This window comes from Streptomyces sp. NPDC003379, assembly GCF_053589195.1.
Genome location: NZ_JBSFRK010000014.1, coordinates 56,300 through 113,970, shown reverse-complemented (window position 1 = coordinate 113,970; position 57,671 = coordinate 56,300). Strand labels below are relative to the sequence as shown.

General features: G+C 71.2%; 45 protein-coding genes and 1 tRNA gene (2 of these 46 running past the window's edge). 16 read left to right on the top strand and 30 right to left on the bottom strand.

Annotation, left to right across the window (positions count from 1 at the left end):
• Positions 1–396, top strand: the 3' end of a protein-coding gene (locus ACWDVB_RS16070) for a bifunctional 3'-5' exonuclease/DNA polymerase (protein WP_451515307.1). It extends 1,317 nt beyond the left edge of the window; 396 of the gene's 1,713 nt are visible here — the last part of the coding sequence; the start codon falls outside the window, past its left edge; its stop codon occupies positions 394–396.
• 65 nt (positions 397–461) lie between these two features.
• Here ACWDVB_RS16070 and ACWDVB_RS16065 read toward each other — a convergent pair whose 3' ends face one another.
• Both ACWDVB_RS16065 and sigJ read right to left on the bottom strand, forming a co-directional pair.
• Complete coding sequence (locus tag ACWDVB_RS16065; RefSeq protein WP_451515396.1) at positions 462–4,136, bottom strand: BTAD domain-containing putative transcriptional regulator; 3,675 nt, start codon at positions 4,134–4,136, stop codon at positions 462–464.
• Between the two features lie 476 nt (positions 4,137–4,612).
• Positions 4,613–5,578, bottom strand: coding sequence for an RNA polymerase sigma factor SigJ (gene sigJ, locus ACWDVB_RS16060; protein WP_451515308.1), 966 nt, complete (start codon positions 5,576–5,578; stop codon positions 4,613–4,615).
• A gap of 272 nt (positions 5,579–5,850) precedes the next feature.
• On the opposite strand from sigJ, the gene ACWDVB_RS16055 reads away from it, so the two are divergent.
• Positions 5,851–6,324 (top strand): carboxymuconolactone decarboxylase family protein, encoded by a 474-nt coding sequence (locus ACWDVB_RS16055; RefSeq protein WP_451515309.1) that lies wholly within the window; start codon positions 5,851–5,853, stop codon positions 6,322–6,324.
• Positions 6,325–6,410: 86 nt separating this feature from the next.
• Entirely contained in the window at positions 6,411–7,271 is an 861-nt protein-coding gene (locus ACWDVB_RS16050) for an endonuclease/exonuclease/phosphatase family protein (RefSeq protein WP_451515310.1), read from the top strand.
• Positions 7,272–7,295: 24 nt separating this feature from the next.
• On the opposite strand, the gene ACWDVB_RS16045 is transcribed toward ACWDVB_RS16050, so the two are convergent.
• A complete protein-coding gene (locus ACWDVB_RS16045; RefSeq protein ID WP_451515311.1) occupies positions 7,296–9,017 on the bottom strand; it encodes an aminotransferase-like domain-containing protein in 1,722 nt (573 codons plus the stop codon).
• A gap of 176 nt (positions 9,018–9,193) precedes the next feature.
• Here ACWDVB_RS16045 and ACWDVB_RS16040 point away from each other — a divergent pair, with 176 nt between their 5' ends.
• The gene (locus ACWDVB_RS16040) at positions 9,194–10,027 is read left to right on the top strand and encodes an alpha/beta fold hydrolase (RefSeq protein ID WP_451515312.1); all 834 of its coding nucleotides are present in this window, start codon (positions 9,194–9,196) and stop codon (positions 10,025–10,027) included.
• Positions 10,028–10,202: 175 nt separating this feature from the next.
• On the opposite strand, the gene ACWDVB_RS16035 is transcribed toward ACWDVB_RS16040, so the two are convergent.
• The 3 genes from ACWDVB_RS16035 to ACWDVB_RS16025 form a co-directional block, all read right to left on the bottom strand.
• Positions 10,203–10,979: an SDR family NAD(P)-dependent oxidoreductase gene (locus ACWDVB_RS16035; protein WP_451515397.1), complete on the bottom strand. Its 777-nt coding sequence runs from the start codon at positions 10,977–10,979 to the stop codon at positions 10,203–10,205.
• 98 nt (positions 10,980–11,077) lie between these two features.
• Positions 11,078–11,704 carry a cupin domain-containing protein gene (locus ACWDVB_RS16030; protein ID WP_451515313.1) on the bottom strand — a complete coding sequence of 209 codons (627 nt, stop codon included), beginning with the start codon at positions 11,702–11,704 and terminating at the stop codon, positions 11,078–11,080.
• 123 nt (positions 11,705–11,827) lie between these two features.
• The gene (locus ACWDVB_RS16025; protein ID WP_451515314.1) at positions 11,828–12,421 is read right to left on the bottom strand and encodes a TetR/AcrR family transcriptional regulator; all 594 of its coding nucleotides are present in this window, start codon (positions 12,419–12,421) and stop codon (positions 11,828–11,830) included.
• A gap of 289 nt (positions 12,422–12,710) precedes the next feature.
• On the opposite strand from ACWDVB_RS16025, the gene ACWDVB_RS16020 reads away from it, so the two are divergent.
• Complete coding sequence (locus tag ACWDVB_RS16020; RefSeq protein WP_451515315.1) at positions 12,711–14,600, top strand: protein kinase domain-containing protein; 1,890 nt, start codon at positions 12,711–12,713, stop codon at positions 14,598–14,600.
• Positions 14,601–14,671: 71 nt separating this feature from the next.
• Here ACWDVB_RS16020 and ACWDVB_RS16015 read toward each other — a convergent pair.
• From ACWDVB_RS16015 to bldG, 11 genes are all read right to left on the bottom strand, one after another.
• Positions 14,672–14,745, bottom strand: a tRNA-Thr gene (locus ACWDVB_RS16015).
• A gap of 127 nt (positions 14,746–14,872) precedes the next feature.
• A complete protein-coding gene (locus tag ACWDVB_RS16010; RefSeq protein WP_451515316.1) occupies positions 14,873–16,474 on the bottom strand; it encodes an alpha/beta hydrolase in 1,602 nt (533 codons plus the stop codon).
• A gap of 116 nt (positions 16,475–16,590) precedes the next feature.
• On the bottom strand, positions 16,591–17,796 hold the full coding sequence (locus ACWDVB_RS16005; RefSeq protein WP_451515398.1) for a DNA polymerase III subunit delta': 1,206 nt from the start codon (positions 17,794–17,796) through the stop codon (positions 16,591–16,593).
• 142 nt (positions 17,797–17,938) lie between these two features.
• Entirely contained in the window at positions 17,939–21,142 is a 3,204-nt protein-coding gene (tmk, locus tag ACWDVB_RS16000; RefSeq protein WP_451515317.1) for a dTMP kinase, read from the bottom strand.
• Between the two features lie 118 nt (positions 21,143–21,260).
• Positions 21,261–24,086, bottom strand: a complete 2,826-nt coding sequence (gene topA / locus ACWDVB_RS15995; protein WP_451515318.1) for a type I DNA topoisomerase — start codon at positions 24,084–24,086, stop codon at positions 21,261–21,263.
• A gap of 553 nt (positions 24,087–24,639) precedes the next feature.
• Complete coding sequence (locus tag ACWDVB_RS15990; RefSeq protein WP_451515319.1) at positions 24,640–24,837, bottom strand: hypothetical protein; 198 nt, start codon at positions 24,835–24,837, stop codon at positions 24,640–24,642.
• Between the two features lie 201 nt (positions 24,838–25,038).
• Positions 25,039–26,553 carry a DUF7059 domain-containing protein gene (locus ACWDVB_RS15985; RefSeq protein ID WP_451515320.1) on the bottom strand — a complete coding sequence of 505 codons (1,515 nt, stop codon included), beginning with the start codon at positions 26,551–26,553 and terminating at the stop codon, positions 25,039–25,041.
• 89 nt (positions 26,554–26,642) lie between these two features.
• Positions 26,643–27,230 (bottom strand): small secreted protein, encoded by a 588-nt coding sequence (locus ACWDVB_RS15980; protein ID WP_451515321.1) that lies wholly within the window; start codon positions 27,228–27,230, stop codon positions 26,643–26,645.
• A gap of 241 nt (positions 27,231–27,471) precedes the next feature.
• Positions 27,472–29,874, bottom strand: coding sequence for a sodium-translocating pyrophosphatase (locus ACWDVB_RS15975; RefSeq protein ID WP_451515322.1), 2,403 nt, complete (start codon positions 29,872–29,874; stop codon positions 27,472–27,474).
• A 314-nt stretch (positions 29,875–30,188) separates the two neighbouring features.
• On the bottom strand, positions 30,189–30,623 hold the full coding sequence (locus ACWDVB_RS15970; protein WP_451515323.1) for an ATP-binding protein: 435 nt from the start codon (positions 30,621–30,623) through the stop codon (positions 30,189–30,191).
• Between the two features lie 81 nt (positions 30,624–30,704).
• Positions 30,705–31,046, bottom strand: coding sequence for an anti-sigma factor antagonist BldG (gene bldG, locus ACWDVB_RS15965; protein ID WP_003975386.1), 342 nt, complete (start codon positions 31,044–31,046; stop codon positions 30,705–30,707).
• 80 nt (positions 31,047–31,126) lie between these two features.
• On the opposite strand from bldG, the gene ACWDVB_RS15960 reads away from it, so the two are divergent.
• Positions 31,127–33,610, top strand: coding sequence for a DEAD/DEAH box helicase (locus ACWDVB_RS15960; RefSeq protein ID WP_451515324.1), 2,484 nt, complete (start codon positions 31,127–31,129; stop codon positions 33,608–33,610).
• 27 nt (positions 33,611–33,637) lie between these two features.
• Here the strand turns inward: ACWDVB_RS15960 and ACWDVB_RS15955 are convergent, their stop codons facing one another.
• The 7 genes from ACWDVB_RS15955 to ssd all read right to left on the bottom strand — a co-directional run bounded on the left by ACWDVB_RS15955 (position 33,638) and on the right by ssd (position 38,597).
• Positions 33,638–34,006 carry an Rv3654c family TadE-like protein gene (locus ACWDVB_RS15955; RefSeq protein WP_451515325.1) on the bottom strand — a complete coding sequence of 123 codons (369 nt, stop codon included), beginning with the start codon at positions 34,004–34,006 and terminating at the stop codon, positions 33,638–33,640.
• Positions 34,003–34,389 (bottom strand): TadE family type IV pilus minor pilin, encoded by a 387-nt coding sequence (locus tag ACWDVB_RS15950; protein ID WP_451515326.1) that lies wholly within the window; start codon positions 34,387–34,389, stop codon positions 34,003–34,005. Before ACWDVB_RS15950 ends, ACWDVB_RS15955 begins: the two co-directional genes overlap by 4 nt.
• The gene (locus tag ACWDVB_RS15945) at positions 34,376–34,591 is read right to left on the bottom strand and encodes a DUF4244 domain-containing protein (protein WP_451515327.1); all 216 of its coding nucleotides are present in this window, start codon (positions 34,589–34,591) and stop codon (positions 34,376–34,378) included. Before ACWDVB_RS15945 ends, ACWDVB_RS15950 begins: the two co-directional genes overlap by 14 nt.
• A gap of 82 nt (positions 34,592–34,673) precedes the next feature.
• Positions 34,674–35,096 carry a type II secretion system F family protein gene (locus ACWDVB_RS15940; protein ID WP_451515328.1) on the bottom strand — a complete coding sequence of 141 codons (423 nt, stop codon included), beginning with the start codon at positions 35,094–35,096 and terminating at the stop codon, positions 34,674–34,676.
• A 359-nt stretch (positions 35,097–35,455) separates the two neighbouring features.
• Positions 35,456–36,286: a type II secretion system F family protein gene (locus tag ACWDVB_RS15935; protein ID WP_451515399.1), complete on the bottom strand. Its 831-nt coding sequence runs from the start codon at positions 36,284–36,286 to the stop codon at positions 35,456–35,458.
• A gap of 8 nt (positions 36,287–36,294) precedes the next feature.
• On the bottom strand, positions 36,295–37,470 hold the full coding sequence (locus ACWDVB_RS15930; RefSeq protein ID WP_451515329.1) for a TadA family conjugal transfer-associated ATPase: 1,176 nt from the start codon (positions 37,468–37,470) through the stop codon (positions 36,295–36,297).
• Entirely contained in the window at positions 37,467–38,597 is a 1,131-nt protein-coding gene (gene ssd / locus ACWDVB_RS15925; RefSeq protein WP_451515330.1) for a septum site-determining protein Ssd, read from the bottom strand. Before ssd ends, ACWDVB_RS15930 begins: the two co-directional genes overlap by 4 nt.
• A 620-nt stretch (positions 38,598–39,217) precedes the next feature.
• Between ssd and ACWDVB_RS15920 the strand changes: the two genes are divergently transcribed.
• A complete protein-coding gene (locus tag ACWDVB_RS15920; protein ID WP_451515331.1) occupies positions 39,218–40,042 on the top strand; it encodes an HAD family hydrolase in 825 nt (274 codons plus the stop codon).
• A gap of 430 nt (positions 40,043–40,472) precedes the next feature.
• On the opposite strand, the gene ACWDVB_RS15915 is transcribed toward ACWDVB_RS15920, so the two are convergent.
• Positions 40,473–41,288: an oxidoreductase gene (locus ACWDVB_RS15915; protein ID WP_451515332.1), complete on the bottom strand. Its 816-nt coding sequence runs from the start codon at positions 41,286–41,288 to the stop codon at positions 40,473–40,475.
• Between the two features lie 101 nt (positions 41,289–41,389).
• On the opposite strand from ACWDVB_RS15915, the gene ACWDVB_RS15910 reads away from it, so the two are divergent.
• Positions 41,390–42,370, top strand: a complete 981-nt coding sequence (locus tag ACWDVB_RS15910) for an ATP-binding protein (protein WP_451515333.1) — start codon at positions 41,390–41,392, stop codon at positions 42,368–42,370.
• A gap of 49 nt (positions 42,371–42,419) precedes the next feature.
• On the opposite strand, the gene ACWDVB_RS15905 is transcribed toward ACWDVB_RS15910, so the two are convergent.
• The gene (locus ACWDVB_RS15905; protein WP_451515334.1) at positions 42,420–43,703 is read right to left on the bottom strand and encodes a hypothetical protein; all 1,284 of its coding nucleotides are present in this window, start codon (positions 43,701–43,703) and stop codon (positions 42,420–42,422) included.
• A gap of 309 nt (positions 43,704–44,012) precedes the next feature.
• Between ACWDVB_RS15905 and ACWDVB_RS15900 the strand changes: the two genes are divergently transcribed.
• The 6 genes from ACWDVB_RS15900 (at position 44,013) to ACWDVB_RS15875 (ending at position 51,990) form a co-directional block, all read left to right on the top strand.
• Positions 44,013–46,355, top strand: coding sequence for a bifunctional SulP family inorganic anion transporter/carbonic anhydrase (locus ACWDVB_RS15900; protein WP_451515335.1), 2,343 nt, complete (start codon positions 44,013–44,015; stop codon positions 46,353–46,355).
• Positions 46,356–46,485: 130 nt separating this feature from the next.
• A complete protein-coding gene (gene acs / locus ACWDVB_RS15895) occupies positions 46,486–48,444 on the top strand; it encodes an acetate--CoA ligase (protein WP_451515336.1) in 1,959 nt (652 codons plus the stop codon).
• A gap of 250 nt (positions 48,445–48,694) precedes the next feature.
• Positions 48,695–50,095, top strand: coding sequence for a Na+/H+ antiporter NhaA (gene nhaA / locus ACWDVB_RS15890; RefSeq protein WP_451515337.1), 1,401 nt, complete (start codon positions 48,695–48,697; stop codon positions 50,093–50,095).
• Between the two features lie 75 nt (positions 50,096–50,170).
• Positions 50,171–50,668 (top strand): phage holin family protein, encoded by a 498-nt coding sequence (locus ACWDVB_RS15885; RefSeq protein ID WP_451515338.1) that lies wholly within the window; start codon positions 50,171–50,173, stop codon positions 50,666–50,668.
• A complete protein-coding gene (locus tag ACWDVB_RS15880; RefSeq protein WP_451515339.1) occupies positions 50,665–51,681 on the top strand; it encodes an alpha/beta fold hydrolase in 1,017 nt (338 codons plus the stop codon). Before ACWDVB_RS15885 ends, ACWDVB_RS15880 begins: the two co-directional genes overlap by 4 nt.
• Positions 51,682–51,801: 120 nt before the next feature.
• Positions 51,802–51,990 (top strand): hypothetical protein, encoded by a 189-nt coding sequence (locus tag ACWDVB_RS15875; RefSeq protein ID WP_451515340.1) that lies wholly within the window; start codon positions 51,802–51,804, stop codon positions 51,988–51,990.
• Between the two features lie 28 nt (positions 51,991–52,018).
• Here ACWDVB_RS15875 and ACWDVB_RS15870 read toward each other — a convergent pair whose 3' ends face one another.
• The 3 genes from ACWDVB_RS15870 to nth form a co-directional block, all read right to left on the bottom strand.
• Positions 52,019–53,224, bottom strand: a complete 1,206-nt coding sequence (locus ACWDVB_RS15870) for a MarP family serine protease (protein WP_451515341.1) — start codon at positions 53,222–53,224, stop codon at positions 52,019–52,021.
• Positions 53,225–53,273: 49 nt separating this feature from the next.
• Positions 53,274–53,903: an NUDIX hydrolase gene (locus ACWDVB_RS15865; RefSeq protein WP_451515400.1), complete on the bottom strand. Its 630-nt coding sequence runs from the start codon at positions 53,901–53,903 to the stop codon at positions 53,274–53,276.
• A gap of 248 nt (positions 53,904–54,151) precedes the next feature.
• Entirely contained in the window at positions 54,152–55,138 is a 987-nt protein-coding gene (nth, locus tag ACWDVB_RS15860; RefSeq protein ID WP_451515342.1) for an endonuclease III, read from the bottom strand.
• Here nth and ACWDVB_RS15855 point away from each other — a divergent pair.
• Positions 55,107–55,682: a hypothetical protein gene (locus ACWDVB_RS15855; RefSeq protein WP_451515343.1), complete on the top strand. Its 576-nt coding sequence runs from the start codon at positions 55,107–55,109 to the stop codon at positions 55,680–55,682. The genes nth and ACWDVB_RS15855 overlap by 32 nt on opposite strands.
• A gap of 352 nt (positions 55,683–56,034) precedes the next feature.
• Positions 56,035–56,709 (top strand): Crp/Fnr family transcriptional regulator, encoded by a 675-nt coding sequence (locus ACWDVB_RS15850; protein WP_016642758.1) that lies wholly within the window; start codon positions 56,035–56,037, stop codon positions 56,707–56,709.
• Positions 56,710–56,850: 141 nt separating this feature from the next.
• Here the strand turns inward: ACWDVB_RS15850 and ACWDVB_RS15845 are convergent, their stop codons facing one another.
• Positions 56,851–57,671 carry the 3' portion of an MBL fold metallo-hydrolase gene (locus ACWDVB_RS15845; RefSeq protein WP_451515344.1) on the bottom strand. 10 nt of this gene lie beyond the right edge of the window, so the window shows 821 of its 831 coding nt (coding positions 11–831); its start codon lies beyond the right edge, outside the window; it ends in the stop codon at positions 56,851–56,853.

Here is a 57,671-nt window from a genome sequence, read left to right as displayed (position 1 = left end):
GACGACGAGGCGGGCATTCCCCAGGAGGAGCCCACGACGTCCGACGGACCACCCCCGTCTCCCGAAGGGGAGTTCACTCCTGGGTACGCCTCCAGCAACGCCCGGGCCCGCGGCCGGTTCACGCGCAACTTCGTGGTGCAGGGCAGCGCGGCGGACTGGGCGCTGCTGATGCTGGCCGCTCTGCGGCGGACGATATCCGAGGGCGGGATGCGCGCCGAGCTGGTCTTCTTCCAGCACGACGAGGTCATCGTGCACTGCCCTGCCGAGGAGGCGGAGGCCGTCGCTCTCGCGGTGCGCGCGGCGGGGAACCTGGCCGGCCGGATCGCCTTCGGGGAGACGCCGGTCCGCTTTCCGTTCACGGTCGCCGTCGTGGAGCGTTACGCCGACGCGAAGTAAACAGGAGGAAGCAGACAGGAGGAAGGAAGCAGGAGGAAGGAAGCGGGCGGAAGGAAGCGGGCGGCTCAGCTTGCCGTAAGCATGGACCTCAGTTCGTCGGCCACCTTGCTGTCGGTGCCGTCCAGGGCCTTCAGTGCCCGCCTCCACTGCTCGTACGCCTCTTCGTCGCGCCCCTCCTCCCGGAGGAGAAGCCCCCGCTGGTGGCGGGCCAGACCTGTCATGTGGGCGTCGCCGCGGTGTTCGGCGCGGTCGAGGAGCGCGGCGCACTCGCGCGTCGCGTCCCGTGCGCGGGTCAGACCGCGCAGGGCCCGGACCAGGCCGAGGCGGGCCTGGGACTCGCCGTGCCAGTCCTCGTACTCGCCGTGGATGCGCAGGCTCTCCTCGAAGTGCGCGAGGGCGGCGGCGGGTTCGCCGAGGGTGAGGTGGGCGTAGCCGATGTTGCAGTGGGCGGACTGGCGGACGACGGCGTGACCGATGGCCTCGCCGATCGCGAGGCTGCGTTCGTGGTGGTCGATGGCGGCGCGGGCGTCCGTGTGTTCGTAGAGATTGCCGAGGTGGCTGAGGGTGATGGCCTCGCTGAGCGGATCGGCGAGTTCCTTGGCGAGCGCCAGGCTCTGATGGAGGGCTTCGGCGGACTCGGTGTGACGGCCGAGGCCTTCGAGGAGGAGACCGCGGTTGTTGAGGCCGCGGCGTACGCAGGACACGATGCCGAGGCCGCGCCAGAGGGCGAGAGCCTGGTCGTTGAGCGCGAGCGACTCGTTGCTCCGGCCGGACATGAAATGCATGCCGGCGAGGTCAGTGAGGGCCTGGGCCTCGGCGGCGCTGTCGCCTTCGCGGCGGGCGGCGTCCAGGGCGAGGGCGCCGAGTACGGCCGCCTCCGGGAGGCGGCCGCGGCGTTGGAGGTAGGGGAAGAGGCAGCGGACCAGTACGGGGAGCAGGTCGGAGGAGCGGGTGCCGTTGGGTCGCTCGGCGGAGGTGAGGGTGAGGGCGAGGGCGAGGATGTTCGCGAGCTCGGTGTCGCCCCAGGCGAAGGCGGCTTCCAGGGTGAGGGGAGGGGTGGGGGTGGGGGTGGGGGTGGGGGTGCCCGGTCCGTTGCCCGGTCCCGTGCCCGGTGTGCCCGAGGTGTTGGGTGGGGCCGGAGCGTTCTGCGTGACGGAGGCGCTCTGCGTAACCGAGGTGCTCTGTGTGCCGGAGGCGCTCTGCGTACCGGAGGCACTCTGGGCGTCCGGAGCGCCGTCCACGCGTCGCCCGCGGCATGCCGCCAGGCGGGATGCCACGCCGCGCAGGCGGTCCGCCTTGTCGAGGCCCCCCGGCAGGATCGCCTGCAGGGTGCGGCGGGCGGACTCCGCGTACCAGAGCATGGCCTTTCCCACGACGTCCATGCCCTGGCCGGGGTCCGCGGCGAGGGCGGCCGCCGTCTCGCGGGCGAAGTCGCGTACGAGGTCGTGCGGGGCGTAGCGGCCGTAGGCCGTTTCGTCGAGGAGGGCGACGTCGACCAGGCGGTCGAGGGCCGCGCCGGCGCGCAGTTCGTCGACGTCCAACAGGTGGGCGAGGAGCGGGACTCCGTACGTAGGGAGGTCGAGCGCGCCGATCCGGGCGAGGGCGAGGGCGGCGTCGCGGTCGGCCCGGCGTTCGGAGGTGCGCAGGGCGTCGAGGGCGACGGCGAGGGAGCGGCGCACGCTCAGATCGTCGTACTCCAGGTGGTGCAGGCGGCCGCCGCTGACCGTGAGGAGTTCGGCGAGGGCGTCCGGCGTGAGGGCGCGGCGCGCGGCGAGGCGGGCGGCGACGATACGCAGGGCCAGCGGGAGGCGGCCCGCCAGTTCGACCAGGGGGTGCCCGGCGTCGAGCCCGTCGCGTCCGGATACGGCACGTAGGAGCGCGGCGCTGTCCCCGTCCGAGAGGGGCTCCAGCGGGAAACGGGCCGCGCCGTCGAGGGTGGTCAGCGGGGACCGGCTGGTGACGATGACCGCGCAGCCGGGGCCGGCGGGCAGCAGGGGGCGCACCTGCGCGGCGGTCGCGGCGTCGTCCAGGACCATGAGCGTGCGGGTGGGCGCGAGCAGGGAGCGGAGCAAGGTGGCGGCCGCGGCGGGGTCTTCGTGGCTCTCCGCGTTGGGGCACGGCTCGGCGCCGAGGTCGCGCAGGAGCGAGGTGAGGGCTTGGCCGGGAGTGAGCGGGGTCATGCCGGGCGTCGCGCCATGCAGATTTACGTAGAGCTGCCCGTCGGGGAACTCCTCCCGCAGCCCGTGCGCCACATGCACGGCGAGGGCGCTCTTGCCGACGCCGGCCATCCCGGAGACGACGGCGACACGCGCCCCCGCGTCGAGCGCGCCCCGCAGGCCGCGGACGATCTCTTCCCGGCCGGTGAAGTGGGCGGGGCGGGGCGGAAGTTGAGCGGGGAGTGGGGTGGGCTTGCGGAGGCGTGCGGGTGCGGAGGGTTCACTTTCCTCGACGGCCTCGCTCTTCTCGACGGCCTTGCTTTTCTCGACGGCCTTGCTTCTCTCGACGGCCTTGCTTCTCTCGGCTTCGGGCTCGTCTGCGGCACGGGGCTCGTCTGCGGCTTCGGGCTCGTCCACGGCACCGGGCTCGTCCGCGGCACCGGGATCGTCTGCGGCTTCGGGCTCGTCCACGGCACCGGGCTCGTCTGCGGCACGGGGCTCGTCCGCGGCACCGGGCTCGTCTGCGGCTTCGGGCTCGTCTGCGGCTTCGGGCTCCTCCGTGGCTTCCGGCTCCCGGGAGACGTTGGGCCCGTACGGGGCTTCGGGCCCCCCGATGGCATCGGACTCCCCCCTGGCACTGGGCTCCTCCGTGGCTTCGGGCTCGCGCGGTGCTTCGGATCCGCGCGAGGCATTGGGCGTACCGGAGCCGCCGAGGGCCTCCACGTCTGCCGAGGGCTCGGCCGCTTCGTACGGCACCGCGGCTTCGGACTGCCCGGCAGCTTCGTCGCGCCCCGCAGCTTCGTAGTGCTCCGCAGCACCGGACGCCCCAGCGACTCCACGGCCCCCCGCAACCAAAGTGGCCCCCGCCCCCGCGAACCGCCCCCGCAGCACCTCCTGATGCGCCTCCCGTACCGCCGCCCCCGGCTCCACGCCCAGCTCCTCGACCAGCCTGCGGCGCAGTTCGCGGTGGGTGGCCAGGGCCTCCGCCTGGCGGTCCGTGCGGTGGAGGACGAGCATCAGCTGGCGGTGGAAGGCCTCACGGAGAGGGTGTTCGGCGACCAGTGCCGCCAGTGCGGGGGCGAGCGCGGCGAGGTCGGTGCCGAGTTCGAGTTCGGCGTCGTACCGCCATTCCAGGGCGAGCAGCCGCGCCTCTTCCAGGCGCGGTACGAGCGAGTGGTCCGCCAGAGGCTCCGGAAGACCGCCGAGCGGCCGTCCGCGCCACAGCGCGAGCGCGTCCGACGCGGAGTCGACGACCCGCGCCCAGTCCCGTTCGGCGTGTGCCGCCCGCGCCCTGGCCACCCGGCGTTCGAAGACGCGGACGTCCAACTCGCCCTCGCGGACCCGCAACCGGTACCCCGGCGGCACCGCGTGCAGCCGCTCCGGGTCGTCGAGGAGGCGCCGCAGCCGCGTCACGTGGTTCTGGAGGGATGCCTGCGCGGACGCGGGCGGGGAGTCGCCCCACAGCGCGTCCTTGAGGGCGTCGAGCGAGACGGCCTTGTCCGGTTCCAGGAGGAGCACGGCCAGCAGGGCACGCCCCTTGGCGCCGCGCACGGGACGCGGCTCGCCGCCCGTACCGTCGTACAGCGCCGGCGCCCCGAGCAGCCCGAACCGCAGACCCAGCCCGGGACCGGGGCCAAGCTCAGGTCCAAGGCCAAGCCCAGACCCCGGCCCCGGCCCCGGTCCCGGCCCCGGCTCAGACCGCAGCTCGCACCGCTCGCTCACGCCATCTCCCCGTGCCGACCGTCGCTTATCAGCCGACCGTTGGCCATATGTTAGCGATCTGTTGGCGGCGCCTGATGTGATCACTACATCGGACCTGGCCCGCCGGTACTCGCGCAATGCGCGTAGCTCGGGGGAGTGTCGCCGCCGCGGTCGGGTCCGGGGGCAGAGAGAGCCTCGGTCGGCGGAGGTGACCGACCGGGGCTCTTGTCCTGCCCGGACTTCATTCAGGCTCCCCTGGCCTCAGTACGCCTGGCTCCGTACGCCTCCGTACGCCTCCGTACGCCTCAACGCGCCACAGCCACCTCAGCTCAGTTCAGCTCAGTTCAGCTCAGTCCGCCTCATTCCCCGCCCGGGTGTCCCCCCACCCAAGACTGAAGCTTCTCGGGATTCCGTACCGCCCAGAACCTCGTGATCCGGTCCCCCACGATGTCGAACGCCATCACCGACATGGTGACGCCGCCCTGCTGGACCACCAGACCGGGCTCTCCGTTGACCGTCCGTTCCAGGATCGTCAGGCCGGGCGCCCCGCTGGTGACGGCGACCAGGAAGCGTGCGATCTGCTCACCGCCTCCCATGGGCGGCGCGGCACTGACCAGACCCCCGCCGTCGGAGAGCCCCATGGCGTCGGGGTCGAGGAGGCCGATGAGGGCGTCGATGTCCTTCGCTTCCCACGCCCGCTTGAACTCCCTCACCAGGTCGGCGCGCCGGACCTCCGGGGCCGAAGCCACGGAAGCGTGCGATGACGCGCGTACGCGACGGCGCGCCGAGGACGCCAACTGCCGGCACGCCCCCTGCGTCCGGCCGACGATCTCCGCCACCTCGGCGAAGGAGTAACGGAAGACGTCGTGAAGGATGAACGCGACGCGCTCGGCCGGGGTCATCGATTCGAGCACGACGAGGAACGCCATGCGGACCGACTCGTCGAGAGTGACCCGGTCGGCCGGGTCTGCCGGGTCCGCCGTCCCGCCATCCCCTCGCCCGCCGAGCCACTCCGTGTGGTCGGGCAGCGGCTCCGGAATCCATTCGCCCACGTAACTCTCCCGCCGGGCCCGCGCCGAGCCGAGCAGGTCCAGGCAGACACGGCTGGCGACCTTCGTCAGCCAGCCGCCGGGTGACTCGATGGCCTCCCGCCGCTCTCGGGACATGGCGTACCAGCGGGCGTACGTCTCCTGTACGACGTCCTCCGCGTCGGCGAGGGAGCCGAGGAGCCGGTACGCGAGATTGATCAGCCGACGCCGCTCGCTCGTGATCGCACGCAGGCTCGGGTCGAGCCGGTCGTCCTCTGGCTGGAACTGGGTCCTCATGGTGTCGCCGCTCCCCTGGGCCGCGTCTGGCCGCGTCGTCTGCCGGCGTCTGCCAGCACCTGCCGTCGTCTGCCGTCGTCATTCACCAGTACGACGAGACGGTCTCGCGAAATGTGACGAGGCAGCCCGCCTCACATTCCGGCGGGCTGTCTCGTCGTACTGCTGGGGCCCACCCGAACGCGACGCCCCCCCCGCAGCACAACCGCGGCGCAACCACAGCACAGCCACAGCGCAACCGCGGCGCAACCGCCGCGCACACAAAGGAGTTCACGATGGAAACCCGGCTCGACATCCACGCCAACCCGATCGCGGTCAAGGCCGTGAAACATCTCGCCTCAGTGGGCAAGGTGATCCTGGACTCGCCGCTGTCCGCCACGACGCGGGAGCTGGTGCTGCTCCGCGTCAGTCAGATCAACGGCTGCGGTCTCTGCGTCGACATGCACACCAAGCACGCCGCGCAGGCCGGGGAGACCTCGGTCCGGATCAACCTGGTCGCGGCCTGGCGGGAGGCCACGGTGTACACCCCCGCCGAGCGGGCCGCCCTGGAGCTCGCGGAGCAGGCCACCCGCATCGCCGACGCGGCAGGCGGCGTCACCGACGAGGCGTGGGCGGACGTGGCCAAGCACTACGACGAGGAGGAACTCGCCGCGTTGGTGTCACTCATCGCCGTCATCAACGCCCTGAACCGGATGAACGTCATCACCCAGCAGCCCGCGGGCGACTACCGGCCCGGCCAGTTCGGCTGACCCTGGTCGGACCGACTGCCGCCGCCCCATTCGGCTGCGCCCCCGGGCGACACCACCTATGAAAGACCTGTGAAAAGAGGAACCTGATGGCGACGAGTCTGCGCGTCGTGACGCTGAACATATGGAACAACCGCGGCGACGCCACCGCACGGACGGCACTGATCAACGCCGAGTTGCGGCGTCTCGAACCAGATCTCGTCGCCCTTCAGGAGGTCTTGCCGCACCAACTGCCGGAGCTGCTCGACGGAACCGGGCTGCACGGAACGCACCAGTCGCAGACGGCCGCGACAGCACCACCCCACGTGGACCGCTACGGCGGCACCGCGATCGCGACGCGGCAGCCGCATCGCATCGTAGAAGTCCTCGATCAACGCGGGAGGGACGCGCCCGACGTCCCGTGGCTCACGCTGGCGGCGCTGGTTCCGGTGGCTCCCCCGGCCACCGAGCCGAGCACCCGTGAAGACGTGCTGCTCATCGCACCCACCACCTCCTTCCGCCTCGACGCCGAAGCACAACGGGAACGTCAAGTCCTCGCCCTGACCGACCTGGACGCCCGCCACCGCACCGCCCTGCCCACGATCATGGCCGGTGATTTCAACGCGGTGCCCGATTCGGCCGGCATCCGGTACCTGACCGGCAGGCAATCACTCTCAGGACGCAGTACGCACTTCCACGACGCGTGGGAGATCGCGGGCTCCGGACCCGGACACACGTGGACCGCCGACAACCCCCACGCGACCGAGGACATCGAGCGCCTGGTCCGCCAGCCCGGCCACCACCGCCGGATCGACTACATCTTCGTGGGCTCGCCCCACGCCCACCCAAACGCCTTCGCCCGCGTGCGCGGCGCCGAACTCGCTTTCGACAAGCCCGTCGACGGCGTATGGGCAAGCGACCACTACGGAGTCGTCGCCGACCTGGAGGTGGGGCTGCTCACGTCCGGATAGGAGCGGAGCCGGAGGAGGAGCTGCTCACATCCGGATAGGAGCGGAGCCGGAAGTGGGGCTGCTCACATCCGGGTAGCAGGCGGACGACGGCGGCCCCTCCGCCACAACCGCGGCGAGCGTGTCCAGCGCCCACGCGAGTACGTCCGTCGGCGGCGACGCGAGCCCGACCCGCACCGCGTCCGCCGCGCCGTACCCACCGACGCCACTGCCACCACCACCGCCACCAACACCACCGCCGCCGACGGCGAAGGCCGGGCCCGGCGTGACGGCGATGCCGCGCGCGGCCGCCGCGGCGACGAAGGTCTCGGCGCGCCACGGCGGAGGCAGCTCCCACCAGCAGTAATAGGAGCGCGGATCGGTACGGATACGCCCCTTCACTCCCGCCGCGATCAGCCGCTCCCGCAACTCCCGCACGATCCCGTGCCGCACGCCCGCGTCGGCCCGCTTGGCGGCGACCAACGTCTCCACGGTCCCGTCAGCGACCCACCGCACGGCCGCCTCCAGACTGAAGGCCCCCGCGGTCCAGGCCCCTGACCGCAGGCTGCGCGCGAGGGCGTCCCGGTGGGCGGGCGGTACGGCGAGCATGCCGAGGGTCAGGCCCGGGGCGAGCCGCTTGGAGAGGCTGTCGATGAAGACGACCCGCTCGGGCAGCAGGGCGGCGAGCGGCGCGGGCGCGTCATCCGCGAGGAACCCCCACGTGCCGTCCTCGACGGCCATACACCCCAACCTGCCCAACACATCGGCCAGTTCCCCCCGCCGCTCCACCCCGGCCGTGACCGACAGCGGATTCTGCAGAGTCGGCTGTACGTAGACGGCGCCGAGGGAGGCGCGACGGTGGGCGTCGGCCAGCGCGTCGGGCAGCATGCCCTGCTCGTCCATGGCGATCGGTACGAGCCGTATGCCGAGCTGTTCGGTGATGGCCCTGACCAGGGGGTACGTGACTTCCTCGACGGCGACGCGGCCACCCGGGCGGACGAGTGAGGAGAGGGCGGCGGCGATGGCCTGCCGGCCGTTCCCGGCGAAGAGCACTCGATCGGGCTCCGGCCGCCACCCGCTGCGGGCCAGCACCGAGGCGGCGGCCTCCCGCGCCTCGGCGGTGCCGTCCGGTGCGGCGGCCCGGGTGGCCTCCAGCAGCACGTCGGCCCGCGAGAGCGGTCCGAGGGCCCTCGCCATGAGGGCCGACTGGCCTTCAACGACGGGGTAGTTCAGCTCCAGGTTGACCGCGAACGGCTCGCCGCCGAGGCGGCCGGGGCCGGGGCCGGCGGGGCCACCGGAGACGCCAGGCCCGCCGGAGACGACGGAGACGCCTAGCCCCCCGAGCCCCCCGAGCCCTCCAGGCACTCCAGGCACTCCAGGCACTCCAGGCACTCCGAGCCGACCGGGCACACCGAGGCCGCCGGGCGTCCCAGGGACAACCACAGACGACTCACGCCCCTCCACAGGCAGCCCACGCCCCTCCACAGACAGCCCATGCCCCTCCACAGGCAGCGCACGCCCGCCCTCAACCCCCCGCAGCGCGGCCCGCTCCGTCAGCGCCGCCCCGCCCGGATGCGGCGCCGCCGCCCGGACGAAGGTGCCGCGCCCCACCTCGCCGACGACCAGACCCCGCCGAGCCAGCTCTCCGTAGACCCGGATGGCCGTGGAGTTGGCGATCCCCCGCCGCCGGGCGAAGGCCCGCTGCGTCGGCAGCCGCTCCCCGCCCCGCAGCGTCCCCGCCTCGATCTCCCGGGCCACCTCATCGGCCACCCGCCGATAGTCACTGTCGCTCCGCCGCACCACGCCCCGCCGCCCCCTCGCAACTGTCCGCCCCTACGCAACTGTCCACTCACCCCGCGCCCACGCCCACTCCCCGCCACCCACACATTGCACCGAGAGCAAAGACCTTATTGCACCGTGCAGTTGCCCCGGCCTAGCCTCCCCCCATGGCAACCGCACAGCTCAACGGCATCACCATCGGCTACGACGACACGGCCGAGGCCCACCCCCCAACCGAGCGCACCCCAGCACCCACCCTCACCCCCACTCTCGTCCTCCTCCACGGCCACCCCTTCGACCGCTCCATGTGGGCCCCACAGCGCGAGGCGTTCGCCGCGACCCACCGCGTCATCACGCCCGACCTACGCGGCTACGGCGCGTCGTCCGTCGTCCCCGGCGCCACGGACTTCGCCACGTACGCCGAGGACCTCGCCGCGCTCCTGGACCACTTGGACGTGGCGGAGTTCGCACTCGGCGGTCTCTCCATGGGCGGGCAGATCGTAATGGAGTGCTACCGCCTGTTTCCCGGACGCATCACAGGTCTGCTCCTCGCGGACACATTCCCCGCCGCCGAGACCCCGGAGGGCAAGGTCGGCCGCAACGCCCTGGCGGACCGCCTCCTCGCCGAGGGCATGAAGGGGTACGCCGACGAGGTGCGGGACAAAATGGTGGCCCCGTACAACAGGGAGGCATCCGCGTACGTCCACCGCATGATGCTCGCCGCCCCGCCCGAGGGAGCCGCCGCGGCCCTGCGTGGGCGGGCCGAACGCCCCGACTACCGGGACCTGTTGTCCCGCGCCTCCATACCGTCCCTCGTCGTCGTGGGCCGCGACGATACGTACACCCCGGTCGCGGACGCCGAGGCCATGCACGCCGCGCTCCCCGACTCCACGCTGTGTGTCATCGAGTCGGCCGCGCACCTGCCGAACCTGGAGCGCCCCGCCGAGTTCAACGCGGCGGTCCGGGCCTGGCTGGCCAGCCTCCCGACGACGCGCCTCTGACCACATGACCACGGGACACCGGAGCCCGGACACGCGACAATCAAGCCACCAGCCCGCGCACGCCCGTTACGCCTGGCCACCGATACCCCCAGAGCCGCAGCCGCCCCAAACCCGAAACAGCACCGGCACCGGCACCGGCACCGGCACCCAAAGCCACAACCACAACCACAACCGACTACCAACCAGACCGCACCCCCACCCCACCATCCACCACCAGATCCACCCCAGTGATCCAGGACGCCGCGTCCGAGGCGAGAAACACACACGCGCTACCGATGTCCTCCGGCCGCCCGAGCCGCCCGAGCGGCGCCGCTCGGCCCCACCTCTCCACGCCGTCCGGCCACTCCTCGGCGAGCCCAGGCCGGTCAATGAGGCCGGGCGAGACGCTGTTGACGCGGATGCCGCGCGGCCCGTACTCGAGGGCGGCCGAGCGGGCGAACATGATCAGGGCGGCTTTGGAGGCGCTGTAGTGCGCGTGGCCTGGGGCAGGGCGCGTGCCCTCGATGGACGCGATCTGCGTGACCGTGCCACCGCTGTCCTGCCCGGCCATGAGGCCCGCCGCGGCCTGCGTGCAGCAGAACGCGCTCGTCACGTTCGCCTCGGAGAGCTGCCGCCAGTCCGCGGCCGTCATGTCCGCGAGGCTCTGCAGGGGCTGGATCCCGGCGTTGTTGACCAGCGCGTCCAGGCGCCCCTTCCAGGCGTACGCGGCCTCGACGAGGCGGTGGCACTCCTCCTCCCGGGTCAGATCCGCCGACAGGGCGGTCGCCTCCCCGCCCGCTCCCTCGATCTGCTCCACCAGCTCCCGGGCCCGCGCCTCACCCCGCCGAAAGTGCACGACGACCGCCGCCCCGGCCTGCGCGAACCGCCGGGCGATCCCGGCACCGACACCACCGCTCGCACCGGTCACCAGGGCGACGCGGCCAGGCAACTGAGGCAACGAATGATCCCGCACCAACTCCTCACGCACCCGCCCCACCTCCTCCTCACGCACCCGCCCCACTTCCTCCTCACGCACCCGCCCCACCCCCTCCGACATCCACCCCTCTCTCCTCACGCACCCGCTCCACCTCCTCCCACATCCGCCCCTCCCTCCTCCCGCATCCGCACCGGCTCTCCTGCCCTGCACAACTCCCGGATGAGTTCCGCCCGCCCCGGATACCGCGCGGCCAGCTCGTCCGGCTCCCCGCCCTCGTAATCCCGGGCGAGAAAACCGGGTGCCATAGTCGTCCCGAACAACGACCACCCATACCGCCGCCCATACCGCCGCCCGCGCTGCCGCCCGTACCGCCGCTCCCCGTCCCCTTCTCCGCCACCTGCTGCGACCCGCGCCCCCATCCACGTCCCCGCAGGGACGACGAGCTGGACGCTCCCGCCGCGCCCCAGCACGGCGAGGCGGTCCGTGCCGTCGGGGGCGAGGAGCAGCAGCTCCAGGGGGTCGCCCTCGTAGAAGTGCCAGACCTCGTCGATAGGCAGTCGGTGCAGGGCGGAGAAGTCCCCGGGAGCGTCGGTCAGCAGCACGACGATCGCCGAGCCCGCCGGCCGGCCGTCGGCGTCCGGCGGGCCCGCCCAGGTCCGCCGGAACAGTCCGCCCTCCACCGGCAGGGGTGCCAGCCCGTGCCGTGCGGCCACTTCCTCAGCTGTCTCGACCGTTTCAACCGTTTCAACCGTTTCAACCATGGTCAAAACGCTCCCCGCCCGAAGCACGCCATAACCGCGCACCAGCCCCCAGACGTGACCGACCGCTCAAGGAGTAGTCGACCGCTCAAGGACTGGTCGTCCGCTCAAGGACTGATCGACCGCTCAAGGACTGATCGACCGCCAGATCCGCTCCGGCAGAACACGCGCCGCCTGACCGAGGTCGGCGTCGTCCATGCCGGAGAGCCAGCGGCGCGCGGTCGCGACGATCGGCCCCATGACCAGCGCCTCGACCATGGGCACGGCCAAGGGAGCGATCTCCCCGGACTCCGCGTGCCGGCGCACCCAGCCGGTCATCGGCGACAGCCTGGCCTCCTGCGCGTCGCGGAGCTGCTGCGCCTGCGCCATGCCGACCCGGTCGGCATAGGAGGAGTGCAGGAGCCGGGAGGCGTCCGGATGCTCCTGGATGAACGTCAGATACGTACGTACGAGTGCGCGCACCCCACCACGAGCCGTACGGGAACGCTCCACGGCCCCGGCCAGCTCCCCGAGAAGTCGCCCGAGCCAGCGCAGCAACAGCGCGCTCATGAGGCCGTCGACGCTGCCGAAGTGGTGATAGAGGCTGCCGAGGCTGACACCGCTGGCCTTGGTGAGGGCGCTGACGGTGACGCCCTGCTCCCCCGACTCGGCATACACCTGGAGGGCGGCGTCCAGGAGGCGCTCGGCGGTTTCCGCGCCGCGTTGTTGCTTGGGGCTCATGGTGCCCACCAGCGTAGACCCTTAGCGGAACACATCATTTCTAGAACGCTTTTCTAGAAACCTCTCCGTACGACGCGGGGGCCACCCCCACACCACCCCCACGAGCGGGCCCCGGTATCCGCTCCCTCCCCCACTCCCCACACACCCCCAAAATGGAACACTTTTCTAGAAAGATCTTCCACCCGGAAGGACCGATGGTCCACACTGGTCACCGGCCCGGCCGAGGCCGGTGTCCGTCCGTGCGGACGGGGGTACGCACGGGAGCGGCACAGGTCCGGCCGGGAGGCCGGTGAACGGGGAGACGGTGGACGGGGCAGGCGGGCAGGACGCGTTCGACCTCACGGGCAGCGGCGCGGAGCCGCTGCGCGAGCGGGACCCACGGCGGATCGGGACGATCCCCCTCGTGGGCCGCATCGGGGCAGGCGGCATGGGGCGGGTGTACCTCGGCGTCGTGGACGGGCGGTACGCCGCCGTCAAGCAGATGCTGGCGTCCGTCGTCGCCGAGGACGAGGGGTTCCTGCGCCGCTTCGGACAGGAGATGGACAACCTCGCGCGCCTGCCGGCCGAGGCCACCGCCCCGCTGCTCGCGAGCGACCGCACCGCCGAGCCGCCCTGGTTCGCCACCGCGTACGTACCCGGGATCACACTGGCGGAGGCCATCGAACCGCACGGCGGGCCGTTACCGGCCGATGCCCTGTGGCGGCTCCTGCGGGGAGTGGCCAGTGGCCTGAAGTCGGTCCACGCCCTCGACATGGTGCACCGGGACCTCAAACCGTCGAACGTCATGCTGACCCTCGACGGCGTCACCCTCATCGACTTCGGCATCGCCCGCGCCGCCGAGCAGAGCCAGCTCACCCAGACCGGCCTGATCGTCGGCACGCCCGCGTACATGTCACCCGAACAGGCGTCGGGGAAACGGCGGTTGTCCAGCGCCTCCGACGTGTTCACGCTGGGCCTGCTGATCGCGTACGGGGCAAGCGGGCGCTGGCCGTTCAAGGACAGCGCCGAAGGCAGCCCCCTCTACCGCATCGTCCACGACTTCCCCGACCTGAGCCCGCTGCACACGCTCGACCCGCGCCTGGCCGAGATCATCACGTCCTGCCTGGACAAGGACCCCGAGGGCCGCCCGACCGCCCCCGAACTGCTGGACCTGGCGACGGAACACGGCCCCACGGCCCCACCCAGCTGGCCACCCCACATCACGGACCGCCTGGCGGGCCGGGCCGCGTTCGCCGCGAAACCGCAGGAGCCCCCCGTAGCGGCGACGCCGACAAAGAACACGAACACACCGGAGCCCGCACAGAACAAACCGGAGACCAAGCCGGAAGCCACCACGCCCAACCCACCCGAGCCCCGCCACCCCCACCGCACCCGCCGCACCCGCGTCCTGATGGCGGTGGTCCCGGTCGTAGTCATCGCCACCGGCACCACACTGGCCCTCCAGAACCTCCCGTACATCACGGACCCGGACCGCGCGGCAGGCTCAACCCCTTCCGTGTCGGCCACCGCACCGATGGCCCCCGCGGCGTCACCGGACCAAAACGCATCAGCAACACCCGCATCGGACAAACCAAAGAAGAAGCGAAAGAACCCGAACGACAAGAGCGACGACGCATCACCGGACAAGGGAAAGGACACCGCGGCGAACGACGAAGACACCCCCGCCGACTCCAAGAACCCACCCGGGGACAACGACAACAAGCCCGACGGAGACGCACCGGACGCGAACTCCGGCTCCTCCAACAACAACGGCGGCGACACCAGCACAGGCAACAACGGGGACGACAACGACGACTCCCCCACCAACCCCAACACCACCCCCTCAGGCCCGTTCCGCCTCAAGAACGCAGACAACGGCTCATGCCTGACCCAGGTGTACGGCTCTGCGGACGACGGCACGTGCGGCGACCCCAGCGCCTCGTGGAAGACCGTGAGCGCGGAAAACAACAGCTTCAAGGTCGTCAACAAACAGTCCGGCTCGTGCCTGGTAGCCAACATGCTCGGCCAGGCCGTCTTCGTGGGCGACTGCACCCAGGGCGCCGCCCGCCTCTGGCGCTGGGGCTCGAACGGCACCCTGAAGAGCACCTCGAACGGCGGCTGCCTGGACCTGGCCTACGGCGGCGGCGTAGCCGCATCCACCTGCCAATCAGGCAAGGCCTCCCAGCAGTGGGCCAGGTAAACACGCCACCGACCGCCCCACCACAAGCAAAAGCCCCAGGTCACGGCGAGTGAGTCCTGGGGCTTCCACAGAGCCGCCTTCGGGATTCGAACCCGAGACCTACGCATTACGAGTGCGTTGCTCTGGCCATCTGAGCTAAGGCGGCGCGCCATCCGCACCATCGTGCGATCAGCAACGCGGCCAAGTCTACACAGTTTCCGGGGGTGCTCCGCACACCCCTCTCGGAGCGGGCCCTCATCCCCTACAAACACCTACCGCGCGCCCACCGCACACTACGAACAGCGCTTTCCGTCAGCCGGTGCCTTGCCCTCCAGCAGATACGCGTTGATCGTCGAGTCGACGCACGCGCTGCCCCTGCCGTACGCCGTGTGGCCGTCGCCGTCGTACGTGAGCAGGCGGCCGGACGAGAGCTGGGAGGCGAGGGCCCGCGCCCAGCGGTAGGGGGTGGCGGGGTCGCGGGTCGTGCCGGCGACCACGATGGGGGCCGCGCCCCTCGCCGTGATGCGGTGTGGCTTTCCCGTGGCCTTGACCGGCCAGTACGCGCAGTTCAGCGAGGACCAGGCCAGGCCCTCGCCGAAGACCGGGGAGGCCTTCTCGAAGTCCGGCAGGGCCTTCTTGACCTGGGCCGACGAGGTGAAGGCCGGCGGCAGGTCGAGGCAGTTCACGGCGGCGTTGGCGAACATGAGGTTCCCGTACGTGCCGTCGCCGTCCCGTTCGTAGTAGCTGTCCGAGAGGGCCAGCAGGCCCGAGCCGTCCTTGTTCCCGATCGCTGAGGTGAGCGCGTCACGCAGCTGGGGCCAGGCGCCCTCGTCGTACATCGCGGCGATCACGCCGGTCGTCGCGAGGGCCTCGCCGAGCCTGCGGCCCGAGCTGTCACCGGCCGGCAGAGGCGCGCGGTCCAGCTCGTCGAAGAAGGCCTTCAGGCGCTTGCCCGCGTCGGCGGGGCTCCCGGAGCCGAGCGGGCACTTCGCGCCGAGCGCCACGCAGTCCTTCGCGAACGACTGGAACGCCGTCTCGAAGCCCGCGGTCTGGTCGCGGTTCATGCGGCGCGCGGAGAGAGAGGGGTCCATCGCACCGTCCAGGACGAGGCGCCCCACGCGCTCCGGAAAGAGACCGGCGTACGTCGCGCCGAGGAACGTGCCGTACGAAGCACCCACGTACGACAGCTTGCCGTCGCCCAGCGCCGCCCGCAGGACGTCCATGTCGCGCGCCGCCTCGACGGTGGACACGTGCGGCAGGACGGTCGCCGACCGCTTCTCGCAGCCCTGCGCGAACCTTTCGAACGAGGTGCCCAGCTCATCGGTCTCGCGCTGGTCGTCGGGGGTCACATCGGTCTGCGTGTACGCGTCCATGCCTTTGCCGTCGAGGCAGGTGACGGGCTCGCTGCGGGCCACGCCGCGCGGGTCGACGGCGACCATGTCGTAGTGGGCGCGGACCTTCTCGGGGTAGCCGAGCGCCGCGTACGACTGGAGGTAGCCGATCGCCGAGCCGCCGGGCCCGCCCGGGTTGACCAGGAGCGAACCGAGCCGTCCGCTTCTCTTGGTGGACTGCTTGCGGGCCACGGCCAGCTTGATGTCGCCCGCCGCGGGCTTGCCGTAGTCGAGCGGCACCTTCATCGAGGCGCACTCGAAGCCGGCGACACCGCACTCGCGCCAGCTCAGCTTCTGACCGTAGTACGAGGTGAGGTCCGTGGACGTCGAACTGGTGAGCACGGCCAGGGAGGCGTCCGCCGTCGACCTCCCCGACGAACACCCGGAGACGAGCAGCCCTGCGGTCACGAGCAGCGTGCCGCACGTACGGAAGGAAAGGCGGCGGCTGCGACCGCGGCTACGGCTTCGGCTGCCGCTGCGGCGGTGGTGACGGCTGATGTCCATCCCGCGAGACTAACTCTCCGCGCACGATTGATCACACACAGTGCCCGTCTCGTACTCGTACGGGTGACCTCGTCAACACCTCGTCACCACCTTGTCAACGCCTCGTGACCGCCTCGTCAACCAGCCCGCAGCGCCACCGTCATCGCCTCCACCGCCAGCAGTGGTGCCACGTTGCGATCGAGGGCCGTGCGGCACGCGCCGATGGCCTCGATGCGGCGCAGCGTGGCCTCGGGCGACGTGCCCAGAGCCATGCGCTCCAGCATGTCCTGCACCTCGGTGTTGGCGATGGCCACGCGGGAGCCCAGCTGGAGGGCGAGAACATCGCGGTAGAGCCCGGTCAGGTCGATGAGGGCGAGGTCGAGGCTGTCGCGCTGCGTACGGGTCTTGCGGCGCTTCTGCCTGTCCTCCAGCTCCTTCATCACCCCCGCCGTGCCGCGCGGCATCCGGCCGCCCTGCCCCCCGCCGAGCGCCGCCTTCATCTCCTCGGTCTCCTTGGTGTCGACGTCCTCGGCGACCTGCTTCGCGTCGTCGGACGCCGTGTCGATCAGCTCCTGCGCCGCCTTCAGACAGCCGCCGATCTCCTGCACGCGCAGCGGCAGCTTCAGGACGGCGGCCCTGCGCTCACGCGCGCGTGGGTCCGTGGCGAGCCGCCGGGCGCGGCCGATGTGGCCCTGCGTCGCGCGCGCCGCCGCCGCCGCGACGTCCGGCTCGATGCCGTCCCTTCGTACGAGCACGTCGGCGACGGCCTCCACAGGAGGCGTACGCAGTGTCAGGTGCCGGCAGCGGGAACGGATTGTCGGCAGCACGTCCTCCACGGAGGGCGCGCAGAGCAGCCACACGGTGCGGGGGGCGGGCTCCTCCACGGCCTTCAGCAGGACGTTCCCCGCGCCCTCCGTGAGGCGGTCGGCGTCCTCGAGAACGATGACCTGCCAGCGTCCGACCGCGGGCGACAGCTGCGCCCGGCGGACCAGCTCGCGGGTCTCCTTCACACCGATGGACAGCAGGTCCGTGCGGACCACTTGCACATCGGCGTGTGTACCGATGAGGCTCGTGTGGCAGCCGTCGCAGAACCCGCAGCCGGGCACCCCACCGAGGGCGCGGTCCGGGCTGGTGCACTGCAGGGCGGCGGCGAAGGCCCGCGCGGCGTTGGACCGGCCCGAGCCGGGCGGACCCGTGAACAGCCAGGCGTGCGTCATCTTCGACGACTCCGGCACGGGAGTGTCGGCGGCGACCGCGGTCACCAGCGCGTCGGCGTCCCGGGCGGCGGCGCTCAGCTGCTCGCTCACCCGCTCCTGTCCGACCAGGTCGTCCCACACGCTCACGACGTCACCGCCACGTCGTCCCACACGCTCATGGGGTCACCGCCTTACGCTGCGCACTGCTCTTGCCGGACTGCCCATTGTGGAACACGGCACTGACAACGGGAGCACGACCGGCGCCGCCCGCCTCCGCACGCCTCCGCCATCAACGCCGACGGCCGCCCCGGCGCCCTCGCCCACCCTGGTCCTCAGGGCCATCAGCGCCATCAGCGCCATCAGCGCCATCAGCGCCATAAGCATCGTCGATGTCGTCCACGTGCGAGCCGAGCAGTTCGTCCGCCAGCGTCGGCAGGTCGTCCAGCGGCGTCTCCTCGGCCCAGTCGGGCCGGGACCGCCGAGGCGCGCCCTGCTCGTCGATCTGGGGCAGCTCGCGGGTACGTTCGTTGCCCCCCTCGGGAGCCGACGGACGCTCGTCCCTGAAGTACCCCGGCGGCACCTTGTCCTCGCGTACGGCCGGCAGTACGGCCGTCTCGTCCGCGGCACCCGGAACCGGCGGCTGCCGCAGCACCTCGGTGTCCTCCGGGCCCGGCCCGTCGGGCCGCACCGGCGGCAGTACGGCGGTCTCGTCGGCCGCTCCGGAAGGCGGCGCCACCACCGGCGTGGGCACGGTCGTCTCGTTGTCCGGCACGGAGGGCGCAGGCCGGTCAGACGGACCGGAGGGACCAGACGGCTTGGCCGGAGCCGACGGCCTGGACGGCACAGACGCCACCGAAGCCGAATCAGAGGCCGAAGCCCCCTCAGCGGCCGCCGCCGCAGCCGCAGCCGCCGCCGCAGAAGCCGCAGCCATCCGGCGAGCCTCCTCCGCCCGGAGCAAAGCCTCCTCCGCCTTCCGCTGCTTTTCGAGCCGCCGCTCCTCCGCCTCGGCCCGCAGCCGCGCCTCTTCCTCGGCCTCCCGGCGGCGCCGCTCCTCCTCGGCCGCCCTGACCTTCTCCTCGGCGAGCAGCCTGGCCTTCTCCTCCTCGGCCTTGCGGCGAGCCTCCTCGGCGCGCTTGCGGGCCTCCTCGGCCTGGCGCTCGGCCTCCCGGCGCTGGGCCTCCTCCAGCTCGCGCCGCTTGCGCTCCTCCTCCTCGGCGCGGAGCTTGGCGAGCTGCTCCTGGCGCTCACGTTCGAGGCGCGCTTCCTCGGCCTTGCGCGCGGCTTCTTCCTCGGCCTTGCGCCGCGCCTCCTCCTCGGCAGCCTTGCGGGCCTCCTCCTGGGCCTTCACCTCGGCCTCGGAGAGCGGAAGCACCACGTCGAGCCGGTGCCGGATCACGGTCGTGACCGCCTCCGGCTCCTGGGAGGCGTCGACGACGAGGTAGCGGCCCGGGTCGGCGGCGGCGAGCGTGAGGAAACCGGACCGCACGCGCGCGTGGAACTCGGCCGGCTCCGACTCAAGTCGGTCGGGCGCCTCCGTGAAACGCTCGCGGGCCGCCTCGGGCGACACGTCGAGCAGACACGTCAGGTTCGGTACGAGGCCACCGGTCGCCCAGCGGTTGATGCGGGCGATCTCGGTCGGCGACAGGTCGCGCCCGGCGCCCTGGTAGGCGACGGACGAGTCGATGTACCGGTCGGAGATGACGATGGCGCCGCGCTCCAGGGCGGGCCGTACGACCGTGTCGACGTGCTCCGCGCGGTCGGCGGCGTACAGCAGCGCCTCCGCACGGTGCGAGAGACCGGCCGAGGAGACGTCGAGGAGGATCGACCGCAGCCGCTTGCCGACGGGCGTGGCGCCCGGCTCGCGCGTGACGACGACCTCGTGCCCCTTGGCGCGGATCCACTCGGCGAGCGCCTCGGCCTGGGTGGACTTGCCTGCGCCGTCGCCGCCCTCCAGGGCGATGAAGAACCCGGTGGCGCAGGGCGCCTGCACCGGGTCGTCGCCGCCGCGCAGGGCGTCCCGCAGGTCGTGCCGCAGCGGCACGCCCTGCCGGTCGTCGGCCTTGGCGAGGACCAGCGCGGCCACCGGCAGCAGCAGCGCGCCGACCAGCATCAGTGTGAAGGCGGCGCCGCCGTGGTCGAAGACGAACTTGCCGTTGACCATGCGGTGCGGCCCGATCGCGGCGGCGACCACGGGGGCCACCAGCGCGCCGAGCGCGATGCTCAGGCGGGCGACGGCCTGGAGGTGCTCGGTGGTGCGGGCCCTGCGGTACTCCTCGACCTCCTGGTCGAGCAGCGCGTGCCCGGTGTTCGCGGCGACGCCCGCGCTGACCCCGGCGAGGGCCAGGAGCAGCAGCACGGTCGTCACGTCCGGCACGAGGCCCGCGACGAGCAGCGCGACACCGGTGAGGGCGATCGCCAGCGCGAGCAGCCGGCGGCGCGACAGCGAGGGCAGCAGGGACGACGCGGTACGGATGCCGATGACGGTGCCGCCGGTCAGGGCGAGGACGATCAGCCCGTACGCGACGGGCCCGCCGCCCAGGTCCTTGGCGTGCAGCACGGCGACGGCGACGGCCGCGGCGATGGCCGTGGCGACGGCGGCGCTGGCGACGACGAGCAGCGGGATCGCGCCCGTGCGCCCCTTGTCGGTGCCGGTGCCGGTACGCGGCCTGCGCAGCCCTTCGAGCGGGCTACGCGCGCGTGGCGTCTGCGTACCGGGAAGCCGCAGGAAGTAGACGATGGAGAGCGATCCGGCGAAGAGCCCGGCCGCGAGGAACGAGGCGAGCCCCGCCTGGTGCAGCTGGAACCAGTCGAGCCCGGCGCCCAGGAGGTTGCCGATGAGCGTGATGGCGACGAGCGCGGCGGCCGCGGCGGGCAGCGCCACGAATCCCGTACGCAGCGACAGGCGCCGCAGCGCGTCCATGTGGTCCGGCAGCGGCCGTACCGTCGCGCCCTCGAGGGGTGGCGCGGGCAGCAGCGCGGGCGCGGCGCTCTCCCGGGCGACCGTCCAGAACCGTTCGGCGACACCGACCACGAAGGCGGTCACCAGGATCATCGCGAGGGCGTTGTCCGGGGTCCAGTCGATCCACAGCGGGGCGACGATCAGCAGCGCGGCGCGCACGCCGTCGGCGCCGACCATGGTCCAGCGCCGGTCGAGCGGGCCGCCCGGTGAGGTGAGGGAGGTGAGCGGTCCGAGAAGCACCGCTCCGAAGAGCAGCGTCGCGAGGACGCGTGCTCCGAAGACAGCGGTGACGGCGAAGGCCGCACCGCGGTAGCCGCCTCCGAAGGCGCCTTCCGCTATGGCCGACTGGAGCGCGAGGATCACCAGGACGAGCAGGGCGAGCGCGTCGCCGACACTGCCGACGAGCTGTGCGCTCCACAACCGCTTCAGCTGGGGTACGCGCAGCAGAGCGCGGACCGCACGCTCTCGGGAATCTGCGACCAGGGCGTCGTCGGGGGCCGGGTTTCCGGCCGTTGGCTGCTCGGCACGCGTCATCCGTCCAGCCTATCTGGATGCGCTGCTTCCTCGTCGGCCCGCCCGAACAAACGATCGCCTACCGATGGGCACACCACTGCCGGGCACCTGTCGACGAGGCGCCCGGCAGTGGGAAACGTCAGTCCTCCGAAGAAGCGGCCTTACTCGAAGCCGCCGCCTTCTTGGCAGTGGTCTTCTTCGCGGCAGTGGTCTTCTTGGCCGCGGTCGTCTTCTTGGCAGCGGTCTTCTTGGCGGCGGTCTTCTTGGCGGGCGCCTTCTTGGCAGGTGCCTTCTTGGCCGTCTTCTTGGCCGGGCCCTTCGCCCGCTTCTCCGCGAGCAGCTCGTAGCCGCGCTCCGGAGTGATGTCCTCGACCGAGTCCGCCGCCCGCAGCGTCGCGTTGGTCTCGCCGTCGGTCACATACGCCCCGAAGCGGCCGTCCTTGACCACGACGGGCTTCTTGCTGACCGGGTCCTCGCCGAGCTCCTTCAGCGGCGGCTTCGCCGCGGCACGGCCCCGCTGCTTCGGCTTGGAGTAGATCTCCAGGGCCTCGTCCAGCGTGATGGTGAAGAGCTGCTCCTCGCTGTCGATCGACCGCGAGTCCGTGCCCTTCTTCAGATACGGGCCGTACCGGCCGTTCTGCGCGGTGATCTCGACGCCCTCGGCGTCGGTGCCGACCACGCGCGGCAGCGACATCAGCTTCAGGGCGTCCTGAAGGGTGACCGTGTCGAGCGTCATGGACTTGAAGAGGGAGGCCGTACGCGGCTTGACCGCGTTCTTGCCGGTCTTCGGGGTGCCCTCGGGGAGCACTTCGGTGACGTACGGGCCGTAGCGCCCGTCCCTGGCGATGATCTGGCGGCCGGTTTCCGGGTCCGCGCCCAGCTCGAAGTCGCCGCTCGGCTTGGCGAGCAGCTCCTCCGCGTACTCGACGGTCAGCTCGTCCGGCGCCATGTCCTCGGGCACGTCGGCGCGCTGGTGTTCCTCGGAGTCGCGCTCACCACGCTCGATGTAGGGGCCGTAGCGGCCCACCCGCAGCATGATCCCGTCCCCGACGGGGAACGACGACACCTCGCGGGCGTCGATCGCGCCGAGGTCGGTGACGAGCTCCTTGAGACCACCGAGGTGGTCGCCGTCGCCGTTGCCCGCGTCGGCGGCGCCCCCGGAGCCCTCGCCGCCCTCACCGAAGTAGAAGCGCCGCAGCCACGGCACGGCCTGCGCCTCGCCGCGCGCGATGCGGTCGAGGTCGTCCTCCATCCTGGCGGTGAAGTCGTAGTCGACGAGCCGCCCGAAGTGCTTCTCCAGCAGATTGACGACGGCGAACGACAGGAACGACGGGACGAGCGCCGTCCCCTTCTTGAAGACGTACCCGCGGTCCAGGATGGTCCCGAGGATCGACGCGTACGTCGACGGGCGGCCGATCTCGCGCTCTTCGAGCTCCTTGACCAGCGAGGCCTCGGTGTAGCGGGCCGGCGGCTTGGTGGCGTGGCCGTCGACCGACATCTCGTCGGCGGTGAGCGCGTCGCCCTCGCCGACCTGCGGCAGCCTGCGCTCGCGGTCGTCCAGCTCTGCGTCCGGGTCGTCGGCGCCCTCGACGTACGCCTTGAGGAAGCCGTGGAAGGTGATGGTCTTGCCGGACGCGCTGAACTCGGCGTCGCGGCCGTCGGAGGCGCGGCCACCGATCTTGACCGTGACGGAGTTGCCCGTCGCGTCCTTCATCTGAGAGGCGACGGTCCGCTTCCAGATCAGCTCGTAGAGCCGGAACTGGTCGCCGGTCAGACCGGTCTCCGCGGGCGTGCGGAAACGATCACCCGAGGGGCGGATCGCCTCGTGCGCCTCCTGCGCGTTCTTGACCTTCCCGGCGTACGTGCGCGGCTTGTCCGGCAGGTAGTTGCCGCCGTAGAGCTGGGTTACCTGCGCGCGGGCCGCGGTGACCGCCGTGTCGGACAGGGTCGTGGAGTCCGTACGCATGTACGTGATGAAGCCGTTCTCGTACAGCTTCTGGGCCACCTGCATGGTGGCCTTCGCGCCGAAGCCCAGCTTGCGCGAGGCCTCCTGCTGCAGCGTCGTCGTACGGAAGGGGGCGTACGGCGAGCGGCGGTAGGGCTTGGACTCGACGGACCGTACGGAGAAGTCCGTCTCCTGGAGGGCGGCGGCCAGCGCGCGGGCGTTCGTCTCGTCCAGGTGCAGGGTGTCGGACTTGAGCTGCCCGACGGAGTTGAAGTCGCGGCCCTGCGCGATGCGCTTGCCGTCGACCGCGGTGAGGCGGGCGACCAGCTGCGACGGGTCGGAGGCGTCACCGGCGCGGCCGGTGCCGAAGGTGCCGGTCAGGTCCCAGTACTCGGCGGAGCGGAAGGCGATGCGCTCGCGCTCCCGTTCGACGACGAGGCGGGTGGCCACGGACTGGACGCGGCCCGCCGACAGGCGCGGCATGACCTTCTTCCACAGGACCGGCGAGACCTCGTAGCCGTAGAGGCGGTCGAGGATGCGGCGGGTCTCCTGGGCGTCGACCATGCGCTTGTTGAGCTCGCGCGGGTTGGCGACGGCGGCGCGGATCGCGTCCTTGGTGATCTCGTGGAAGACCATGCGGTGGACGGGGACCTTGGGCTTCAGGACCTCCAGGAGGTGCCACGCGATGGCTTCGCCCTCGCGGTCCTCATCGGTGGCGAGGAAGAGCTCGTCGGAGTCCTTCAGGAGGTCCTTGAGCTTCTTGACCTGGGCCTTCTTGTCGGCGTTGACGACATAGATGGGCTGGAAGTCGTGCTCGACGTCCACGCCGAGGCGGCGCACCTCACCGGTGTACTTCTCGGGCACCTCCGCGGCGCCGTTGGGGAGGTCGCGGATGTGCCCGACGCTGGCCTCGACTACGTAGCCGGGGCCGAGGTAGCTCTTGATCGTCTTCGCCTTGGCAGGCGACTCGACGATGACGAGTCGGCGGCCGCCCTGTGCGGTCTCGCTGGTCGGGGACAACTTCGCTCTTCTCTCCGGTCGACGCTCGGTGGCAGTGCGCGGCGAGCACCACGTGGTCGGGGTGCTCGTGACAGTGCGGTGGCAGTGCTCGCATGGCTTGCGTTGCGCTGTCGCTGCGGAGTGTGACGGTACATCCCGCCCCCGTGTCAAACGGGAAAAGCCCGCAACGGCCACTCGAACGGTAACCCGACTACCGCCATTCCTGCCGCCCGGAGTGGCGACCTGCCGTTTCGGCGCCCGGCCGGGGCCTCGGCCCCGCCGCACCGGCGCGATCACCGGAGCAGGCCCCTCCACCGCTCTGGAGCGAGACCTCCGCCGGTCGGTGGACCGTCCTGGAGCGAGGCCCTCCGCCGCACCGGAGTACGCCCTTGCCCTCTACCCCGGTACGACCCCGCGCGCCACCGGAATACGGCCCGGCAGCCCACTGGAGTACGGCCGTCCGCCCGCGGAGCCCGCTACTCCGGCCCTGCCGGGACGTGGCGCTCCACCCCTGTCGAAATACGACGCCCCACCCCACCGGAAGGAGGTGGTCCGCCGCGGCCGCGCAGCGGCTTCACAGCCGAGTGAAACACCACACGCTGAGAAGCAGCGCGCCGGAACCGGCGAGCGCGGCGAGCGTCGCCGATGCGACGGGGCTCACACCCTGGGCGACCGGTTCGCGGTGTGCGACACGCGCACCGGTCCACAGCAGCAGTCCGGCGCCGAACAGCGCGAACACCGTCCCGGCGAAGATCGCTGGTGCGCTCTCCATGGCCCTTGCCTCCCCGTACAGCTCTTCGCCCGGCTCTTCGTCAGCGGCCTTGGCCTGGAGGCTGACACGCCCGGGAATCGAGAGCGCGAAATCCGGGTGAACGGCGGACGGCCCGCTCGCCCGCCTTTCCACCCGAATTGCCGGACGTGTACGGGGTGTTGGCTGATTTCCCCACCCAGGGCAGGGCTGACACCGACCGCCCTACGCCTGGACCGGCAGCAGGAAGCCCTGCGCCACCAGGAGCCTGATCTGCGCGGGCGTGCGGTCCCGCAGCAACACGGGGTCCTCGCCGACCAGTTGGGCGATGGCGTCCAGGATCCGCCCGGCGCTCAGCGACCCGTCGCACACCCCTGCGAACCCGGCGCCCACCGTGTCCACCTTGGTGGCTCGCCGCATCCCTCGGTGCTGGCGCAGCACGACATGCTCCGGGTCCTCGGCGCCCGGCAGCCCGACCTGCTCCTGCACGACCTCGTCGGCGAGCTTGAAGTGCGCGGCGAGCAGCGCCGCGTCATCGTGCGTACGCAGGTACTCCTGCCGGTCGAAGAACTCGCGCACGGTCTCACCGAGCGGCTGCTCGACGGGGTGCGGCCACTCCTCGACGGTGATGCTCGGCTCGGCGGCCCCGGTCTTGCGCAGCGTGATCCACCCGAACCCGACGGCCCGCGTCCCCCGCGCCTCGAACTCGTCCAGCCACGCCTCATACCGATCCGCGTACCGCGCCGGGTCCTGGCGGTGGTCCCCCGCGTCCCGCAGCCACAGCTCGGCGTACTGCGTGATGTCCTGCACCTCGCGCTGCACGATCCAGGCGTCGCAGCCGCGCGGCACCCAGGACCGCAGCCGGTCCTGCCACTCCTCGCCGTCCACGTGCTGCCAGTTGGCCAGGAAGTGCGCGTACCCCCCTTCGTTCAACCGCTCCCCCGCCTCCTGAACGAGCGAGCGGCACAGATCATCCCCGCCCATCCCGCCGTCCCGGTAGGTGAGCCGGGCCCCCGGTGAGATCACGAAGGGCGGGTTCGACACGACCAGGTCGTACGTCTCGTCGCCCACCGGCTCGAAGAGCGAGCCCTCGCGCAGGTCCGCCTCCGGGGCGCCCGAGAGCGCCAGCGTGAGCCGGGTGAACTCCAGCGCACGAGGGTTGAGGTCGGTCGCCGTCACGCGCGTGGCGTGCTGCGCGGCGTGCAGCGCCTGGATGCCGGAGCCGGTGCCGAGGTCGAGGGCGCTGTCGACCGGCGTCCGCACGGTGATCCCGGCGAGCGTCGTGGACGCGCCGCCGACCCCGAGGACGACGCCTTCGTCATGGCTGCCGATGCCGCCGGCGCCGCCGACCGCGCAGCCCAGGTCGGAGACGATGAACCAGTCCTCGCCGCTCGGCCCGCCATAGGGCCGCACGTCCACGGCCGCCCGCAGCGCACCGTCCCGCTCGATCAGCCAACCGCTCTCCAGGAGAGCGTCGAGGGGCAGAACGTCCGCCACGCGCGCGTGGGGCACGGTTTCCTGGAGCAGAAAGAGGCGTACGAGGGCTTCAAGGCCGCCTTCCCCACGTGTGGCACGCAGGGCGGGGACGGTCTCACTGCGCGCGAGCGCGGCGTACGCGGGCGCCCCGAGCAGTTCGAGCAGCCCGTCGGCGGTGAAGTCGGCGGCGAGCAGGGCCTCCCGCAAGGAGGCGGCTACGTCGGCGCGGTCGGACGAGGGCAGGGGGAGGCTGGCAGTACTCACACCCCCATTGTGGCCCGAGGGCAACACCGACGCCCCCGGCGCCACCATGGGTGCCGAGGGCGTGGGGAAGAACGTACGGCCCGAGGGGGTCAGTTCTTGGCGGACGGTGTGGTGGACGCGCTCTTGCAGCTGTCCTGCTTGCCCATCGCCTTGCCCACCTCCCCCTCCTGCAACTTGTCCAGCGCCTCGTTGCCGCTCTTGCTCAGCTTGTCCAGCTCGCCCGCGACGTCCTTGAGGCCGTCGGCGAAGTCCGCCTGGTTCTTGGTGTCCAGGCCGTCGACCTGCTTCTTCAAGTCCTCGTACGACTTGGAGATGGCGTTGAGCTCCTTGACGGCGTCGTCCGTCTTCTTCTTCCCGTCGTCGACCGGCGGCGCGCCCGCGCTCTTCACGGAGGAGCCCATCGCCTTGTAGGCGTCCGACATGTCCTGGAACGCCTTGGAGTCGGTCTTCTGGACGTCGGACGGCGAGCTGTTGTCGGAGGTCTCCTTCTGGATCGCGGCGTTGGCGTCCGCGATCTTCTTCGACTGCGGCTGGACGGAGTCACAGACCTTCTTGGCCCAGTCGTCCAGCTCCTTGTTGCCGTCGTCGCTGCTGCACCCTGTCATCGCGAGTACCAGTACCGCACCGCCGGACAGTGCGGCTGCAAGCTTCTTGTTCACCGGATTGGTCCCTTCCATGGCTCTCGGCCCCGGAACTTACACGCCAAACGAGCGACAATCGCATGTCGTGGGCCCGATACAACCGCTATTGCAGCCATTTGCACCAAGCAGATGGCGGGGAGTGGGAGAGAAGGCTCACGACGGGCTCACGACCCGTCCGGGGCCCTGGTGACGATGGGCGGGCGTCCACACGCCAGCGGGCGGACGGCGCATCAATAAGCGCCGCCCGCCCGCGTGTTGGACGCGGCCCGGACCGGAGTCAGGAAACGACCGCCGGGTCGACCGACTTTGCCGTCACCCCGGCGTTGCCCTCGTCCCCGACGGCGATGCCCCGCCGCTTGGAGACGTAGACCGCGCCGATGATGACCGCGATGGAGAGCGCCGCGATGAGGACCCGCATGCCGACGCTGGCGTCGTCCCCGTAGCTGAACTTGATGACGGCGGGCGCGATGAGCAGCGCCACCAGGTTCATCACCTTCAGCAGAGGGTTGATCGCCGGGCCCGCGGTGTCCTTGAACGGGTCGCCCACGGTGTCGCCGATGACGACCGCGGCGTGGGCCTCGCTGCCCTTGCCGCCGTGATGGCCGTCCTCGACGAGCTTCTTGGCGTTGTCCCAGGCGCCGCCCGAGTTGGCGAGGAAGACCGCCATCAGCGTGCCCGTGCCGATCGCGCCGGCGAGGAACGAGCCGAGCGCGCCCACGCCGAGCGAGAAGCCGACCGCGATGGGCGTGAGCACGGCGAGCAGACCCGGTGTGGCCAGCTCGCGCAGCGCGTCCTTGGTGCAGATGTCGACGACGCGCCCGTACTCCGGTTCCTCGCTGTAGTCCATGATCCCGGGGTGCTCGCGGAACTGCCGCCGCACCTCGTAGACCACGGCCCCGGCCGACCGCGACACCGCGTTGATCGCGAGCCCCGAGAAGAGGAAGACGACCGCGGCGCCGAGGATCAGGCCCACCAGGTTGTTGGGCTGGGAGATGTCCATGACCAGGTTCATCGGAGCGCCGTCGCCGAGTTTCTCGCCGACGTCCTTGGCCGCGGTCGCGATGGCGTCGCGGTACGACCCGAAGAGCGCCGACGCCGCGAGGACCGCGGTCGCGATGGCGATGCCCTTGGTGATGGCCTTGGTGGTGTTGCCGACGGCGTCCAGGTCGGTGAGGACCTGCGCGCCCGCGCCCTCGACGTCGCCGGACATCTCGGCGATGCCCTGCGCGTTGTCGGAGACGGGGCCGAAGGTGTCCATGGCGACGATGACACCGACGGTGGTCAGCAGCCCCGTACCGGCCAGGGCGACCGCGAAGAGGGCGAGCATGATCGACGTACCGCCGAGCAGGAACGCCCCGTACACGCCGAGCCCGATGAGCAGCGCGGTGTAGACGGCCGATTCGAGACCGATCGAGATGCCGGCGAGGACGACGGTGGCCGGGCCGGTCAGCGAGGTCTTGCCGATGTCCTTCACGGGACGCCGGGTGGTCTCGGTGAAGTAGCCGGTGAGCTGCTGGATCAGGGCGGCCAGCACGATGCCGATGGCCACGGCGATGAGCGCGAGGACCCGCGGATCGCCGTTGTGGCCCGCGATCGCCGCGTCCGTGACGCCGTCGAGCTTGGCGTACGAGGACGGGAGATAGGCGTAGACGGCGGCGGCCACGAGTGCCAGCGAGATGACGGCGGAGATGAAGAAACCGCGGTTGATGGCGCTCATGCCGCTGCGGTCGGCGCGCCGCGGTGCCACCGCGAAGATGCCGATCATGGCCGTCACGACGCCGATGGCCGGGACGATCAGCGGGAAGGCGAGCCCGGAGTCGCCGAACGCCACCTTGCCGAGGATCAGCGCGGCGACGAGCGTGACGGCGTACGACTCGAAGAGGTCGGCGGCCATACCGGCGCAGTCGCCGACGTTGTCGCCCACGTTGTCGGCGATGGTCGCGGCATTGCGCGGATCGTCCTCCGGAATGCCCTGCTCGACCTTGCCGACCAGGTCGGCGCCGACGTCGGCGGCCTTGGTGAAGATGCCGCCGCCGACACGCATGAACATCGCGATCAGCGCGGCTCCGAGCCCGAAACCTTCCAGCACCTTCGGCGCGTCGGCCGCGTAGACGAGCACGACACAGGAGGCGCCCAGAAGACCGAGCCCCACCGTGAACATGCCGACGACGCCGCCCGTGCGGAAAGCGATCTTCATGGCCTTGTGCGAGACGGCGGTGAGATCCTTTTCCGGCTCGCCTTCCGCCGGGGTGGCCTCCCGGGCGGCGGCCGCCACGCGCACATTGCTGCGCACGGCGAGCCACATACCGATATAGCCGGTGGTGGCCGAGAACGCCGCTCCGATCAAGAAGAAGATCGATCGTCCGGCGCGCTGATTCCAGTCGTCCGCGGGCAGCAGCATGAGCAGGAAGAACACGACGACGGCGAATACGCCGAGCGTGCGCAGCTGCCGGCCCAGATAGGCATTCGCGCCCTCCTGGATCGCCTTCGCGATCTTCTTCATGCTGTCGGTGCCCTCGCCGGCCGCCAGGACCTGGCGCACCAGGACCCCGGCGACGACGAGCGCCGCGAGCGCGACGGCCGCGATGACCATCACGATCAGACGATTGTCGTCGGTCAGGACTGCGGCTGCGAAGGTTGAGGGGTGGTCAAACTGATGAGGGGTAGAAAGCCCCGCCATTCGTCCTCCTTGGCGCTTGGGCTGAGCTCAAGATGTGGACGGATTGTAGGGAGCGGAACCTGATCAAAACAGAGCGCCACTAACGCAATTGACCGGAGATCGCTTCTCAGCAAATGATCGCGGCCATGGATTGGCCCCGAAAGCAGTAATGCTCCAAAACCGTTGACGAGAGATCGACCGCAGAATTGATCAAGGGAATTGAATGATCAGAATAAGAAAAGGCCCTGTTCACCGTGGTGGTGACAGGGCCTGTCAGGGCGTGGGGCGGGCAGAGTGAGGGGGCCCCGCCCGGGGCGGGGCGGCGAGAGTGGGCCTCAGGGCAGGAGCGGCGCGGGGGTGGTCGGCCAGCTCATGCGGATCAGGCCGCCGGATGCGCCGGCGGTGACCTCGACGTCGTCCACGAGGCCGCTGATGACGGCGAGACCCATCTCGTCCTCGCCCTCCAGCTCGTCGCCCGCGTCGGACCGCCCGCCGGGCACCCGGTCACCGGGCGCCGAACGGGGCGCCTCGTCGCCGACCTCGATGGAGAACTGCTTCTCGTCCTCGATCAGCGAGACCAGCACCGGCGCCGTGACGCCATTGCTCTGGTGGAGCCCGACGGCGCGCGTGCAGGCCTCACCGACGGCGAGCCTGACCTCGTCGAGAACGGCCTCGTCCACCCCGGCCCTGCGCGCGACCGCGGCCGCCACCAGGCGGGCGGTCCTGACGTGCTCGGGCAGCGCGCTGAAGCGGAGTTCAACGGTGGCCATGCATCCCCCTCGGACGTACGCGCGTGCTGTCAGGGGACCGAGCCGCAGGCCCGGTCCCCTGCTGTACTGCCACCCCCGGCCTCAGTCGGTGGCGGCGACTGCTTCCTCGACCGAGGTGTGGATGGGGAACACCTTGGTCAGGCCGGTGATGCGGAAGATTTTGAGAATGCGCTCCTGGTTGCAGACCAGGCGCAGCGAGCCCTCATGGGCACGCACCCGCTTCAGGCCGCCGACCAGCACGCCGAGTCCGGTGGAGTCGAGGAAGTCCACGCCCTCCATGTCGACGACCAGGTGGAAACTGCCGTCGTTCACCAACTCGACCAACTGTTCGCGCAGCTTGGGCGCGGTATAAACATCGATTTCGCCACCGACCTCGACGACCGTACGATCGCCGACGGTACGGGTCGACAGGGACAGGTCCACGGATCCTCCAGCACCTTGCTATCGAGCGGTCATCCCTCGGGACACCTCGGCAGAGCCCCCAGGACGGATCGCCAGCCGCGATGGCATTCAATCACTTACCGGCGGGCGTGCACGACGCCTTGGGACCATTGTCCATCCCGCCAGTGACACACTCGATGCCGATGGCCAAAATTTCTCCTCCCGGAGGACCCTCTGCGGGCGCCCCGGCACAGACGTCCCCGCGGGCGGTCCTTGACCGACTCACCGCTGGGCCGAGCCGTGCATCGCGCGTCACTCATACGGAGCACTTGCCCCCACGTGCGGCCCGGTATGCAGTCTGGCCCGACCGCATCCGTCCGGAGGTCATATCCGCCGTTCGGGCGGCGGGCATCGAGCACCCCTGGGCCCACCAGGCACGGGCGGCCGAGCACGCGCTGGACGGCGAATCCGTGGTCGTCGCCACCGGCACCGCGTCCGGCAAGTCCCTGGCCTACCTCGCGCCCGTCCTCTCCGCCCTCCTCGACGGCTCCGAGGCACCCAACGGGCGTGGCGCCACCGCCCTGTACCTGGCCCCCACCAAGGCCCTTGCGGCCGACCAGCGCCGCGCCGTCCGCGCACTCGCGGAGCCTCTCGGGAACGCCGTACGCCCGGCCGTGTACGACGGCGACACTCCCGTGGAAGAACGCGAATGGGTGCGTCAGTACGCCAACTACGTGCTGACCAATCCCGACATGCTGCACCGCGGCATCCTGCCCTCCCACCCCCGCTGGTCCGCCTTCCTGCGCGCCCTGCGCTACGTCGTCATCGACGAGTGCCACACCTACCGCGGCGTCTTCGGCTCCCATGTCGCCCAGGTCCTGCGCCGTCTGCGCCGCCTCTGCGCCCGCTACGGCTCCGATCCCGTCTTCCTGCTGGCCTCCGCCACCTCGGCCGACCCGGCCGTCTCCGCGGAGCGCCTCATCGGACTGCCCGTGAAGGAGGTCGCCGACGACGCCTCGCCCCGCGGCGAACTCGTCTTCGCCCTGTGGGAGCCCCCGCTCACCGAACTGCACGGCGAGAAGGGCGCCCCCGTCCGGCGCACCGCCACCGCCGAGACCGCGGACCTCCTCACCGACCTGACCGTCCAGGGCGTCCGCTCGGTCGCCTTCGTACGCTCCCGGCGCGGCGCCGAGCTGATCGCGGTGATCGCCCAGGAACGCCTCGCCGAGGTCGACCGCTCCCTCGCCCGCCGCGTCGCCGCCTACCGCGGTGGCTACCTCCCCGAAGAGCGCCGCGCCCTGGAACGCGCCCTGCACTCCGGCGAACTCCTCGGCCTCGCCGCCACCACCGCCCTCGAACTCGGCGTGGACGTCTCGGGCCTGGACGCCGTCGTCATCGCGGGCTACCCCGGTACGCGAGCCTCGCTCTGGCAGCAGGCGGGGCGGGCCGGACGCTCCGGGCAGGGCGCCCTGGCCGTGCTGGTCGCCCGGGACGACCCGCTGGACACATATCTCGTCCACCACCCCGAAGCGCTGTTCCAGCAGCCCGTCGAGTCCACCGTCCTCGACCCCGACAACCCGTACGTCCTCGCCCCCCACCTGTGCGCCGCCGCCGCGGAACTTCCCTTGGTCGACGACGACTTGGCGCTCTTCGGCCCCGCAGCCGAGGAGCTGCTCCCGCAGCTGGAGGCCGCGAAGCTGCTGCGCCGCCGGACGAGGGCCTGGCACTGGACCCGCCGGGAGCGGGCCGCCGACCTCACCGACATCCGCGGCGAGGGCGGCAACCCCGTCCAGATCGTCGAGGAGGGCACGGGACGGCTGCTCGGCACCGTCGACGCGTCCGCCGCGCACACCACCGTGCACGAGGGCGCGGTCCACCTCCACCAGGGCCGTACGTATCTCGTGCGCCACCTCGACCTGGAGGACTCGGTGGCCCTGGTCGAGGAGGCCGTGCCGCCGTACTCCACGACCGCGCGCGACACCACCGCGATCTCCATCCTGGAGACGGACGTCGAGGTCCCCTGGGGCGAGGGGCGCCTCTGCTACGGCTCCGTCGAAGTCACCAATCAGGTCGTCTCCTTCCTGCGCAGAAAAATCATCACGGGCGAGGTCCTCGGCGAGACCAAGCTGGAACTCCCTCCTCGTACGCTGCGTACGCGCGCCGTCTGGTGGACGGTCACCGAGGACCAGCTGGACGCCGCCCGCGTCCATCCCGAGATCCTCGGCGGCGCCCTGCACGCCGCCGAGCACGCCTCCATCGGCATGCTGCCGCTGTTCGCCACCTGCGATCGCTGGGACATCGGCGGCGTCTCCGTGCCGCTGCATCCGGACACGCTCCTTCCCACGGTGTTCGTGTACGACGGTCATCCGGGCGGGGCCGGGTTCGCCGAGCGGGCCTTCCACACGGCTCGGGAGTGGCTGACTGCCACGCGGCAGGCGATCGCGTCCTGCGAGTGCGAGGCGGGCTGCCCTTCGTGCATCCAGTCCCCCAAGTGCGGTAACGGCAACGAGCCGTTGCACAAGCGGGGGGCTGTGCGGTTGCTTTCTGTGTTGCTTCGGGATGCGGGTGAGGGCGGGGACAGGGACGGGGACGGGGAGACCGGATAGGGGACGGGACCGTGGGGCAAGGCGTGGTCACGGAGAAACCCCGGGGCCCGCCCGCGACCGGACCCGCGCGGAGAAGGCGCCGACGGAAGCCGAGACCGTGACCTCGGAGACATCGCCCCGCACAGCGCAGCGCAGGAGCCGCGCCCCCTGCGCCTGGGCCACCCGGCCGGCCCCCGCGCAGGCCGCCGAGGCACCGGCCGCCCAACGGTCCGCCGCCGCCAGCGCCGCGAGATCCGCCGCGCCACCCGCCCGATGCCGGGCCACGACGACCTGCCCCATCGCCAGCACGGCACCGGAGACCACGCAGAGCACCGCCATCACCGCCGTCACCCACACCGTGGCCGCCCCTCGATCGTGGCCCGCGCCGCGCCACACCCGGCCCGCCCGGCCCGTCATGAACCCACCCCCACCGTCTCTTCCGCCAACGCCACCGCCTCCGCCCGCAGCCGCAGACCTAGACCCAGTGCTCCCGGGCCCGGCGAGTCCGCGACCACCTCGACCCGCACCAGGCCACCGTCGCGCCGCACGGCCACCCGCGCCCCGCGTGGCGCCGCTTGCCGCGCCGCCGCCACGGCCACCGTCGCCGGGTCCTGCCGCGCCGCAGCGCGAGCCCCTGCCCGTGCCGCGTCCACGCACTGGATCTGCGCGCACACGGCAAGCAGCGTCCAGACCAGGGCCATGGTGAACAGGACCAGCGTCGGCAGGACTACGGCCGCCTCCGCCGTCACGAATCCCCGGTCTCTCTCGCGCGTCCTCGGTCCGTGATCAGAACGGCGCATGGAGTGCCTTCTCCACCACCGCCTGCAGAGCGGCCCCGACCTGACCACTCGTCACCACCTTGTAGAGCAGTCCGGCGAACCCCACCGCCGCGATCAGCCCCATCGCGTACTCGGACGTGACCATCCCCGCGTCCTTGCCCGCCCCGCGAGCCCGCCGTAGCAGCGCCCGCGCGGAGTTGCGTACACACATCTCGACCCCCATGAATGTTGTTCCGTAAGTCGCCTCGGGCCTATTGGCCTCGGAGAAGGCGCGTCTGCGTTCAGACGTTCAGGTATTCAGGCGTTCAGGCCGTCCTCAACAGGCCCTCCGCGAGGCCCATCACCACCGGCAGCACCCCGAACGCGACGAACGACGGGAGGAAGCACAGGCCCACAGGTGCCGTCATCAGCACCGCCGCCCTTCGCGCCCTGGCCGTTGACGCCCGCGCCCGCGCCGCCCGTGCGTCCGCGGCGAGGCGGGCCACTGGGTCCGCGGCGGGCGCTCCTGACTCGCCCGCGCGCTCCAGGAGCCGAGCCAGCGGAGCAGCACCCGGTATCTCCGCCAACTGGCGCCAGGCGTCCGCTGGTTCGCCGCCCAGCCGTACTTCCGCCGCTCCTCGCGCGAGCCGCTCACCGACCGGACCTCGCAGCGACTCCCCGACGGCTCGCGCGGCCGCGACCGGGCTCGCGCCCGCGGCTACACAGGCCGCCAAAAGGTCCGCTGCCAAGGGGAATTGGCGAGCGCCCTCCGCCGCGTCACTGATTCCGCCCCGTGCGCCAGGCGGTGCGTGGGTCCGCCGCCATCGCCATGTGCCGTAGCCGACAGCCGCTCCCGCCACCAGCCCCGGGACTCCGCCCACCAACGCGTAGGCCGCACTCGCCGTCCCCGCCACCATGAGCCAGGCGCGCGCCCCGGCCCGCAAGCCCGGCCACCGCTCCCCGCGCCGCGCAGCCGGTCTCTCCACGCCCAGTGCCGCCCCGGCCCGCCGCCGCACCGCCCTCTCCCGCCGCGCGGCCAACACCGTCAGCGCCAACCAGAGCACCGCCGCGACTCCCCACACAGCTATCCCCAGCCTGTGGACAGAACTCATCGTCCCTCCGCTCCTCGTACGATCCGCAGCGCCCACCACACCCCGACGCCCTCAAGCACCCCGCCCACCGCCAGGCAGCCGAGCCCCGGTCCTGTGTGCAGCAGCACCCGCAGAGGCTCCGCCCCCAGTGCGCCGCCCATCAGCAGTCCCAGTACCGGCAGCCCCGCGAGCATCACGGCGGTCGATCTCGCGCCGGCCAACTGGGCTCGCAGGTCCGCTCGCTGATCGCGCTCGGAGCGCAGCGTGCCCTCCAGCCGCCCAAGCCCCGCCGCGAGCCCCGCACCGCGATCCACCGCCACCCGCCAGCACGCCGCGAGCCCCAGTAACCCCTCCGCGCCCGGCTCTCGCGCCGCCTCGCCCAGCGCCCCGGGCACGTCCCCGCCGAACCGCGCCGCCGCCAGCACCGCACCAGAGGCCACCCCAGAGGAATCATCAAGGGCCGACCGCAGCGCATCCCTCGGCTGCCGCCCCGCCCGCACCTCGCCCGCGAGCGCCCCGCACAGCGCGATCACGGCATCGCCACGCCGCTCCCGCTCCCGGCGCGCCTCCCGGGCCCGCCGCACGCGCCCCGCCAACGGCACTCCGGCCGCGCCCGCGATCAGCGGCAGCGGAGACTCCCCGAGGAGCGCCACCACCGCCCCGGCCACCAGGCACCACCACTCGTGCCGCACCCGACCGCGCCCAGCGGCGACAGCCCGCCGCCAGGACCAGCCGTCCGCCTTCTCGGGCGCACCGGCCCCGAGCACCGACCGGACCCGCCGAGCCGTACGGTTTCGACCATCCGTCAGCCAGGCCGCACTCCCCGCGCACACGGCCGCCGCCCACATCGTCGTACTCACAGCGGATCACCCCGTCCTCCGGCCACCAGCAGGGTCTTCAGCCGCTCCCACCCGGGCCCTTCGGTGAACGCCTCCGCGCCCCATCTCAGCGCGGGCACCGTCACCACCAGGCCCGATGCGGCACGCTCCAGCACGTGCACCTCGGCGATGCGGCGGCGGCCCGCCCGGTCGCGTACGAGATGGATCACCACTGACAGGGCGGCCGCCAGTTGGCTGTGCAGGGCGGCCCGGTCGAGCCCAGCGGCCGTCCCCAGGGCCTCCAGGCGTGCGGGCACGTCCCCTGCGGCGTTGGCGTGCACCGTGCCGCAGCCGCCCTCATGTCCCGTGTTCAGCGCGGCCAGCAGGTGGATCACCTCGGCGCCCCGCACCTCGCCGACGACCAGCCGGTCGGGCCGCATCCGCAGCGCCTGGCGCACCAGGTCGTCCAGGCCGACGAGGCCGGCCCCCTCTTGGTTCGCGGGGCGGGACTCCAGGCGCACCACGTGGGGGTGCTCGGGCCTCAGCTCCGCGGAGTCCTCGGCCAGCACGATCCGCTCCTTGGGGCCGACCAGGCCCAGCAGCGCACTCAGCAAGGTCGTCTTGCCGCTACCCGTGCCCCCGCTGATCAGGAAGGACAGGCGGGCGTCGAGCAGCGCCCGCAGCACCCTGTCGCCCCCGGGCGGCACCGTCCCCGCGTCGACCAGCTCGGTCAGGGTGAAGGCCCGGGGCCGCACCACACGCAGCGAGAGGCAGGTGGATCCCACGGCGACCGGCGGCAGCACGGCGTGCAGCCGGGTGCCGTCCGGGAGGCGCGCGTCCACCCAGGGCCTGGCGTCGTCCAGACGCCGCCCCGCCACGGCCGCGAGACGCTGCGCGAGGCGCCGCACCGCGGCCGCGTCCCGGAACGTGACCCCTGTGAGCTCAAGTCCACCACCCCGGTCCACCCACACCCGGTCGGGCGCGCAGACCAGTACGTCGGTCACAGAGGCGTCCGCGAGCAATGGCTCCAAGGGTCCCGCGCCGACCAGCTCCGAGCGCAACTGCTCGGCGGCGCCGAGAACTTCTGTGTCCCCAAGGACCCTTCCCTGCGCCCGCAGCGCCTCGGCGACCCGTGCCGGAGTCGGCTCCGTGCCGCTCTCCGCGAGCCACTGGCGCACTCCGTCCAGCATCCGCGCCCCGACCACCGCGCTCATACGGCGCCTCCCAGGGCGTCGGCCGGCACCCGGTCCCAGAAGGCGGTGCAGAACCGCGCCAGCGGACCGCGCGCCGCGCCACCGGGCGGCACCCCTGCCACCTGCGCCGCCGCCAGCCCCGCTTCCCAAGGCACTTCACCGGCCAGCGGAAGCCCGAGCAGCCCCGCGGCCTCCTCCGAGTCGAGCGTGCCGGAGCCGCGCGGTCCCGGGCCTGCGGGGATCACCACCCGCAGGTCCCGCAGCACCAGGCCCGCCGCCGACGCCACCCGCCGCGCCCCCGCCACCGCGCGCAGTTCCGGCGGCACCACCAGGAGCCCCAAATCCACCTGCGCCAGCGCCTCCGCGACCGTCTCGTCCACCCGGCGCGGCAGGTCCACGACGACCACACCGCCGCGCCTGCGGGCCGCGGAGACCACCGCCCGAACGGCTTCCGGAGCGACCGCCACCGCATCTCCCCGGTCCCAGCTCAGGACCCGCAGAGCGTGCAGCCGCGGCAGCGACTCCTCCAGCGCTCCCCCGCCGACCCTGCCGCGCGACGCGGCGAAGGCGGGCCAGCGGAGCCCGTCGGCGGTCTCGCCCCCGAGGAGGACGTCCAGGCCGCCGCCCAGCGGGTCCGCGTCGACGAGCATCGTGCGCCGCCCACCGCGGGCCGCCGTGACCGCGAGGGCGCAGGCCAGGGTGGAGGTCCCTGCTCCGCCTCGTCCGCCGATCACCCCGACGGTGAGCGCGGGCCGCCCCACGCCCTCGGCCACGTCGGCGATGCGGTCCACCAGCCACTGCTCGCCGTCGGGCAGAAGCAGCACATGGTCGGCGCCGATCTCCACGGCCCGCCGCCAGACCCCGGAATCGTCCTGATCCCGCCCGACCAGCACGACCCCGCGCCGTCGCGCGGCCCCGCGCACCCGGTCCGCCGCGTCGTCCCCGACCAGGACGAGCGGGGCCGTGTCCCAGGCCTCTCCGCGCTCGGGTCCGCCGTGGTGCACCTCGGGCCGCGCCCCCGCCGCGGCGCACAGCCGCAGCAGGTCATCGAGGAGCTCCACGTCCTCCGTGAGGATCAGCGGCCCACCCTGCCGTCCGTCCGGCGGCGCGCCCCTGTCCTGCGAAATCACTCCACCCACGATCTCCATCCCCCTTCACGCAAGCACCTGTGAATGCCGCGCTCCGCATGAGCGAACAACCGGGCAAAGCAATCCGGCCATGAACTTCGCGAGCGGAACGAGCGGAATCAGCGTGCAGCGATCCCGGAAATCGTGTGGATCTTGGTCAATAACTGTGGACAAGGCGATGGCTGTGAATATCCGCGTCACCCAAACCGGTGACATCCCGTCAGCTCGCCGTCAGCTTCTCGACGGCTTCACGCCACCTTCGTACCGGGCTTCCCGGCACCTTCCCGATGCCTTCCCGATGCCTTCCCGATGGCTTCCCAACGGCTCCCCAACGGCTTCCACAGAGCATCGATTCGATTACACACGGTGACGAATCTTGGGCAGGCCTCAAGACCGCCAGGACGGCGGAGAGAGGGCCCGGAAGGCCGGAAGATGATCGACGGAGGGCTCAAAAACCCATCCGGACATGCGACGACCCCCGCCGGGGGGGAGAGCGGGGGTCGTCCCCACGGTCCGACTCGGGGGGGGAGGAGCCAGACCGGGTTAGCACGGTCGCGAACGATCCGTGACTTCCATGGTGTACCCGAGAGCCTTCTCAGGCAAACCCACGCGCCTCAGCTTACGCCGAATGGTGGGCGCCTATGCTCGGGCTCGTGGAAAACCACTCCTTGCCTCGCACCGCGGCCTTCTTTGACCTGGACAAGACGGTCATTGCGAAGTCGAGCACGCTCACGTTCAGCAAGTCGTTCTACCAAGGCGGCCTGATCAACCGCAGGGCTGTGCTGCGCACCGCGTACGCGCAGTTCGTCTTCCTCGCGGGCGGCGCCGACCATGACCAGATGGAGCGGATGCGCGAGTACCTGTCCGCGCTGTGCCGCGGCTGGAACGTGCGGCAGGTCAAGGAGATCGTCGCCGAGACCCTGCACGATCTGATCGACCCGATCATCTACGACGAGGCGGCGTCCCTCATCGAGGAGCACCACACCGCGGGCCGCGACGTCGTCATCGTGTCCACCTCCGGCGCCGAGGTCGTCGAGCCGATCGGGGAGCTTCTCGGCGCGGACCGGGTGGTGGCCACCCGCATGGTGGTCGGCGACGACGGCTGCTTCACGGGTGAGGTGGAGTACTACGCGTACGGCCCCACCAAAGCGGAGGCGATCAAGGAGCTGGCCCACTCCGAGGGGTACGACCTCGACCGCTGCTACGCCTACAGCGACTCGGCGACCGACCTGCCGATGCTCCAGTCCGTCGGGCACCCCTCGGCAGTCAACCCCGACCGCGCGCTCCGCAAGGAGGCCCTCACGCGCGGGTGGCCGATCCTCGACTTCCACCGCCCTGTGCGGCTCAAGCAGCGCCTGCCGGCCCCGCCCAGGCCCGCGCTCGTCGCGGCGGCCGCGGTGGGCGCGGCCGCGGCCACCGCGGGCCTCGTCTGGTTCGCCAGCCGCCGCCGCGCGACCGCGAGCTGACCCCGGCCGCTCCCCCGCCACCCCGCGGCCACCCAGCGATCTCTGGCCGACCCTCGGCGGAATCACACGCGGAAACCGCCCGCCCGATTCACACCTGTTTGAACCCAAAAGTAAAGAAGTACGCCCAGGACTTCCGCTCGCCCCAGTACTGGAGTACAAAGGAGTCAACGGCCCGCGAGACCAAGGACATCCGAGAGGATTACCTTTAAACGCAATCACGGCCCCACGGACCGAAGCATGGACATCGAGCACCCACGCGACGTCGACCCGTCGATTACGGGCCAGCCGCACCAGGTGACGGGCCAAGTTCCCGACCTGATGGGCAACATACGAGGACGCTTGGTAACCCGGTGGACATGCCAGCGGCGGTACGGATTTCCGTACCGCCGCAACCCTGTTCGGGACCGTTCGGGCCCCCGCGCGACCCGCCCTACGCCGCTCCGCGCTGCAGCGCCTCACAGACCGCGGTCGACTCCCTGACGCCCAGCTCAACGGCCTTGCCGCAGTGGGCGATCCAGGCCGCCATACCGTCCGGGGTGCCGGACGCGTAGCCGTCGAGCGCCGCCACGTAGGCCGCCCGGCCCAGCTCCGCGTGGCCCGCCTCCGCCGGGCAGACCGACTTCGGGTCGAGGCCGCTGCCCACCAGGACGATGCGCTCGGCGGCCCGTGCCACCAGGCCGTTGTGCGAGCCGAAGGGCCGCAGGCTGAGGAGTTCGCCGTGGACCACGGCCGCCATGACCAGGGCCGGAGCCGAACTGCCCGCGATGATCAGCTGCGACAGCCCCTCCAAGCGCCCCGCCACCTCGTCCGCGTCCGGCAGGGGCAGCTCGATCAGCGGCTCCTCGACAGGCTCGCCCGCCAGGCGCGGGCGCCCCGCGGCCTCGGCGGAGTCCGCCGCGGCGACCAGGTGCAGTCGCGCCAGGACCCGCAGCGGCGACTGCCGCCAGATCGACAGGAGTTGCCCCGCCTCGGCGGTCAGCCGCAGGGCACCACCGACCGTGCGCTCCTCACCGTCACCTCTGAAGTCGCTGCGCCGACGCACCTCTTCCAGGGCCCACTCGGCACCGGAGAGCGCGGCGGAACCGCGAGCGCCACGCAGGGCCGCCTCGGAGGTGATCTCGGTGCTGCGGCGCCGCATGATCCGGTGCCCGTAGACCCGGTCGACGGCCTTGCGCACGGAGTCCACGGAGTCGGCCACGCCGGGGAGCGCCCCCAGGGCCGCGATCGGATCGGGTGTCGTACTCATGAGTACGACATTACGTACTCCAGGCGCCCGCTCCACGAAGGAGTGGTCTTCTTCACGCGCATCAAGTGTCGGGAGTAATGGACCCACTACGCTTCGTGGTCATGAAAATCGCTTTCGTGGGGAAGGGCGGCAGCGGCAAGACCACGCTGTCCTCGCTCTTCATCCGCCACCTCGCCGCCACCGGCGCTCCCGTCATCGCGGTGGACGCGGACATCAACCAGCACTTGGGCCCCGCCCTCGGCCTCGACGAGGCGGACGCCACGCGACTGCCCGCCCTGGGCGCGCACCTGCCCCTGATCAAGGACTATCTGCGCGGCTCCAACCCGCGGATCACCTCCGCCGACACGATGATCAAGACGACGCCTCCGGGCGAGGGCTCGCGGCTGTTGCGGGTGCGCGAGGACAATCCCGTGTACGACGCGTGCGCCCGGCCGCTGGAACTCGACGACGCCACCATCCGTTTGATGGTCACAGGGCCGTTCACCGAAGCCGACCTCGGTGTCGCCTGCTACCACTCCAAGACGGGGGCGGTGGAGCTGTGCCTGAACCACCTGGTCGACGGCCGCGATGAGTACGCGGTCGTGGACATGACCGCGGGCTCGGACTCCTTCGCCTCCGGCATGTTCACGCGCTTCGACATGACGTTCCTGGTGGCCGAGCCGACGAGAAAGGGGGTCTCCGTCTATCGCCAGTACAAGGAGTACGCGCGCGACTTCGGCGTCGACCTCAAGGTCGTCGGCAACAAGGTGCAGGGCCAGGACGACATCGACTTCCTGCGCGAGCAGGTCGGCGACGACCTCCTGGTGACCGTCGGGCACTCGGACTGGGTGCGCGCCATGGAGAAGGGCCGCCCGCCCCGCTTCGAGCGGCTGGAAGAGGACAACCACCGTTCCCTGCAAGCACTTCAGGCCGCCGTCGACGCCTCGTACGAACGACGCGACTGGGAGCGCTACACCCGCCAGATGGTCCACTTCCACCTGAAGAACGCGCAGAGCTGGGGCAACGAACGGACGGGGACCGACCTGGCTGCCCAGGTCGATCCCGACTTCGTTCTGCGCGAGCAGATGGTCACTCCTGCCTGACTGACCACTCGCCTGACTGGCCACCCCTGTCTGAACGGGGCTGCAATCGCTACGGCTTGACCGCCGGTGCTCCCGGGACGCCCTTCGGGGCCGGCGCGGGCTGGGCGGACAGGTACTCCGCCCAGCCCTTCTTCGGCGCCTTGCCGACCCGAAGCTTGGACAGCTTCGCCAGCACCTTCGGATCCTGCGCGTCGAGCCAGTCGGTGAGCTGCCGGAAGGAGACGCAGCGCACCTCGCGCTTGGTGCAGACCGTCTCGATCGTCTCCTCGATGGCGCGCATGTACGTGCCGCCGTTCCACGACTCGAAGTGGTTGCCGATGATCAGCGGCGCGCGGTTGCCCTTGTACGCGCGCTTGAAGCCCCGGAGCAGCCCGTCCCGCATCTGGTCACCCCAGTACTCATGCTTGGAAGGGTCGCCGTTCGAGGTCGAACCGGACTGGTTGATCATGAAGTTGTAGTCCATGGTGAGCGTCTCGAATCCACGGCCCGGGACCGGGACGAGCTGCATCGACAGGTCCCAGAGGCCGTTCTTCTTCTTGGGCCAGACCTGGTCGTTGACGCCGCTGGTGTCGTAACGGAAGCCCATCTTCCGAGCCGCCCGCATGAAGTTCTTCTGCCCTTCCAGACAGGGGGTGCGGGCACCGATGAGCTCCTTGTCGTAGTCAAAGGGCAGGGGCTGCGCCTTCTTCAGGCCCGCGTTCGTCTTCCAGGCCTTCACGAAGGACTTGGCCTGGTTGATCTCGCTCATCCAGTCGCCGACGGACCACTCGCCGACCCCGCGGCCCTTGCCGCAGAAGTGGCCGTTGAAGTGGGTGCCGATCTCATTGCCCTCGAGCCAGGCGCCGCGGAGTTGCTCCACGGTGTTCTTGATGCCCTTGCGGTCGCTGAAGCCAATGTCCGAGCTGCCGACCGCGTGCTGCGGCGGGTTGTAGAGCCTGCGCTTCTCCTTGGGGAGCATGTACACGCCGCTGAGGAAGTACGTCATGGTGGCGTCGTTCCGCTTGGCCACCTTGCGGAAGTGGGAGAACAGCTTCTGGCCGTCCTCGCCGGCGCCGTCCCAGGAGAAGACCACGAATTGCGGTGGCTTCAGGCCGGGCTTCAGGCGTGCCGGTCTCGGCAGGTTCGGCTGCTTGCCGGTGAACGCCGTGGAGCCGTCCCCGATCATGCGGACCGGACTCTTGGGCGCCAGGGCGCCGGCCGCCTTCTTCGCGCCGTGGGCGCCTTCCTTGGTTCCGGCGCCCGCGCCGGTGTCGCCGTACGCACAGCCGGCCAGCCCTGCGGCACAGGCCACGAGGGCGGTGAGGCTCGCGGTGATTCTCCGGGTGGCGGCCATCTTCCGCCCACCTTCTTTCCGTGCAAGTCGTGACAGATCGGACAGAGATCGGTCAGCAACTTCGCACGGGTGTCGGAATGCTCCGTTCCGACAAGCCGATAAAAGTTTTTATTCATCCGTCCGGGTGATTGATTGCCCCATTTGCCCCTTTAGTCCACCGGAAGCCTTTACTCTGCATTACTGTTCGTTTACTGAGAGTTGAGAGATCCCGCCGCTGCATGCCGTGACCCACGGCCGCGAAACGCCCTTCGGAGGCCTTCCGAAGGGCCCCTTGTCCCGCGACCGCGCTGCCCCGGAGGAGACGGGAAAATGACTGCCTGCGTCCCCACTCGCCCCACCGACTCGACCCCCACCCCGGGCGCCAACGAGCCACACGCCCCGCCGCCCCGGAAGAAGTTCCGCATCGCCGGCGCCGACCTCTCCGCGTCGGTCGCCGTCTTCCTGATCGCCCTGCCGCTGTCCCTCGGCATCGCCCTCGCCACCGGAGCCCCACTCCAGGCGGGCCTGGTCGCCGCCGCCGTCGGCGGCATCGTCACCGGCCGGCTCGGCGGTTCACCGCTTCAGGTCAGCGGTCCCGCCGCCGGGCTCACCGTCGTCACCGCCGACCTCATCCAGCGGTACGGCTGGCGCACCACCTGCGCCATCACCGTCCTCGCGGGCCTCGCCCAACTCGGCCTGGGCTGCCTGCGCGTGGCCCGCAGCGCGCTCGCCGTCAGCCCCGCTGTGGTGCACGGAATGCTGGCCGGCATCGGTGTCACCATCGCCGTCGCCCAGCTGCACATCGTGCTCGGCGGCACCCCACAGAGCGTCGTGCTCGACAATCTCCGGGCACTGCCCGCCCAGCTGGCCGACCTGCATCCGGCCGCGCTCTCGACCAGCCTGCTCACGCTCGCCATCCTGCTGCTCTGGCCGCGGATCCCCGGGCGCGCCGGGCACTTGGCCCGCGCCGTGCCCGCCGCCCTCGTCTCGGTGGCTCTCGCGACGGGCGTGGCCTCGGCCGCCGGTCTTCGGCTCGACAGGGTCGACCTGCCCTCCTGGCGCAGTCACGCGCTGGTCGGGCTCCCGGAAGGGCCCGCGCTCGGGCTCGTCGCCGCCGTACTCACCATCACGCTGGTGTGCAGCGTGCAGTCGCTGCTCGGCGCCGTGGCCGTCGACAAGCTCGTCTCCAAGCAGCCCGAGCTGCACGCGTGCGTGCGCCGCTCCGACCTCAACCGCGAGCTGCTCGGCCAGGGCAGCGCCAACATCGTCTCCGGAGCGCTCGGCGGCCTGCCCGTCGCCGGGGTCGCCGTGCGCACCGTGGCCAATGTGCGCGCGGGCGCCGTCAGCCGGAACTCCACGATGCTGCACGGCGTTTGGGTAGTAGTGGCCGCGCTGCTCCTGGTCCCCGTCCTGGAGCTGATCCCGCTCGCGGCCCTCGCCGCCCTCGTCATGGCCGTCGGCATCCAGATGGTCAGCCTGAACCACATCCGTACGATCACCCGCCACCGCGAGATCGTCGTCTACGCCATGACGACCCTCGGCGTGGTCCTCCTCGGTGTCCTCGAAGGTGTAGCGCTCGGTGTCGCCGTCGCCGTCGCCGTCGCGCTGCACCGCCTCGCCCGCACCCGGATCACGCACGAGGCGAAGGACGGCGTCCATCATGTGCGCGCCCGCGGCCAGTTGACGTTCCTCGCCGTGCCCCGGCTGAGCAGGACGCTGCACCTCGTGCCGCACGGGGAGGACGTCGTCGTGGAGCTGGACGGCTCCTTCATGGACCACGCGGCGTACGAGACGCTGCAGTGCTGGCAGGACGAGCACACCGCGCACGGCGGACGCGTCGAGATCACCGGGCGCGCCGGGACCCGCATCGCCGAGCCCGCGAGCGCTTCGCACTCCTGCTGCCGGCCGTGGGCGCCCTGGCGCAATCACCACTGCGACCGGCCGCAGGAGGAGCAGGAGCCGGGTCGGCACAGCGGCCACCAACTGGCCAGCGGCATCAGCGCGTTCCAGCGGAACACGGCGCCTCATGTGCGGGGCGAGCTGGCCAGGCTCGCGCGTGAGGGACAGCAGCCGGCGCAGCTGTTCCTGACGTGCGCGGACTCCCGGGTCGTCACATCGATGATCACCTCCAGCGGTCCCGGCGACCTCTTCGTCGTACGCAACGTGGGCAATCTGGTGCCGATGCCGGGCGACGAGAGCGGGGACGACTCGGTGGCGGCGGCGATCGAGTACGCGGTCGAGATTCTCAAGGTGCGGTCCATCACCGTCTGCGGGCACTCCGGGTGCGGTGCGATGCAGGCGTTGCTCAACACGCCGCCCGGAGGCGTCCAGACGCCGCTGCGGCGCTGGCTGCGGCATGGCCTGCCGAGCCTGGAGCGGATGGGCGCGCAGGACAGAGCGTGGGCGCGGCTCTCCGGTGGGGCACCCGCCGATGCGGTCGAGCAGCTCTGTCTCACCAATGTGGTCCAGCAGTTGGAGCACTTGAAGGCGTACGACGCGGTGGCGCGCCGCTTGGCCGAAGGGGAGCTCGAACTGCACGGCATGTACTTCCATGTCGGAGAGGCGCAGGCCTATCTGCTGACGGAGGGCAGCGGGGCCGAGCACCTTCCCGACGACGTCTTCGACGAGGTGGCGCCCACAGCGCTGATCAAGGTGGAGCGGGCCGGGATGTGACGAGCGGCCACCCGACGGGTAAAGGTCTAAACCAATTTTCGGCAGACCCTTGTCACCACGGGTTGTGTCTGATGAGCTGTGGCTTCGGACACAACGGTCGCCCCCGGCAAAGCAGCGCAAGGGAGATGTCGTGAGCAATGAAAGCCTGGCCAACCTCTTGAAGGAGGAGCGTCGCTTCGCGCCGCCGACGGAGCTGGCGGCCGCCGCCAACGTCACCGCGGAGGCGTACGAGCAGGCCAAGGCTGACCGGCTCGGCTTCTGGGCCGAGCAGGCCCGCCGGCTGACCTGGGCCACGGAACCGACCGAGACGCTCGACTGGTCGAACCCGCCGTTCGCCAAGTGGTTCGCCGACGGGAAGCTCAACGTCGCGTACAACTGCGTCGACCGCCACGTCGAGGCGGGCAACGGCGAGCGCGTCGCGATCCACTTCGAGGGTGAGCCCGGTGACAGCCGGGCCATCACCTACGCCGAGCTCAAGGAAGAGGTCGGCCGGGCGGCGAACGCGCTGACCGAGCTGGGGGTCCAGAAGGGCGACCGCGTCGCCGTCTATCTGCCGATGATCCCCGAGGCGGTCGTCGCGATGCTGGCCTGCGCCCGCATCGGCGCCACGCACTCGGTCGTCTTCGGCGGCTTCTCCGCGGACGCCATCGCCGCCCGCATCGAGGACGCCGACGCCAAGGTCGTCATCACCGCCGACGGCGGCTACCGCCGGGGCAAGCCCTCCGCGCTCAAGCCCGCCGTGGACGAGGCCGTGGGACGGGTCGACGGGGTCCGGAAGGTCCTCGTCGTCCAGCGCACCAAGCAGGACGTGGCGTGGACCGAGGGCCGCGACGTGTGGTGGCACGAGATCACGGGGCGCCAGTCCGCCGAGCACACCCCCGAGGCCTTCGACGCGGAGCACCCGCTCTTCATCCTCTACACCTCGGGCACCACGGGTAAGCCGAAGGGCATCCTGCACACCTCCGGCGGCTACCTCACGCAGACGGCCTACACCCACCACGCCGTCTTCGACCTCAAGCCGGAGACCGACGTCTACTGGTGCACGGCCGACGTCGGCTGGGTCACCGGCCACTCGTACATCACGTACGGCCCGCTGGCGAACGGCGCGACGCAGGTGATGTACGAGGGCACCCCCGACACCCCCCACCAGGGCCGCTTCTGGGAGATCGTCCAGAAGTACGGGGTGACGATCCTCTACACCGCGCCGACGGCGATTCGTACGTTCATGAAGTGGGGCGACGACATCCCCGCGAAGTTCGACCTCAGCAGCCTGCGGGTCCTCGGTTCGGTCGGCGAGCCGATCAACCCCGAGGCGTGGATGTGGTACCGCAAGAACATCGGCGCCGACAAGTGCCCCATCGTGGACACCTGGTGGCAGACCGAGACCGGCGCGATGATGATCTCACCGCTGCCGGGCGTGACCGAGACCAAGCCGGGAAGCGCCCAGCGCGCGCTGCCGGGCATCTGCGCCACCGTCGTCGACGACGAGGCGAACGAGGTGGCGAACGGCGGCGGTGGCTACCTCGTCCTGACCGAGCCGTGGCCGTCGATGCTGCGCACCATCTGGGGCGACGACCAGCGGTTCATCGACACGTACTGGTCGCGCTTCGAGGGTCGCTACTTCGCCGGTGACGGCGCCAAGAAGGACGACGACGGCGACATCTGGCTCCTCGGCCGCGTGGACGACGTGATGCTCGTGTCCGGGCACAACATCTCCACCACCGAGGTCGAGTCCGCGCTCGTCTCGCACCCGTCGGTCGCCGAGGCGGCGGTCGTGGGCGCGGCGGACGAGACGACCGGGCAGGCCATCGTCGCCTTCGTGATCCTGCGGGGCACGGCGAACGCCGAGGACGAGGGCCTGGTCGCTGACCTGCGCAACCACGTGGGCACCACGCTCGGACCGATCGCCAAGCCGAAGCGGGTCCTTCCGGTGGCGGAGCTGCCGAAGACGCGTTCGGGGAAGATCATGCGGCGCCTCCTGCGGGACGTCGCGGAGAACCGCGAGCTGGGTGACGTCACCACGCTCACGGACTCCTCCGTGATGGAGCTGATCCAGACGCGGCTCCCTGCCGCGTCCAGCGAGGACTGAGGCGCGCCCGCGGATTGACGGACGTACGCGAGGAGGGCACCCGGCAGCGCGCCGGGTGCCCTCTCTGTGCCTAGAGTGAAGATCACCGGATGCGTCCGGACGTACGTTAGGTAAGCTAAAAATCGCGTCAACGTCGCGGCAAGAATTCACGCGACCGAGAAGCGAAGAAGCGAAGAGAAGTACCTAGGTGCGCCGGGAAGTCTGGTCGGCATGTGCTCTGCCCTGCCCACCCGACCGGAGGTCGACCCACGTGACCGCGCCCGTCCCGCCCACCAGCCGCAAGGTCCTCGGCCGCCTGTCCCTGCCCGAACGCAACTTCGTGGCCGACGCGCTGCGCGCCGAGACGGTCGGCGGAGTCCTGCTGCTCGTCGCCGCCGTCACCGCGCTGATCTGGGCGAACACGGCCGGCGGCTCGTACGAGTCGGTACGCGGCTTCCACCTCGGGCCCGCCTCGCTCGGGCTCGACCTCTCCCTCCAGCACTGGGCGGCCGACGGGCTGCTCGCCGTCTTCTTCTTCGTGGCGGGCATCGAACTCAAGCGCGAACTGGTCGCGGGTGACCTGCGCGACCCCAGGGCCGCCGCGCTGCCCGTCGTCGCCGCGCTCTGCGGCATGGCCGCGCCCGCGCTCGTCTACGTCCTGACCAACACCGTCGGCGGCGGCTCGTTGGACGGCTGGGCCGTGCCGACCGCCACCGACATCGCCTTCGCGCTCGCGGTCCTCGCGGTCATCGGCACCTCGCTGCCGTCCGCGCTGCGCGCCTTCCTGCTCACGCTCGCCGTCGTCGACGACCTCTTCGCCATCCTGATCATCGCGGTCTTCTTCACAAGCGACCTCAACTTCGCCGCGCTCGGCGGTGCCGTCCTCGGCCTCGCCGTCTTCTGGCTGCTGCTCAGGAAGCGGGTGCGCGGCTGGTACATCTACGTCCCGCTGGCCCTAGCCATCTGGGGCCTGATGTACAACAGCGGCATCCACGCCACCGTCGCGGGCGTCGCCATGGGCCTGATGCTGCGCTGCCACAAGGAGGACGACAGCGAGCGGCACTCCCCCGGCGAGCACATCGAACACCTCGTACGCCCCTTCTCCGCCGGCCTGGCCGTGCCGCTGTTCGCCCTGTTCAGCGCCGGTGTCTCCGTCTCGGGCGGCGCGCTCGGCGACGTATTCACCAAGCCGGAGACACTGGGTGTGGTGCTCGGTCTCGTGGTCGGCAAGGCGGTCGGCATCTTCGGCGGCACCTGGCTGGCGGCGCGCTTCACCAAGGCGGAACTCAACGACGATCTGGCCTGGCCCGACGTGTTCGCGGTCTCCTCGCTCGCCGGCATCGGCTTCACCGTCTCGCTGCTGATCGGCGAACTCGCCTTCACCGAGGACCCGCTGCTCACCGACGAGATCAAGGCCGCCGTCCTGACGGGCTCACTCATCGCGGCCGTGCTCTCCGGAATCCTCCTGAAGATGCGGAACGCGAAGTACCGCAAGCTCTGGGAGGAAGAGGAGCGCGACGACGACCTCAGCGGCGTACCCGACATCTACGAGATGGACGACCCGGAGTACCACCTCCGTATGGCCGCCATCTACGAGAAGAAGGCGGCCGAGCATCGAAGGCTTGCCGAAGTACCGGGTGGGGAACGCGAGGATGGCAACGGTCCGGCATGATCTGAGCAGACATATCTCAGAAGTCTGAGCAGAGATCTCTCAGAAGAGATCAGAAGAGAAAAAGGGGAGAACGCGATGAGCTCACCCGACGGTCCTGTCGGCGCCGAACGCAGCCTCGGCCAGCTGGTCGCCACGGCGACCGGTGAGATGTCCGCGCTGGTGCACGACGAGATCGCCCTGGCCAAGGCCCAGCTGCGCCAGGACGTCAAGCGCGGTGCGATCGGCGGTGGCGCGTTCGCCGCGGCCGGAGCGGTCCTCATCTTCTCGCTGCCGATGCTGAGCTTCGCACTGGCGTACGGCATCCGGACCTGGAGCGGCTGGAACCTCGCCGTCTGCTTCCTGCTGTCCTTCGCCGCCAACGTGCTGGTGGCCGGGGCGCTCGCGCTGATCGGCGTCGTCTTCGCCAAGAAGGCCAAGAAGGGCAAGGGCCCGCAGAAGGTCGCCGCCTCGGCGAAGGAGACGGCTGCCGTACTGGGGAACGTCAAGCCGCATCCCCGTGCCGTGAGCCCCGCGGGTGCTCTCGACGTCCGAGTCGGTGAGACGGGGGCCACTGTGGCACGCTCGTCCTCATGACGGACCCCGCCCATCAGGACCACGCCGCCACCGGCGCCGCACAGCACGCGCACGGCCCTGCTCAGCACGGCCCCACGCTGGGGGCCACCGCCCATTCGGCGCAACCGGCCTCGGCCGTACGCATCGAGGGCCCCTGGACCCACCGGGACGTGGCCGCCAACGGGGCGCGCTTCCACATGGCCGAGATGGGGGACGGGCCGCTGGTCCTCCTCCTGCACGGCTTCCCGCAGTTCTGGTGGACGTGGCGGCATCAGCTGGTGGCGCTCGCCGACGCGGGGTTCCGGGCCGTCGCGATGGACCTGCGGGGCGTGGGCGGCAGCGACCGCACACCGCGTGGCTACGACCCGGCGAACCTCGCGCTCGACATCACCGGCGTCGTGCGTTCGCTCGGCGAGCCGGACGCCGCGCTCGTCGGGCACGACCTGGGCGGATATCTGGCGTGGACGGCGGCCGTGATGCGGCCCAAGCTGGTGCGCCGCCTCGCCGTCTCCTCGATGCCGCACCCTCGGCGCTGGCGCTCGGCGATGCTGTCCGACAGGAAGCAGACCACCGCGGGCTCCTACGTCTGGGGTTTCCAGCGGCCGTGGCTGCCCGAGCGCCAACTGGTTGCCGACGACGGCGCCCTGGTGGGCCGTCTGGTCCGGGACTGGTCGGGGCCCCGGCTGCCGGAGGACGAGGCGGTGGAGGCGTACCGGCGGGCCATGTGCATCCCCTCGACGGCGCACTGCGCGATCGAGCCGTACCGCTGGATGGTGCGGTCGATGGCACGACCCGACGGCATCCAGTTCAACCGCCGCATGAAGCGGCCGGTGCGGGTGCCGACGCTGCATCTGCACGGGTCGCTCGATCCCGTGATGCGTACGAGGAGCGCGGCCGGGTCCGGTGAGTACGTTGAAGCCCCTTACCGCTGGCGGCTGTTCGACGGGCTCGGGCACTTTCCGCACGAGGAGGACCCGGTGGCGTTCTCCACGGAGCTGGTGAACTGGCTGAAGGATCCCGAGCCGGACCGCTGAGGCCGGGCGGACCCAGCGGACGCGAACACCTGTCCTACGAACGCCAATTGCCCCGCGCATAGGCCAATTGGGGTGCCTGTGCGCGATTACCGACCATGAGGCACGGGCACACGTCGGGGTATGGGCTGGACGCACGACTACAGTGACGTAGCACGCAATCGCCGCTCGGCCGCAGCGCTGAACAGCCATGAGAGGGGCGGGCCGCGGGATCCGGGCCATCACGGCCCCCCTCAGGGCATGGGCATTCCCCGCATCCTCCGCCGGAGGGCCCGCTGGGTCTCCGCGCGGCTCCGCCACACACGCGACTGACCCACCCGGCTCCCGCCCGCTCGGCGCCTCAGAGCGCGCAGCCCTGGCTGTCGACCTCTTGGTTGGCGGTGCGGCCCCGCTCGATGTCCTCGCGCACCTCGTCCACCGTCAGTGCGTAACCGGTGTCCGGGTCGTCGAGGGACTTGGCGAAGACCACGCCGTAGACCTTGCCGTCGCGCGTGAGCAGCGGACCGCCGGAGTTGCCCTGGCGGACGGTCGCGTAGAGCGAGTAGACGTCGCGGCGCACGGTGCCGCGGTGGTAGATGTCCGGGCCGTCGGCCGTGATGCGGCCGCGCACGCGCGCGGGGCGGACGTCGTAGGGCCCGTCCTCGGGGAAGCCCGCGATGATGGCGTCGGCGCCGCTGGCCGCGTCCTTGGACGTGAACCGCAGCGGGGGCGCCTTCAGCGTGGGCACGTCCAGTACGGCGATGTCCCGCTTCCAGTCGTAGAGGACGACCTTCGCGTCGTACGTCTGGTTCTGGTCGCCTATCTGGACCGTCGGCTCGTCCACGCCGCCGACCACGTGCGCGTTCGTCATCACGCGGCGGTCGGCGAAGACGAAGCCGGTGCCTTCCAGGACCTTGCCGCAACTGCGGGCCTCGCCACGGACCTTCACGATGGAGCGCTTGGCGGTCGTGGCGACCTTGCTCTTGGCGAGCTTGGAGTCGGGGGGCTTGACCTCCGTGATGGGCTCGTTCGAGAACGGGCTGAAGACCTGCGGGAAGCCGTTCTGCGCGAGGACCGAGGAGAAGTCCGCGAACCACGTGTCGGCCTGGCCGGGCAGCGCGCGCGAGACGCCGAGCAGCACCTTGGAGTTGCGTACCTCCTTGCCGAGCGTCGGCAGTGTCGTGCCCGCGAGGGCGGAGCCGATCAGCCAGGCCACGAGGAGCATCGCCACCACGTTCACCAGGGCGCCGCCCGTCGCGTCCAGGGCGCGGGCGGGCTGCCAGGTGATGTGTCTGCGCAGCTTGTTGCCCAGGTGGGTGGTGAAGGCCTGGCCGATCGAGGCGCAGACGATCACGATGACGACGGCGACCACCGCCGCGGTCGTACTCACCGTGGCCGCGTCGTCGTCCGTCATGGCGTCCCAGATGATCGGCAGCAGGTAGACGGCGACGAGACCGCCGCCGAGGAACCCGGTCACCGAGAGGATGCCGACCACGAAGCCCTGGCGATAGCCCACGATCGCGAACCACACCGCGGCGAGCAGCAACAGGACGTCCAGCACGTTCACCGATTCAATCCTCGCCTCGCATCGCGGTCCCCACGTCCCCGCAACCTTGTCATGAGCGCCAGTCGAGTGGGACCTGCTTACCGCGGTCCCAGGGCCGCTCCCAGCCCGCGAAGTGCAGAATTCTATCGATCACCCCGGCGGTGAAACCCCAGACCAGAGCGGACTCGACGAGGAACGCCGGGCCGTGGTGGCCGCTGGGGTGGACCGCCGTCGCCCGGTTCGCCGGATCCGTGAGATCGGCCACGGGGACCGTGAAGACGCGGGCGGTCTCGTTCGGATCGACGGCTCCGACGGGGGTCGGGGTGCGCCACCAGCCGAGCACGGGCGTCACGACGAAGTCGCTCACCGGGATGAAGAGGCGCGGCAGCACGGCGAAGGGCTGGACGCCTCGGGGGTCGAGGCCGGTCTCCTCCTCCGCCTCGCGCAGAGCGGCGCGCAAGGGCCCGTCCGTCTGCGGATCACCGTCCTCGGGGTCGAGGGACCCGCCCGGGAAGGACGGCTGCCCCGCGTGGGACCGGAGGGAACCGGCACGCTCCATCAGGAGCAGCTCGGGGCCTCGCTCGCCCTCTCCGAAGAGGACGAGCACCGCGGACTGGCGTCCGGCGCCGTCCTCAGGGGGGAGGAAACGGCTCAGCTGGAGCGGCTGGATGGTCTTGGCGGCGCGGGCCACGGGGGTCAGCCAGGCGGGGAGGCCGTCGGTGCTGAGGAGGGCGTGCGACTGGGCTTGTACCTGCGCTTGCGCTTGTACCTGCGCTTGCGCTGGTGCCTTTGCCTTTGCCTTTGCCGTTGCCTGTACGTGGTTACTGCTCTCAGCCGTGTCGCTCGTGCTGGTCGTGCTTGTCGTGTCGCTCGCGTGCGTCATCGGCACCCCCGTCCGTCTCTGGACAACGCTCTTTGCCCCTGGGTTCGTTCCGCCTTGTTCCCCATTCACCCCGCGGCCAACGGAGGCGCGGGCTTTCCGGGGTAATCGGCCGGGGGCTTGAGGCGCTGGCCCGGGAAGCCGCCCATCTCGTACTTCAGGAGCTTCTTCGCCTTCTCCGGGTCGGTCTCGCCCTCTCCGTACGACGGACAGAGCGGGGCGATCGGGCAGGCGCCGCAGGCGGGCTTGCGGGAGTGGCAGATGCGGCGGCCGTGGAAGATCACGCGGTGCGAGAGCATCGTCCACTCGCTCTTCGGGAAGAGCGAGGCGACGGCCGTCTCGACCTTCTCCGGGTCCGTCTCCTCGGTCCACTTCCAGCGGCGGACGAGCCGCCCGAAGTGGGTGTCCACGGTGATGCCGGGGACGCCGAAGGCGTTGCCCAGGACGACGAACGCGGTCTTGCGGCCTACGCCGGGCAACTTGACCAAGTCGTCGAGGCGTCCCGGCACCTCGCCTCCGAAGTCGTCCGTCAGGACCTTCGCCAAGCCCATGATCGATTTCGTCTTGGCGCGGAAGAACCCGGTCGGCCTGATCAGCTCCTCGACCTCCTCGGGCACGGCCGCGGCCAGGTCCTCCGGGGTGGGGTACTTGGCGAACAGGCGGGGGGTCGTCTGGTTCACGCGCAGGTCGGTGGTCTGCGCGGAGAGAACCGTGGCGACCAGGAGCTCGAAGGGGTTCTCGAAGTCCAGCTCTGGGTGGGCGTACGAGTACACCTCGGCGAGCTCACGGTTGATCCGCCGGGCACGGCGGACCAGTGCGGTGCGGGACTCCTCCGGAGGGGTGGAGGGGGGTTTGGCCGCGGGGGCCTTGGGCTGCTTGGACTGCTGGGGCTGCTTGGGCTTCTTCGCGGCGGGGCCGGTCTTCCTCGCGGTGGGGGTGGAGGTCTTGGGGGCGGCGACGGGGCTCTTGGGGGCGGGCTCTGTGGCCTCTGTGGGGGACTCTGCGTTCCCCGCAGTGGGCTGGGTGTTCTCTGTGGTGGGCTCGGCTTTTTTCACAGCGGGTGTTCGCTTCTTTGCGGCGGGGGCGGAATTCTTGGCGGCGCGCGCGGATTTCTTGGCGGCGGGCGCGGGGCTTGCGGTGGGTGCCTGCTTCTGGGCGGCGGGCGGAGCCTTCTTCGCCGTGGGCGCGGGGCTCGCGGCGGGCGAAGCCTTCCTCGTCGTGGGCGCGGCCCTCTTCGCCGTGGGCGTGATGTTTGGGGGTGTGGGTGCCTGCTTCTTGGCCGTAGGTGCGGCCCTCTTCACCGTGGGCGTGATGCTTGGGGGTGTGGGTGCCTGCTTCTTGGCCGTAGGTGCGGCCCTCTTCACCGTGGGCGCGGGGCTCGCGGCGGGCGAAGCCTTCCTCGTCGTGGGTGCGGCCTGCTTGGCGGCGGGTCCGGACTTCTTGGCGGCGCGCGCCTTCGCGGTGGGCGTCGGTTGCGCGGCAGGCGCCGACTCCCTGGGAGGCGCCGGCTTTGTGGAGGGCGTTGTCTTCTTCACTGAGGGGGCCTTCCTTGGGGAGGGCGATTGCCTCGCGGGCCGGCCGCTTTGGGGCGCCGGCTGATGATCGGCAGCTGCCCGCTTCGGCGGGGACGCATCCGCCGGACGCGTCACGCCTGTCCGATTTGCCGGGTTACCCGACGCCCCGGACGCCTGTTCGCCCACAGCGGAATCGGGGGGCGCGGTCAGCCGCTCAGCCCCCTCCGCCTGTGCGTTCACCGGCTTTTTGGACACCCGGCCAGCCTAGAGCCCGACACTGACATCCGTCCTTGGCCTCATGGATCGGCCCCCAATTGGCCCCCTCCCGCACAGCACGCCACGCCGGTGCGGCAGACTTGTGACTGATCACACTGTTTGGACCGTCCGGCAAACTGGGGAACACGGTCCCCTGATGCAGGTCGACAAGGAGAGAACTCGTGGACGACGTTCTGCGGCGCGCCCCGCTCTTCGCGGCGCTCGATGACGAGCAGGCCGCGGAGCTCCGCGCCTCCATGAGTGAGGTGACGCTCGCGCGCGGGGATGCGCTTTTCCATGAGGGCGACCCCGGAGACCGCCTGTACGTGGTCACCGAGGGCAAGGTGAAGCTCCACCGCACCTCGCCCGACGGCCGGGAGAACATGCTGGCGGTGCTCGGCCCCGGTGAGCTGATCGGTGAGCTGTCGCTCTTCGACCCGGGTCCGCGGACGGCCACGGCCTCCGCCCTCACCGAGGTGAAGCTGCTCGGCCTCGGCCACGGCGACCTCCAGCCGTGGCTGAACGCCCGGCCCGAGGTGGCCGCCGCACTGCTGCGTGCCGTCGCCCGGCGCCTTCGCAAGACCAACGACCAGATGTCCGACCTGGTCTTCTCCGACGTGCCGGGCCGGGTGGCCCGCGCGCTGCTCGATCTGTCGCGCCGCTTCGGCGTGCAGTCCGAGGAGGGCATCCACGTCGTGCACGACCTCACGCAGGAGGAGCTCGCCCAGCTGGTCGGCGCCTCCCGCGAGACGGTCAACAAGGCGCTGGCGGACTTCGCCGGGCGCGGGTGGCTGCGCCTGGAGGCGCGTGCGGTGATCCTTCTGGACGTCGAGCGGCTCGCCAAGCGGTCGCGCTGACGCTGTGTCTGTACGTTGATGGGCCCCGCCTCTTCGGAGGCGGGGCCCATCAACGTATGCCCGCTCAACGTATGCCCGCTCAACGTATGCCCGCTCAACGTATGCCCGCTCAACGTATGCCCGCGGGCGACCGGGGCTCGGTCAGATCAGGCCGTGCTCCCCCAGGTACTCCAGCTGCGCCCGGACCGAGAGTTCCGCGGCCGGCCACAGGGAGCGGTCCACGTCCGCGTACACGTGCGCGACGACGGCCGCGGCCTCGACGTGGCCGTTCTCCACGGCCGTCTCGACCTGGGCCAGCCGGTTCGCCCGGTGCGCGAGGTAGAACTCGACGGCTCCCTGGGCGTCTTCCAGGACCGGCCCGTGGCCCGGCAGGACCGTGTGGACGCCGTCGTCGACCGCCAGGGAGCGGAGACGGCGCAGGGAGTCGAGATAGTCGCCCAGGCGGCCGTCAGGGTGCGCCACGACCGTCGTACCGCGGCCGAGGATCGTGTCGCCCGTCAGGACCGCCCGGTCGGCGGGGAGATGGAAGCAGAGCGAGTCCGCGGTGTGCCCGGGGGTGGCGACGACGCGCATCTCCAGTCCGCCCGTGGTGATCACGTCACCGGCCGCGAGGCCCTCGTCACCCAGACGCAGGGCGGGGTCGAGGGCGCGTACGTGGGTCCGGGTCAGCTCGGCGAAGCGGGAGGCGCCTTCCGCGTGGTCGGGGTGGCCGTGTGTCAGGAGGGTCAGGGCCACGCGCTTGCCCATCTTCTCGGCCGCCTCGATGACGTGGCTCAGATGGGCGTCGTCGAGCGGACCCGGGTCGATGACCACCGCGAGGGGGGAGTCCGGCTCCGACACGATCCAGGTGTTGGTCCCGTCCAACGTCATGGCGGAGGGGTTGGGCGCGAGAACGTTGACCGCGCGGTCGGTGGCGGGCCCGCTGAGGACTCCGCCACGGGGCTGGCCCGGGAGGGCGGCGG

Excerpts from the sequence above, each read along its gene's own strand:
- sigJ (WP_451515308.1), bottom strand. The coding sequence starts at position 5,578 with ATGAGGACCCAGTTCCAGCCAGAGGACGACCGGCTCGACCCGAGCCTG.
- ACWDVB_RS16055 (WP_451515309.1), top strand. The coding sequence starts at position 5,851 with ATGGAAACCCGGCTCGACATCCACGCCAACCCGATCGCGGTCAAGGCC.
- ACWDVB_RS16050 (WP_451515310.1), top strand. The coding sequence starts at position 6,411 with ATGGCGACGAGTCTGCGCGTCGTGACGCTGAACATATGGAACAACCGC.
- ACWDVB_RS16040 (WP_451515312.1), top strand. The coding sequence starts at position 9,194 with ATGGCAACCGCACAGCTCAACGGCATCACCATCGGCTACGACGACACG.
- ACWDVB_RS16030 (WP_451515313.1), bottom strand. The coding sequence starts at position 11,704 with ATGGTTGAAACGGTTGAAACGGTTGAAACGGTCGAGACAGCTGAGGAA.
- ACWDVB_RS16025 (WP_451515314.1), bottom strand. The coding sequence starts at position 12,421 with ATGAGCCCCAAGCAACAACGCGGCGCGGAAACCGCCGAGCGCCTCCTG.
- ACWDVB_RS16010 (WP_451515316.1), bottom strand. The coding sequence starts at position 16,474 with ATGGACATCAGCCGTCACCACCGCCGCAGCGGCAGCCGAAGCCGTAGC.
- tmk (WP_451515317.1), bottom strand. The coding sequence starts at position 21,142 with ATGACGCGTGCCGAGCAGCCAACGGCCGGAAACCCGGCCCCCGACGAC.
- ACWDVB_RS15990 (WP_451515319.1), bottom strand. The coding sequence starts at position 24,837 with ATGGAGAGCGCACCAGCGATCTTCGCCGGGACGGTGTTCGCGCTGTTC.
- ACWDVB_RS15980 (WP_451515321.1), bottom strand. The coding sequence starts at position 27,230 with ATGGAAGGGACCAATCCGGTGAACAAGAAGCTTGCAGCCGCACTGTCC.
- ACWDVB_RS15975 (WP_451515322.1), bottom strand. The coding sequence starts at position 29,874 with ATGGCGGGGCTTTCTACCCCTCATCAGTTTGACCACCCCTCAACCTTC.
- ACWDVB_RS15970 (WP_451515323.1), bottom strand. The coding sequence starts at position 30,623 with ATGGCCACCGTTGAACTCCGCTTCAGCGCGCTGCCCGAGCACGTCAGG.
- ACWDVB_RS15960 (WP_451515324.1), top strand. The coding sequence starts at position 31,127 with ATGGCATTCAATCACTTACCGGCGGGCGTGCACGACGCCTTGGGACCA.
- ACWDVB_RS15955 (WP_451515325.1), bottom strand. The coding sequence starts at position 34,006 with ATGACGGGCCGGGCGGGCCGGGTGTGGCGCGGCGCGGGCCACGATCGA.
- ACWDVB_RS15950 (WP_451515326.1), bottom strand. The coding sequence starts at position 34,389 with ATGCGCCGTTCTGATCACGGACCGAGGACGCGCGAGAGAGACCGGGGA.
- ACWDVB_RS15945 (WP_451515327.1), bottom strand. The coding sequence starts at position 34,591 with ATGGGGGTCGAGATGTGTGTACGCAACTCCGCGCGGGCGCTGCTACGG.
- ACWDVB_RS15935 (WP_451515399.1), bottom strand. The coding sequence starts at position 36,286 with ATGTGGGCGGCGGCCGTGTGCGCGGGGAGTGCGGCCTGGCTGACGGAT.
- ACWDVB_RS15930 (WP_451515329.1), bottom strand. The coding sequence starts at position 37,470 with ATGAGCGCGGTGGTCGGGGCGCGGATGCTGGACGGAGTGCGCCAGTGG.
- ssd (WP_451515330.1), bottom strand. The coding sequence starts at position 38,597 with ATGGAGATCGTGGGTGGAGTGATTTCGCAGGACAGGGGCGCGCCGCCG.
- ACWDVB_RS15920 (WP_451515331.1), top strand. The coding sequence starts at position 39,218 with ATGCTCGGGCTCGTGGAAAACCACTCCTTGCCTCGCACCGCGGCCTTC.
- ACWDVB_RS15915 (WP_451515332.1), bottom strand. The coding sequence starts at position 41,288 with ATGAGTACGACACCCGATCCGATCGCGGCCCTGGGGGCGCTCCCCGGC.
- ACWDVB_RS15910 (WP_451515333.1), top strand. The coding sequence starts at position 41,390 with ATGAAAATCGCTTTCGTGGGGAAGGGCGGCAGCGGCAAGACCACGCTG.
- ACWDVB_RS15905 (WP_451515334.1), bottom strand. The coding sequence starts at position 43,703 with ATGGCCGCCACCCGGAGAATCACCGCGAGCCTCACCGCCCTCGTGGCC.
- ACWDVB_RS15900 (WP_451515335.1), top strand. The coding sequence starts at position 44,013 with ATGACTGCCTGCGTCCCCACTCGCCCCACCGACTCGACCCCCACCCCG.
- ACWDVB_RS15885 (WP_451515338.1), top strand. The coding sequence starts at position 50,171 with ATGAGCTCACCCGACGGTCCTGTCGGCGCCGAACGCAGCCTCGGCCAG.
- ACWDVB_RS15880 (WP_451515339.1), top strand. The coding sequence starts at position 50,665 with ATGACGGACCCCGCCCATCAGGACCACGCCGCCACCGGCGCCGCACAG.
- ACWDVB_RS15875 (WP_451515340.1), top strand. The coding sequence starts at position 51,802 with ATGGGCTGGACGCACGACTACAGTGACGTAGCACGCAATCGCCGCTCG.